The sequence below is a fragment of the Amycolatopsis sp. 505 genome, from assembly GCF_031625235.1.
Taxonomy (GTDB): domain Bacteria; phylum Actinomycetota; class Actinomycetes; order Mycobacteriales; family Pseudonocardiaceae; genus Amycolatopsis.
Window position 1 is genome coordinate 340519 of sequence record NZ_JACKQP010000007.1, and the last position, 56157, is coordinate 396675.

The window sequence follows — 56157 nt, forward strand, 5'->3', positions numbered from 1 at the left end:
GCCCGACCAGCGGCGCGTACAGCACGACGACGATCAGCGAGCCGACCCACCAGGAGGGCGCGAGCAGCACCGGCACCCCGGCGACCCGGAACAGCACGAGGCCACCGTCCGAGAGGACGGCCTGCCGGGTGCCCCCGGTGCCCTGTTCACTGGTCGCGGCCATGCGGAGAGCCTAGAGCCCCGGGTGTGGGTACCGGGTGATCCGGCCCCACCGGTGTGCCCCGGCGTACCCCGCGGGACGACACGCGTACTCAGCGGGACGACACGCGTACCCGGGCGGACGACACGACCGCCGCCGCCGTGTCGTCCGTTCCGGTACGCGTGTCGTCCGCCGGGGTACGCGTGTCGTCCGGCCGGATACGGGGGTGCCGGGCGTTGCGGTCGCCGGAACTGTCGGACCCCGGCGTTACGCTCTGCCCATGCCCGACGCCGACACTGTCACCACCGACACCCCAGCCTCCGCCGTCGCCACCGAGGTGCGGCGGCGGCCCGCGCTGTCGCCGTCGAGGGCCAGCGACTTCAAGCAGTGCCCGCTGCTCTACCGGTTCCGCGCGGTCGACCGGCTGCCGGAGGTCCCGACCAAGGCCCAGCTGCGCGGCACGCTCGTCCACTCCGTCCTGGAGCGGCTGTTCGCCCTCCCGGCCGCCGAGCGCGTCCCCGCCCAGGCCCGCGAGCTCCTCGGCCCGGCGTGGACGGACCTGTCCGCGGACCGTCCGGAGTGGACCGAGCTGTTCGACGGCGAAAAACCCGAAGAACACGCGGAATGGCTGCAGTCGGCCGAAAAGCTCCTTGACGCCTACTTCGAGCTCGAAGACCCGCGACGGCTCGAACCGGAGGCCTGCGAGCTGCACGTCGAGATCGAACTCGGGTCCGGCGTCCTGCTGCGCGGCTACATCGACCGGCTCGACGTCGCGCCCACCGGCGAGATCCGGGTCGTCGACTACAAGACCGGGGCCGCGCCACGCGAGATCGGCGAGGCCAAGGCGATGTTCCAGATGAAGTTCTACGCCGTGGTGCTGTGGCGGCTGCGCGGGATCGTCCCGCGCCAGCTGAAGCTCATGTACCTCACCGACGGCCAATCGCTCGCCTACACGCCCGACGAAGCCGAGCTCCTGCGCTTCGAGCGCACCCTCGAAGCCATCTGGCAGGCCATCCTCAAGGCGGGCAAGACCGGCGACTTCCGGGCGAACAAGAGCAAGCTGTGCAATTGGTGCGACCACCAGGCGCACTGCCCCGAATACGGCGGCACCCCACCCGAATACCCCGGCTGGCCGGAACCCGACGCGGGCGACGAGACGCCCCTGGACCGGGCCGACTGATGGCCGACGCCTTCTACGCCCCGCTCGGCGACGGCCGGTTCTCCGCGACCGGGCACACGGCCGGCCCGTGGACGCCGGACGCCCAGCACTTCGGCCCGCCGTCGGCGTTGCTCGTCCGCGCCCTCGAAAACGTCGAATCCGCGCACCCGGCGGAACTCGCGCGGGTGACCGTCGAGATCCTCGGCCCGGCGCCGGTCGCCGAACTCACCGTGCGGGCCCGGATCGAGCGGCCCGGCCGATCGGTCGAACTGCTGCAAGCCGAACTGGCGAGCGCCCAACGGGTCGTGGCGAGGGCCTCGGCGTGGCGCATCGCGACGTCCGACACCGCGGAGGTCGCCACCGACGCGGGCCCGCGGCTGCCCGTGCCCGGCAGCGTCGCGGAGTCGCCGTGGCCGGAGGGCTGGCAGGGCGGCTACCTCGACGCCGTCGAATGGCGCGCGGTGCGGGGCGGCATGGACGTCCCGGGCCCGGCGGCCGTGTGGGCGCGCCAGCGCGTCCCGCTGGTCGACGGCGAGGAGCCGAGCGGCCTGCAGCGGCTGTTCGCCATCGCCGACTCCGGCAGCGGCGTGTCCAACTACCTCGACCCGCGGAAGTGGTGGTTCATCAACTCGGAATTCACCGTGCACCTGCGGCGGCCGCCGTCCGGCGAGTGGATCGGCCTCGACGCGGTGACGCTGGTCGGCCACCACGGCATCGGCACGGCGACGAGCATCCTGCACGACGAAGGCGGCCCGGTGGCCACCGGCGCACAGGCGCTGATGGTCCGTCCGCGACAGGCCGGGGGCGGATAGCCACCCACAACGGGCCCGCATCCAATAACCTTCGCGGAACGACCGACTTGAGGAGCGCTCCGGCATGCAGATCACCTCGGTGGTCAACCAGAAAGGCGGGGTCGGGAAGACCTCTCTGAGCGTCGGCACCGCGGCCGCACTGGCCGAGCGGGGCCGCCGGGTGCTCCTGGTCGACCTCGACCCGCAGGGCCACGCGACGACCGAGATGCTCGGGCTGTCCGAGGTGGCCGCGGACCAGCCGAGCCTGGCGAAGGCGCTGGCCAAGACGTGGAAGGGCCCGATCGAGGAACTCGTCGTGCCGCACCCGCGCAGCAACCTCGGCCGCGGCGGCGCGCTCGACGTCGTGCCGACGTCGCCGGGGATGTTCGACCTGATCCGGCGGCTCGACTCGTTCCGCGTCCCCGGCTGGCAGCTCGCGCGGGTCATCCAGTTCGCCAACTACGACCACTGCGTCATCGACTGCCCGCCGGCGCTGGACGTGCTGACGAACAACGCGCTGGCGGCCTCGCACGGCATCCTGGTGCCGGTCCAGCCGGACAAGACGAGCATCCGCGCGCTGCGGCTGCTGGCCGACCAGGTCCGCTACGTCGAGCAGACCGTCGGGCGGCAGCCGCTGTCCTGGTTCGGCCTGGTGCCGAGCCTGTACCGGCGGCCGATCTCGCACTACGCGGCCGCGGCGCTGCAGGAGATGTACGACTTCGGCATCCCGATGCTGTCGCACCTGCCGCTGGGTGTGGTGATGAACGAGGCGGCCGCGCACGGCGTCCCGGTGACGACGTACGCACCGGAGACGTTGCAGGCGCTGTCCTTCCGCGAGATCGCGGAGACCCTGGACGGCTACCTGGAGCAGAACCAGGCTCCCGCGGTGGTCCCGGCCGACGAGGAGTTCGTCTTCGAGGACTTCATCTCCGAGGTCGCGGTGGCCCGCAACGTCAACGACAACGGCGCCCGCAAGGGCCTCTACGACCTGCTGCCCAAGAAACCCAACCGCCCCCGCTGAGAGTTCCCCGGCCGAGAAGGTCGCGAATGACTCATTCGGGACGTCGGAGGTCCCGAATGGGTCATTCGCGGCAGCGGGCGACCGGGGTCAGAGGCGGCAGGAGCGGATGTCGGAGGCCAGGATCGCCTTCGCGCCGACCTCGGCCAGCTCGTCCATGATCAGGTTGACCTTCTTGCGCGACACCATCGCGCGCACGGCCACCCAGTCGTCGTCGGCCAGCGGCGCCACCGTCGGCGACTCCAGGCCCGGCGTGATCGCGATCGCGCGCTCGACCAGCGTCCGCGGGCAGTCGTAGTCGAGCATCATGTACTGCTGCGCGAACACGACCCCGCGCAGGCGCGCGGCCAGCTGCGACTTCGCCTTGCTCTCCCCGGTGCCCCGGCGCTGCAGCAGCACCGCTTCCGAGACGCAGATCGGGTCGCCGAAGGCCACCAGGTTGTTCTGCCGCAGCGAGCGCCCCGACTCGACGACGTCCGCGATCGCGTCCGCCACGCCGAGCTGGATCGAGATCTCGACGGCGCCGTCGAGGCGGATCACCTCGGCCTCGACACCGTGGCGGGCGAGGTCGTCGCGGACCAGCCGCGGGTAGGACGTCGCCAGCCGCTTGCCGTGCAGGTCCGCCGGCTTCCACTCGCGGCCGGCCGGGGCCGCGTAGCGGAACGTCGAACCGCCGAAGCCCAGCGCCTGGATCTCCTCGACCGGGGCGCCGGAGTCGAGCGCGAGGTCGCGGCCGGTGATGCCGAGGTCGAGCTCGCCGGAGCCGACGTAGATGGCGATGTCCTTGGGGCGCAGGAAGAAGAACTCGACCTCGTTGACCGGGTCGAGCACGGTCAGGTCGCGCTGCTCATGCCGCTTGCGGTAGCCCGCCTCGCCGAGCATCTCCGTCGCCGCGGCGGCGAGGGCTCCCTTGTTCGGCACGGCAACACGCAGCATTTCGCTCTTCTCCTCGTTCTTCGGGTTCTTCGGGGACCACCCGTCACAGGTAGCGGTAGACGTCCTCGGTCGACAGCCCGCGGCCGAGCATCAGCACCTGCACCCGGTACAGCAGCTGCGAGATCTCCTCGGCGAGCCGCTCGTCGGACTCGTGCTCGGCGGCGATCCACACCTCGCCGGCTTCCTCGAGCACCTTCTTGCCCTGGGCGTGCACCCCGGCATCGAGGGCGACGACGGTGCCGGACCCGTCGGGACGGGTACGCGCGCGCTCGGCAAGCTCCGCGAACAGCTCATCGAAGGTCTTCACGATGCGGAATCCTTCCATCCCGCACCCCGCGGCGCCGCCCCGCCCCGCCGCGGATGCAGCCCATCTCACACGCCCGTGGACGCCGGCTCCCAAGGGTTGGGATCGCTCCACGAAAGGGTGGCCACACTCGGCCCGGCAGCGGGCTGGGCCGGGCTCGATCGCCCAGGCATCGATTCCGCGCACCGCACCGCACCGGATCGCCGAGCGTCGACGCGGCCGCAGGACTTCCGCACCCGCCGACGGATCGCCGAGCGCCCCCGCCGCCGCACGACTTCCGCACCCGCCGACGAATCGCCGAGCGCCCCCGCCGCTGGACCTGGAGGCGGACCTCGGCGCCGGAGGCGATCGCGGCGGTGTGCGCGAACTTTCCGCACCCGCCCGCCGAACCTCCCGGCCGCAGGATCTCCCACGCGCCCTCCGCCGAACCTCCGCACCCCGCCGCCGGGCTTCGGGGCACGGCCCGCGACGCCGCCGGCCGCCCGGCGCCGTTCGCCTCAAAGCCCCACCGGTTCGCGGCCGAGCCTCAGAAGAGCGCGCCCTGTTCGAAGTCCAGCAGGTACCGCTTGCGCTCGAGGCCGCCGCCGTAGCCGGTGAGCGAGCCGGTGGAGCCGACCACCCGGTGGCACGGGACGATGATGCCGATCGGGTTCTTGCCGTTGGCCAGCCCGACCGCCCGCGAGGCCGCCGGCTTGCCGAGCCGGTCGGCCAACTGGCCGTAGGAGATCGTCGTGCCGTACGGGATCTTGCGCAGCTGGGCCCAGACCGACTGCTGGAACGGCGTGCCCACGAACGTCAGCGGGACTTCGAACTCGTGGCGCTGCCCGGCGAAGTACTCCTTCAGCTCGGTTTCGGCGCGGTCGAAGATCCCGGCGCCGGGGTCGTGGGCGCCGAAGGTCAGCTCGTCCGGGCGGTGACGCTGGTCGACCATGTAGAGGCCGCAGAGCGCGGCGCCCTCGGCGACCAGCGTCAACGGGCCGCAGGGGCTGTCGACGACGGCGTGGGTGCGCATCGGTTCTCCTGTCGGTTTCATGCCGCGGGCATCCGGTTGATCGCGTGGTCACCGGTGGCCCACAGGTGCTGGGTGGCGTAGGCGCGCCAGGGCCGCCACGCCGCGGACCGGACGACGACGGCCGCCTGGCCGCCGAGGCCGAGGGTCTCCGCCGCGTACTTGATGCCGAGGTCGGTGGGGAGGAACGCGTCCGGGTCGCCGAGCGCGCGCATCGCGATGGTCTCGACCGTCCACGGCCCGAAGCCGGGCAACACGCTCAACGCGGCCCGTGCCGCCTCCCAGTCGCTGCCCGCGCTGAGGTCCAGCCCGTCCGTCAACGCCTCGACCAGCCCGAGCAGCGTGCGACGGCGACTGCGAGGCATGGCCAGGGTCTCGGGGTCCAGCGAAGCCAGCGCCGCCGGGGACGGGAACAGGTGCGTCAGGCCGCCTTCGGGGTCGTCGACCGGTTCGCCGTGCGCGACGACGAGCCGGGCCGCGTGGGTGCGGGCCGCCGCCGTCGAGACCTGCTGGCCGAGCACCGCCCGCACGGCGAACTCGGCGCCGTCGACGGCCCGCGGGACCCGGCGGCCGGGCGCGGCCGCGACCAGCGGGGCGAGCAGCGGGTCGGTGGCGAGCTGCTCGTCGACGGCGACCGGGTCGGCGTCGAGGTCCAGCAGCCGCCGGCACCGGCTGGTCGCGGCGGGCAGGTCCCGGAGGTCGGCCAGGCTGAGCCGGCACGCGATGTGCCCGTCCTCGGGCCGCAGCGCGACGACGCCGTGGCCGTGCGGCAGCCGCAGCGTCCGGCGGTAGGCGCCGTCCCGCCACTCCTCCACGCCCGGCACGCCGGTGGCGACCAGGTGCCCGAAGAGGTTGTCCGGGCACAGCGGCTTCCGGTACGGCAGCCGCAGGACGAGCGCGCCGGGGGCCGCGGTGGGCCGGCCCTTCGCGCGCTGCCGCAGTTCGGTCGGCGAGAGCGCGAACACCTCGCGGACGGTGTCGTTGAACGTCCGGATGCTGCCGAACCCGGCGGCCAGGGCCAGCTCGGTCATCGGCAGCGTGGTCGTCTCGATCAGCGTCCGCGCGGTCTGCGCGCGCTGGGCCCGGGCCAGCGCCAGGGGTCCGGCGCCGAGTTCGGCGAACACCTGGCGTTCGACCTGCCGGACGCTGTAGCCGAGGCGGGCGGCGAGGCCGCGGACGCCTTCGGTGTCGACGATGCCGTCGGCGATCAGCCGCATCGCCCGCGCGACGAGGTCGGCGCGTTCGTTCCACAGCGGCGAACCCGGGCTGGCGTCGGGGCGGCAGCGTTTGCACGCCCGGAACCCGGCCTGCTGCGCGGCCGCGGCGCTCGGGTAGAAGCTCATGTTCTGCCGCTTGGGCGGTACGACCGGGCAGCTGGGCCGGCAGTAGATCCGGGTGGTCAGGACCGCGCAGTAGAACCACCCGTCGAACCGGGCGTCCTTCGCCTGCACGGCCCGCACGCACCGTTCGAAGTCCTCATGCACCACGCCAGCATCGCGGACTCCGGCGGCCCGGGCTAGCGGAAAAGCGACATGGTCGTGGTCAGCCGAGCAGGGCCGCCAGCGCCGCCACGTCGATGCCGGTCAGGGAGTCGCGGAACACCCGCCGCTCCCCCGTCTCGACCTCGACGTCGTTGGGGACGACCAGTACCGTGCAGCCCGCCGCGACCGCCGAAGCCGTGCCCGGCGGCGAGTCCTCCACCGCGACGCAGCGCTCCGGCGAAACGCCGAGCAGCTCGGCCGCCTTGAGGTACGGGCGCGGGTGCGGCTTGTTCAGGCCTTCGACTTCGTCGCCGCACACGGTGACGTCGAAGAAGTCCCGGCCGATCGTGTTCAGCGCGAGTTCGGTCAGTTCGCGCTCGGTCGAGGTGACCAGCGCCGAGCGCAGGCCCGCCTCGCGCACCGCCGTCAGGGCTTCGCGGGCGCCGGGGCGCCACGGCAGCTCGTCGTCGAAGAGCCCGGCCGTGCGGCGGCGGATCTCCGCCCCCGTCGACGCGATCGCTTCCGGCGTGACCGGAAGGCCGACCACCTCGAGGAGGTAGGCCGAGGTGTCGTCCATGTTGGACCCGACGAGCGTCATCCGCTGCTCTTCGGAAAGCTTGCCGCCGAGGAACTCCGCTGTCTCGTAGAGGGCGACGTCCCACAGCTTCTCGGAATCGACGAGCGTGCCGTCCATGTCCCACAACACGGCGTCGAGACCGTCCACAGTGGATTCCCTCCGGATCAGGTGTTGAAGTACTTCGCTTCGGGGTGGTGGCAGACGATCGCGTCGGTCGACTGCTCGGGGTGCAGCTGGTACTCCTCGGACAGCTTCACGCCGATCCGGCCCGGTTCGAGGAGGGCGACGATCTTCGCCCGGTCTTCGAGGTCGGGACAGGCGCCATAGCCCAGGGAGAACCTCGCCCCACGGTAGCCGAGCTTGAAGAAGTCCTCGACGTCGTCGGGGTCCTCTGAGGCGACCGCCACACCGCCGGGAAAGGTCAGCTCACCGCGGATGCGGCAGTGCCAGTACTCGGCCAGCGCTTCGGTGAGCTGGACGCCGAGGCCGTGGACCTCGAGGTAGTCGCGGTAGGCGTCGGCCGCGAACAGCTCGTTCGCGTAGTCCGCGATCGGCTGGCCCATGGTGACGATCGTGAGCGGCACGACGTCGACTTCGCCCGAGTCCCGCGGCCGGTAGAAGTCGGCCAGGCAGAGCCGCCGGTCGCGCCGCTGCCGCGGGAAGGTGAACCGGACCCGCTCCGGCGCGTCGAGCGACGGCTCGGTGAGCACGACGAGGTCGTCGCCCTCGGCGACGCACGGGAAGTAGCCGTAGACGACGGCCGCGTGGGCGAGGACGCCGTCGGCGGTCAGCCGGTCGAGCCAGTACCGCAGCCGCGGCCGGCCCTCGGACTCGACGAGTTCGTCGTAGGTCGGCCCGGCACCGCCGCGGGCGCCCTTGAGCCCCCATTGGCCCATGAAGGTCGCGCGCTCGTCGAGCATCGCGGCGTAGTCGGCGAGCGCGACGCCCTTGACCACCCGCGAACCCCAGAACGGCGGGCTCGGCAGCGGGACATCGGTGGCGACGGCCGAGCGCGCGGGCGGCGGCCCTTCGAGGGCTTCTTCCTCGGCCTTGCGGGCTTTGCGCGCCTCGGCGATCCGCAGCGAGCGTTCGCGGCGTTCCTTGCGCTCCTGACGCTTTTTCTCCGCGTCGGCGTCCACCAGCGGCGACTCCCCGCGCTTGGCGGCCATGATCGCGTCCATCAGCCGCAGGCCTTCGAACGCGTCCCGCGCGTACCGGACGTCGCCGAGGTAGAGCTCCGTCAGGTCGTTCTCCACATAGGACCGGGTGAGCGCGGCGCCGCCGAGCAGCACCGGCCAGCGCGCGGAGACGCCCCGGGAGTTCATCTCCTGGAGGTTCTCCTTCATGATCACCGTGGACTTCACCAGCAGCCCGGACATCCCGATCGCGTCCGCGCCGTGCTCGGCGGCCGCGTCGAGGATGGTCGTGATGGGCTGCTTGATGCCGAGGTTGACGACCTCGTAGCCGTTGTTGGACAGGATGATGTCGACGAGGTTCTTGCCGATGTCGTGGACGTCGCCGCGCACGGTGGCCAGCACGATCCGGCCCTTGCCGGAGTCGTCGCCGGACTCCATGTGCGGCTCGAGGTGGGCGACGGCGGCCTTCATCACCTCGGCGGACTGGAGCACGAACGGCAGCTGCATCTGCCCGGAGCCGAACAGCTCGCCGACGGTCTTCATCCCGGACAGCAGCGTGTCGTTGATGATCTGCAGGGCCGGCCGCTGCTCCAGGGCCGCGTCGAGGTCGTCGGTGAGGCCGTTGCGTTCACCGTCGACGATCCGGCGTTCGAGGCGTTCGAACAGCGGCAACGCGGCCAGCTCCTCGGCGCGTGACGCCTTCGACGACGCCGCGCTGACGCCCTCGAACAGGGCCATCAGCTCCTGCAGCGGGTCGTACCCCGGACGGCGGCGGTCGTAGACGAGGTCGAGGGCGACCGCGCGCTGGTCGTCCGGGATGCGGGCCATCGGCAGGATCTTCGAGGCGTGCACGATCGCGGTGTCGAGGCCGGCCTGGACGCATTCGTGCAGGAACACCGAGTTGAGCACCTGCCGCGCGGCCGGGTTGAGGCCGAAGGAGATGTTCGACAGCCCGAGCGTGGTCTGGACCTCGGGGTGGCGGCGTTTGATCTCGCGGATGGCTTCGATCGTTTCGATGCCGTCGCGGCGGGACTCCTCCTGGCCGGTGGCGATGGTGAAGGTGAGGGCGTCGATGATGACGTCGGAGGTGCGCAGGCCCCACTTGCCGGTGATGTCCCCGATCAGCCGGGTGGCGATGTCGGCCTTCTTCCGCGCGGTCCGGGCCTGGCCTTCTTCGTCGATGGTGAGCGCGACGACCGCGGCGCCGTACTCGCTGACCAGGTCCATGACCTGGGTGAACCGGGACTCGGGGCCGTCGCCGTCCTCGTAGTTGACGGAGTTGACCGCACACCGGCCGCCGAGGCGTTCGAGGCCCGCGCGCAGCACGGCGACCTCGGTGGAGTCGAGCATGATCGGCAGCGTGGACGCGGTGGCCAGGCGCCCGGCGAGCTCGGCCATGTCCGCGGTGCCGTCGCGGCCGACGTAGTCGACGCACAGGTCGAGGAGGTGGGCGCCGTCGCGAGTCTGTTCGCGGGCGATCTCGACGCAGTCCTCCCAGCGGCCGTCGAGCATCGCGGTGCGGAAGGCTTTCGAGCCGTTGGCGTTGGTCCGCTCGCCGATCATCAGGACACTGGCGTCCTGCTTGAACGGCACGGCCTGGTAGAGCGACGACACGCCGGGTTCGGGCCGTGGCCGCCGGGGCACCGGTGCCGTGTCCGCGACGGCCGCGGCGAGCTGCCGGATGTGTTCGTCGGTGGTGCCGCAGCAGCCGCCGACCAGGCCGGCGCCGAATTCGCGGACGAACCCGGTCAGCGCCTCGACCAGGGCTTCCGGGCCGAGCGGGTAGACCGCGCCGTCCGGGCCCAGCTCGGGCAGGCCGGCGTTCGGCATGACCGACAGCGGCACCCGGGCGTGCTTGGCGAGCTGCCGCAGGTGCTCGCTCATCTCGGCCGGCCCGGTGGCGCAGTTGAGCCCGATGACGTCGATGCCGAGCGGTTCGAGCGCGGCGAGCGCCGCGCCGACCTCGGTGCCGAGCAGCATGGTGCCGGTCGTTTCGACGGTGATCGAAACGAGGATCGGCACGGACCGGCCCTCCGCGGCCATCGCCCGCTTGGCGCCGATGACCGACGCCTTCGTCTGGAGGATGTCCTGGGTGGTCTCGACGATCACCGCGTCGACACCGCCGGCGAGCAGGCCGCGGACCTCCTCGCGGTAGGCGTCACGCAGCGTGGCGAAGGGCGCGTGGCCGAGCGTCGGGAGCTTGGTGCCGGGCCCGACCGAGCCGAGCACGAACCGGGGGCGGCCGGGCGTCGCGAACTCGTCGGCGGTCTCGCGGGCCAGCCGGGCGCCGGCCTCGGCCAGTTCGAAGATCCGGCCGGTGATGTCGTACTCGGCGAAGTTGGCGAAATTGGCCCCGAAAGTGTTGGTCTCGACGGCGTCGGCGCCCGCTTCGAGGTACCCGCGGTGCACCGAGCGGACCACGTCCGGCCGGGTGACGTTGAGGATCTCGTTGCACCCTTCGAGACCGCCGAAGTCGTCCAGGCCGAGGTCGTGGGCCTGCAGGGCGGTGCCCATCGCCCCGTCGGCCACCAGGACACGCGAGCGGAGGGCGTCGAGGAACGGTGACGACAGGCGGTCGGACATGCTGAACAGCGTAAGGCCGGTGGTCGTAGGCTGGTCCGGTGAGTGAGCCCGTCGACGAGACCCCGCGGCCGCCCGGCGGCCGCCCCGAACCCACCCGGCCGCTGATGGTGGTCGCCTTCGAAGGATGGAACGACGCGGGTGACGCGGCCAGCCGGGCGGTCGAGCACCTGCAGCTGAACTGGGACGCCACCCCGCTGGCGGAACTGGAGCCCGACGACTACTACGACTTCCAGGTCAGCCGCCCGACCGTCCGGATGGTGGACGGCGTCACTCGACGGGTGGACTGGCCGACGACGCGGCTGTCGGTGTGCCGCCCCGACGGCTTCGACCGCGACGTGGTCCTCGTCCAGGGCCCCGAGCCCAACATGCGCTGGCGCGCGTTCTGCGCGGAGCTGCTGGAGCACATCCAGCAGCTCGACGTCGCGACCGTGGTGACGCTGGGGGCGTTGCTCGCCGACACCGCGCACACCCGGCCCGTCCCGGTCACCGGAACGGCCTACGACAAGGACACGGCCTCGCTCTACGGCCTCGACCTGAACAACTACCAGGGCCCGACCGGCATCGTCGGCATCCTGCAGGACTACTGCGTGCAGGCGGGCATCCCGGCGGTGTCGATCTGGGCCGCGGTGCCGCACTACGTGTCGCACCCGCCGTCGCCGAAGGCGACCCTGGCGCTGCTGCACAAGCTGGAGGACATCCTCGACGTCGAGATCCCGCTGGGCGCGCTGCCCGAGCAGTCCGAGGAGTGGCAGCGCACGGTCAGCGAGATGGCCGACGAGGACGAGGAGATCAGCGAGTACGTCCGCAGCCTCGAGGAGCGCGGCGACGCCCAGAGCGAGGTCGCGGAGCAGGACGTGAGCGGCGACAAGATCGCCGCGGAGTTCGAGCGCTACCTGCGCCGCCGCGGCCGTGGCGGCGGGCAGGAAGGCTTCGGCCTGCGCTGAGTCACCGGCGCCAGCTGGTGGCGAACGCCCGCGCGGGGTTCGCCACCAGCATGGCCGTGACGACGTCGCCGCCGAGCCGCCGGGCCAGCCGCGGCGCGAGCGTGGTGAGCAGGTAGGCCGCGCCCGGCTGGAACCGGGCCGCGGCCGTCGTGGTGTCGCCGCCCAGCAGGATCCGCCCGCCGTGCCCGGCCTCGACGAGCGCTTCGAGGCCGTCGAAGAGCCGCTGGTCGGTGGCATGGTTGGCCCGCGACGGGCCGTCGAAGCCGAGGAACACGCCGGTCTCGGCGATTTCCCGCTGCAGCGGCGCGTCCGGGTTCCGGTTCAGGTGCCCGAGGATCACCTTTCCGGGTGAAACACCGAGCTTGCCGCAGAGCAGGTCGACCGTCTCCAGGCCGGCCGTGCCCAGTTCGAGGTGCACGGCGATCGGCGCGCCGGTCTCCTCGTGGGCGACCGCGGCGGCGGTCATCGTCAGCCGGGCGTGCGCATCGATCGTGTGGAAGGCGCCGGCGACCTTGATCAGCCCGGCGCGCGGTGCGGCGGTCCCGGTCAGGTCTTCGACGAAGACGCCGGCGAGGTCGTCGACGAGCCGGCTCAGCGCGGCGGGCGCATAGTGCTCGGCGCGGTGCAGACCGGTGGCGCCCACCAGATGGACGCCCGTCTCCCGCGAGATCCGGGCGAGCTCCGGCATCCGGCGGCCGAGCCCGTGCGGCGTCCACTGGACGAGGGCCGCGCCGCCCGCCGCCTTGAAGTGGAGGACCTGCTCCATCGCCGGCTCCCGGCCGTCGAGCTCCTGGCCCGGCAGCAGCTTCGAGGCGAAGAAGAGGTGGTCGTGCGAGTTCGTCACGCCCAGTTCGGCCGGGTCGATGTCGCCCAGCACCGTCCGGACCTCGGGTTCCCCAGTCACGAGGCCGAGTGTAACGCCTCAGCCGTTACACTGGCGAGGTGTCCGAAGACTTCCGCCTCGACATGGGCGCACCCTGGCTCAACCTGCTGGCGACCCGTGGCCGTCACTTCGGCGCGCAGCCGGTCGAGCGGCTGCCGACGCCCGCGCGGCTGCGCGAGTGGCTCGCTCTTTCCGAGCTGACCCCGCTCGCCCCGGTCACGGACACCGACCTGGACCGGGCCCGCGAACTCCGCGAGACACTCCGGCCGCTGGCACTGGGCGCGGTCGACGGCCTCGCGCCGACCGCGGAGCAGGTCCGGGCCCTGGCGCGGGCGCTTGCCCGGGAGCCGGTGCACCTGGCGGCGCTGGAGAGGCTGCACCGGAGCGCCCCGCCGACCGCCGCGGCCGCCTTGGCCCGGCTGGCCCACCAGGCCATGGACTGGCTCACCGGCCCCCTGCGGCACGACCTGCGGGCCTGCCCCGAGCAGGACTGCCGCGGGGTGTTCGCCGACCCGGGCGGCCGGCGGCGGTGGTGCCCGTCTCCGGCGTGCGCCAGCCGCGGGCGGGTGCGCGCCCTCAGGGAGCGGCGGCGCGAGGGATCATGACGGCCACAGGATGCGGCGCATCGGCACCGCGCCCCGGGCCCGCTTGCGCCACTCGCGCGGATAACCCAGCGAGACCTCTTCGAACCGGACGCCGTCGGCCTCGGTGCTGCGCGGGATGTGCAGGTGCCCGTACACCGCGATCTCCGCGCGGTAGCGGACGTGCCAGTCCTCGGTCTTCGTCGTGCCGCACCACAGCGCGAACTCCGGCCAGTACAGCGGCGCGGTCGGGTGGCGGTGCAGCGGCCAGTGGGACATCAGGATCGTGCCGTGGTCCTCGGGGATCGCGTCGAGGCGCTCGGTGCTGATCTTCAGCCGGTCCGCGCACCACGCCTGGCGGCTGGGGTACGGGTCCGGGTACAGGAAGTACTCGTCGGTGCAGACCACGCCGGCCTCGCGGGCCTGGCGCAGGGCCTCCTCCAGGGACTTGCCCTCGGCCTCCGGGGTCCGCCAGCTGTAGTCGTAGAGCAGGAACAGCGGGGCGATCGTCAGCGGCCGCGGGCCGTGGGTCCAGACCGGGAACTCGTCTTCCGGCGTCAGGACGCCGATCTCGCGGCACTGCTCCACCAGGTACTCGTACCGGGCCTGGCCCCGCAGCTGGCAGTCGTCGTTCTTCGTCGTCCACAGCTCGTGGTTGCCCGGCACCCAGACGACCTTGGCGAACCGGCTGCGCAGCGTCTTCAGCGTCCCGATGGTGGCCTCGGCCAGCTCGGCGACGTCGCCGGCGACGAGCAGCCAGTCTTCGGGGGTTTCCGGGACGACGGAGTCGAGGATGGGGCCGTTGCCCTCGTGGGTCACGTGGAGGTCGCTGGTGGCGAACAGGTGCGGCACCCCTCCACCGTAACCACCGCCGCCCGGGTGGTTGCGCGAAACCTGCGGATCGTTTCGCGCCGGGCGCCGGCGGCATCACGTCCGCGCTCTACGACCTCGCCGACGCCGCCGCCCGGCAGGCCGGCTGCCGGGTCCATCCCCGGCGCGGGAGCAGCATCAGCAGCCCGGCGACGACGTAGACGCCGGCCTGGGCGTTCAGCAGGACGGCGGGCCCGGTCGTCGCGACGAGCGCGCCCGCCAGCAGCGCACCGGCGGTCGTGCAGGCGGCCACGGCGGCGAACGTCGTGCTCAGCACCCGGCCGGCGCGCTCGGGTGCCACCGCGCTCTGGATCTCCGACAGCACCCCGGCACCGACGGCCACGCCCGGCGCCCCGACCACGACGAACAACCCGACGTACAGCCCCAGCGCCGTCGTGACCAGCGAGAGGTTCCAGATCAGCGCGGACACCAGCCCGAGCCCGAGAGAACCCCAGCCCAGCAGCGCCGCCGGTGCGACGCGCCGCGCCACGGTGGCCAGGGCGAACCCGGCGGCCAGCCCGCCGATCGCCTGCACGCCCCGCAGCAGGCCCGCGTCGGCTTCGCTGCCGCCGAGCACATCGAGGACGTAGACCACGAACAGCACCAGGAACATGCCCTGCGCCAGCGACGTGAACACCAGCGCGAGCCCGGTGCGCCGCAGCCGCGGGTTGTGCGTCAGCTCGCGCAGGCCGGCGAGCCAGGCGCGCACCACCGGTTCCCGCGCCGCCACCGGGGCCGGCACGGCGACCCGGCGGAACGGCTTGGCCAGCAGGGCCGCGGCCACCACGAGGACGGCCAGGTAGCCGGTGATGACGTCGGTCAGCCCGCCGAAGCCCAGCAGGGCACCCCCGGCCCAGCCGCCGGCCAGCCGGGCGACACTGCCGTTCACGCTCATCAGCCCGTTGGCCGCGGTCACCTCCGCGACGCCGACCAGTTCCGGCACCAACGCGTTGCGCGTGGGTTCGAACACCGACGCCAGCGCCGCCTGGGCGGCCATCACCGCGTAGACCACGGTGACGCCGGGCTCGGCCAGCAGCGGCAGCGCCACCACGGCGAGCCCGGCGCAGACGCCGAAGAGCACCGCGCGGCGGTTCCACCGGTCGGCGACGACCCCGGCGACCGGGCTCAGCAGCACCGCGGGCAGCAGGCCGAGCACGATGCTCAACGCCGTCGTCGCGGCGGAGCCGGTGCGCTGGAAGACGTAGACGGGCAGCGCCACCTGCAGCATCCACTCGGCCGTCTCGCCGAAGAAGGCGGCCACCCACAGCCGCGCGAACGCCGGAACCCCCAGCAGCTGCTTCATTCCTCCGCCTTCCCCGAGTGTTCGATGCGCGGGAACGCCCGCAGGCCGACGTGCACCGGGCGCGCGTCGGCGGGGGCGTCCGTGCGGATGGCGCCGACGTACGGCCGGACCAGCGCGTCGATCGCCTCGGTCAGCCGGGTCAGCTCCGCCGGCGTGACGCGCAGCGCGTAGGTGGCCAGCCCGGTCGCGGCGCGCCAGGCCGGGTCGAGGTCGTCGAAGGAGTCCAGGTACCGCTGGGTCAGCTCCTGCTCGTGGCTCAGCTGCGCGCCGACCACGCCCAGCTGCGCGGCCCGGTGCGCCGGGTCGTCGGCGGGCTCCCCCAGCTCCAGGCCGACCTGCCGGGCGCGCCACGGCCGCTCCCGGCCGTCCTCGGCGTCGGCCCGCTCGACCAGGCCGTACTGCGCCAGCTGCCGCAGGTGCCAGCTGCAGTTGGACGCCGTCGAGCCGACCGCCTCGGCGCACTCGCTCGCGGTGCGCGGGCCGACCGCGGTCAGGTGGTTCAGCAGCGCCGATCGCAGCGGGTGCGCCAGCGCGCGCAGGAGCTCGACGTCCTCGATCCGCTTGCGCGGTGGCAGCCCAGCCATCGGTCGTCCAATCTGAAAGAACTATTTCGAAAGTACTCTTTCATAGTTGGTCCCGCCTGCTGGTTTGTCAAGCGGCCCGGCTATCGTTCGCGGGGCAGTGACTGCACCGAGCAGTGACTACGTCGTCACCGAGCCTTGGATGGACGTTGCCCGACCAGCGCGAACTCGCCACCGCCGCCGCCCTCGCCCTCCCCCGGTTCGTCGGGTCGACCGCGCTCTTCCACGCGGCGGTCGCCGAGCGGATGGCCGTCACCCCGACCGAGCTGCACTGCCTGCACCTGCTCCACGGCGGCGTCAGCGATTCACCGTCCGAGCTCGCCCGGCTGCTGGGGATGAGCACGGGCGCGTTCACCCGGCTGCTCGACCGGATGGAGCGGCACCGGCTCGCCGAGCGCGCACCCGATCCCGCGGACCGCCGCCGGCTCGTCGTCCGGCCGCTGCCCGACCGGATGGCCGAGCTCGCCGAGCTGTACGCACCGATGGCCCGGTTCGTCGGCGAACGCCTGGCCCGCTTCGACCGCCGCCAGCTGACCGCTCTGCTCGAATTCCTCACCGACGGCACCGCGGCGGCCGAACGGTCGACGGCGGACCTGCCGGATGTGACCCAGGCCATAACCCGTTGACTAACTCTACGGTTGTTGCGTTAACCTGGTGCCACTATGAGGAACTGAACCGCGCCCATCCCGCTTGAGGCGGCACCGGTCGAGCCGACGCTCCCGCGTGCCACGACGCCCGGCGTGGATCCCGCTTTTCTTCCCCCAGGGCCCGGTGATCGCACATGTCTCCCGTTTTCCCGTTGCAGGCCAAGGACGTCGTCTTCGGCTACGGCACCCGCGTCGTCCTCGACGGCGTTTCCCTCACCGCGTCGGCCGGGCAGCGGCTCGGCCTGGTCGGCGAGAACGGCACCGGCAAGTCCACCCTGCTTCGCCTGCTCGCCGGGCTCGAAGAACCACGCTCCGGCGAGGTGCTCCGCGGCCCGGACGTCGGGTTCCTGCTGCAGGAACTCCCCTTCGCCCTGGACGCGACCTTTGCCGACGTGCTCGACGACGCGCTCGCCGAGATCCGCGCCGCCGCGGCCCGGCTCGACGAGCTGACCGCGGCCATGACCGACCGGCCCGACGACCCGGGCGTGCTCGAGGAGTACGGCCGGGTCCTGGAGTGGGCCCAGGCCCACGACCTCTGGGACGCCGACCGCCGCGCCAAGCTCGTCTGCGACGGGCTCGGCCTCGGCGGCGTCGCCCCGGACCGGCGGCTCGGGACGCTGTCCGGCGGGCAGCGGTCCCGGCTCGGCCTGGCCGCGCTGCTGATCCGGCAGCCGGAGACGCTGCTGCTCGACGAGCCGACCAACCACCTCGACGACAGCGCGATGGCGTTCCTGGAGCGTCACCTCACCGAGCTGACCGGGATCGTGGTGCTGTCCTCGCACGACCGGGTGTTCCTCGACGCCGTCTGCACCGACATCGTCGACCTGGACCCGGCCGCGGCCGACCGGCAGGCCGGCGGCGCGGTGCGCTACGGCGGCAGCTACACCGACTACCTCGGCCACAAGAAGGCCGAACGCGCGCGGTGGGAGCAGCGGTACGCCGAAGAGCAGGAGGAGCTGAAGGAGCTGCGGGAAACCGTCGCGGTCACCGCGCGGAACGTCGCCTACGGCCGCGGTCCGCGCGACAACGACAAGTTCATCCACCACTTCAAGGGCGCCCGCGTCCAGAAGACGATCTCGCGGCGGGTGCGCGACGCCGAGCAGCGGCTGGAGAACCTGGAACGCGACCAGGTCCGCAAACCGCCGGCACCGCTGCGGTTCCGGGCCGAGCTCACCGGCCGCGCGACCGGCGACGGCCCGGCGATTTCGGTGCGGTCGCTGGAAGTCCCGGGACGGTTGTCGTTGCCGCGGCTGGACGTCGACGGCTCGGCCCGGCTGCTCGTCACCGGCGGGAACGGCGCCGGGAAGTCGACCCTGCTGTCGGTGCTGGCCGGCCGGCTCGCCCCGGCGGCCGGGACGGTCCACTTCGGACACGGTGTCCGGGTCGGGCTGCTGGAGCAGGACGTCGTGTTCGCCGCACCGGAGCGGACCGCGGCCCGGGTGTACCGGGACGCGCTCGGCGAGGACGCTCCCCCGTTGAGCCGGCTCGGTTTGCTGGCGTCACGGGATCTGCGGCAGCCCGTCGGGGCGCTGTCGGTCGGCCAGCGGCGGCGGCTGGCGCTGGCGATCCTGCTGGCCGAACCGCCGGACGTCCTCCTGCTGGACGAGCCGACGAACCACATTTCGCTGACCTTGGCGGAAGAGCTGTTCGCGGCCCTGGAGACGGCGCCGGGCGCGGTCGTCATCGCGTCCCACGACCGGTGGCTGCGGCGCGACTGGTCCGGCGACCACCTGGAACTGGCCGGAGGCCGGCCGGTGTAGGGCGTTATACACGCAACCCGGGCCCGGCACTCGCGGGAGTGCCGGGCCCGGGTTGCGTCAGAGGGTGACGCCGAGGAGGGCGTCGACGGCGTCGCGGATCAGGCCGGGTGCCGTCGGGTCGGTGCCGTCGCGGCGCAGGGCCTCGTTCGCCCACGCGTCGATCGCTGCCAGGGCCTTCGGCGTGTCGAGGTCGTCGGACAGGTGGTCGCGCAGCCGCGTGACGGTGTCCTCCGCCGCCGGTCCGGTCGCCAGGGAGACGGCTTCGCGCCAGCGCGCGAGCCGGGTTTCGGCTTCGGCGAGGAGCGCGTCGGTCCACGGGCGGTCTTCGCGGTAGTGGCCGGCGAACAGCGCGAGCCGGATCGCGCCCGGGTCGACCTGGTCGGCGCGCAGCCGCGAGACGAACACGAGGTTCCCGCGCGACTTCGACATCTTCTCGCCGTCGAGGCCGATCATCCCGGCGTGCACGTAGTGGCGGGCGAACGGGCCGTCCTTGGCGACGGCCTCGGCGTGCGCCGCGCTGTACTCGTGGTGCGGGAAGATCAGGTCCGATCCACCGCCCTGGAGGTCGAAGCCCAGGCCCAGCCGGTTGACCGCGATCGCGCTGCACTCGATGTGCCAGCCGGGCCGTCCGGCGCCGAGCTCGGAGTCCCAGGACGGCTCGCCTTCGCGGGCCACGCGCCACAGCAGCGCGTCCAGCGGGTGCCGCTTGCCGGCGCGGTCGGGGTCGCCGCCGCGCTCGGCGAAGAACTTCCGCATGGTCGGCTCGTCGTAGTTCGACTCGTAGCCGAACTTCCCGGTCGCGGTGTGGTCGAAGTAGACGTCGGGGAACTCCGGGTCGTCCGCGCGGTAGGCGGCGCCGTTGGCCAGCAGTTTCGCGATGACCTCGACGATCTCCGGGATGCTCTCGACGGCGCCGACGAACTGCTTCGGCGGCAGTACGCGCAGGGCGACCATGTCCTCGCGGAACAGCGCCGTCTCGCGCATGCCCAGCACGACCCAGTCGTCCTGGTCGCGTTCGGCCCGCTCCAGCAGCGGCTCGTCGATGTCCGTCACGTTCTGCACGTAGTGGACGTCGTGCCCGTTGTCCCGCCAGACGCGGTTCACCAGGTCGAAGGCGAGGTACGTCGCGGCGTGCCCCAGATGCGTCGCGTCGTAGGGCGTGATGCCGCAGACGTACATCCGGGCGGTGGCGCCGGGCGCGGTCGGGCGGATCTGCCCGGTGGCCGTGTCGTGGAGCCGCAGCGGGCGGGGGGTGCCGGGGATGCGGGGCACGTCGACCGATGACCAAGTCTGCATACCTCGACTGTAAGGGCTGGTGCGTCACGCCTTCCCGAGCGGTGGGACGAGCCTCACGCGGGCGTAGGCTTCGATCGCCCGCGCCAGCCACGCCGGGAGCGCCGGATCGGCCCGCTCGGCCAGCGTCCGCTGCCGCGGATCGGTGACGTAGAGCCCGCCCATCGCCGCGTAGGCCGCCGCGGTCGGCTGCCAGAAGTGGCTGACCGACCGGTGGTGCTCGGCGACGGCGTCGAGCGCGGCGGGGTCGTCCGGCGCCGCCCCGGACCGCATGACGGCGGCCAGCCGCCGGAACAGAGCCGCACTCCGGGCGGCGGCGTGCTCGTAGTCGGCGGCGGTGAGCCCCTCCTGGGCGGCTTGGGCCGTGTCGAACGCCACGGCGGCCCCCTCGCCGAACGTCTCCCGGTAGTGCCGCCGCAGGGCGGCACCGTCCTTCCGCAGCCCGGCGAAGAACCGTTCGGGATCCTCGATCCGCGCCCGGCCGAGGTCCCCGAGCGTCTCCTCGACGGTCCCGATGACCCGATCGAGGCGGCGCCGCTCTTCTTCGAGCTGCGCCAGGTGCCCGCGCAGGGCGGTGGCCTCGTCGACGTGTTCGCCGAGCACGGCCCCGATCTCGGCCAGCCCGAGCCCGAGCCGCCGCAGCAGCAGGATGCGCTGCAGGCGCAGCAGCTCGAACCGGCCGTACCAGCGGTAGCCGTTCGGCGCGACCGAAGCCGGGGTCAGCAGGCCGATCGCGTCGTAGTGGCGCAGCATCCGCGCCGAGACGCCGGACGCCTTCGCGACCTGGCTGATCGAGTACTGCATCAGGCCAGCTTAGGAGGCGGCCTTCACACCCTGGCAAGTTTTGCGGCCCCGCCGGCAGCGCGGGCCCGGTGCGGCGAGCGCACCTCGCCGACCACCGCGAACCCGCCGCGGCCACGAGCGACCGAGCCCGCCGCACCGCCGGCTTGCGTGGCAGCGCGGGCGCTCCCTCAGCCGATCGAGCGTCCGCCCCAACCCGCAGGGCAGCGCATCTCACCCGCGTCCGCGCATTCGCCGAAATCTCCGCCGGGCGCGAGCGGCCGCCGCAGCGACCGCGCGCCGGCCGGGGCGCTCACCCAGCCGGGTGAGCGCCCGTGCCGGTCACCGCCGGGTGCGCAGGTAGTCGCCGACCACCGCCGCGCCCAGGCCGTCGAGGTCCGGGGCGATCACGCGGCCGCCCGAGCGGCGGGCGATCAGGTCCACGAACGACGTCAGCCTCGGGTCGTCGCCCAGGCGGAACACCGAGATCGACGCGCCCAGCTTGGCCAATCGATCCACTTCGGACAGTGTCTTGTGGAGGGTCCGGGGCTGGGGCGGGTAGTCGAAGACCGCCTCGCCGTCGGGTTCCAGGTGGGCCGTCGGCTCGCCGTCGGTGACCATCAGGACCACCGGCTGGGCGTCCGGGTGCCGCCGCAGGTGCTGACCCGCCAGCAACAGCCCGTGGTGGGCGTTCGTGCCCTGCTCCCACGCGCCCTCCAGGCCGACCAGCTCCGGCAGCTCCATCGACTGGGCGTAGCGGCCGAACGTGATCAGCTGCAGCGCGTCGTTGCGGAACCGGGTGCTGATCAGCTGGTGCAGCGCGAGCGCCGTGCGCTTCATCGGCAGCCAGCGCCCCTCCTGCACCATCGACCACGACGTGTCGACCAGCAGCGCCACCGCCGCGCGCGTCCGGTGCTCGGTCTCGACCACTTCGACGTCCTCGACGTCGAGCCGGACCCGCCGCTCCCCCACCGACACCGATCGCAGCACGGCGTTGCGGATGGTGCGCGGCACGTCCCAGGGCTGCATGTCCCCGAACCGCCACGGCCGCGACGCGCCGGTGGGTTCGCCCGCCGCACCCGCCGACTCGGTCTCGCGCTCGCCGGTCTTGCCGCGCAACGCGTTCACGATGTCGGACAGCACCGTCTCGCCGAGGCGCCGCAACGCCTTCGGCGACAACCGCAGCGAGCCGTCGGCGGCGCGTTCGAACAGGCCCTGGCGACGCAGCTCGCGCTCCAGTTCGGCCAGCCGGCGAGCGTCGACGCCGGCGTCCTTGCCGAGCTGGCGCTCGAGAGCCTCCAGGTCGATGTCCTCCAGCCGCGCGCCCGGATAGGACTGGCCGAGCTGCTCGGCCAGCGCGTCCAGCTCGGCGAGGTCCTGCATGGCCTGGGCGCCTTCGCCCATGCCCAGCGGGTTGTTGCCGCGGAAGCGCGCCGAGCCCGTCCAGTCCTCGCCCGGCCGGGCCGCGCGCAGCTGACCGTCCAACCGGGACAGTTGCTGGGCCAGCCGGGGGTCACCGAAGGCCTGCTGGGTCAGCTCCGCGAGTTCCGCCCGCTGCTCCGCCGACATCGAGTTCAGCATCCGCTGGGCGGCCGCCGACCGCTCGGCCAGCGCGTCGATCAGCTCTTCGACGTTCCGCGGGTTCTCCGGGAAGAACTCGCCGTGCTTGGCCATGAAGTCGTCGAAGCGCTGCTGGATGTCCTCCGCGCCCTGGGCGTGCGCGGCGAGCAGGTCGTTGAGGTCGGAGAGCATCTCGTTGATCCGCTCGACGTCCTCGGGCCCGGCGTTCTGCAGCGCCTGCTTCATGCCCTGGAACCGCGACTCCATCAGCTCCTGGCCGAGCAGGTCCCGGATCTTCTGGTAGTTCTCCCGGCCCTGTTCCGAGCGCCAGTCGTAGTTCGCCAGCTCGTTGACGGCGGCGGCCGTCCCCGGCGGCAGCGCGTCGAGCTGGGCCTCCCGGAACCGGGCGTCGTCGTCCGGGTCCGGGAACAGCTCTCGGCGCTCGGCGTCGAGAGCCTCCTGCAACAGGCGCTGGACCTCCTGCAGGGTGCCGTCGAGGTTGTTGCGGCGCTGGATCTGCGACCGGCGCTGCCACAGCCGGCGGGTCAGCTCGTCGAGGCCCGCCGTGCGGTTCGTGCCGCGCCGCAGCATCTCCTCCAGCGCGGCCCGCGGCGACGCGCCGGCCATGACGTCCTGGCCGATCTCGTCGAGCGCGTCGCGCAGGTCGGCCGGCGGCGCGAGGGGGTCCGGCCCGTCGTGCCACGGGCCGTAGGAGTAGCCGTCGGGAAGCGGGACCGCGGTCATCGGCCGTAGACGGTCGTCGCGTCGTCGGAGTCCTTCGCGAGCCTGCGCGAGAGGAACAGCGATTCGAGGGCTAGTTCGACGGCGGCCGCGATCCGCCCGGCGGGCTCGTCGGCGGCCACCCCGGCACGCTGGGCGACCTCGTGCAGGACCGGCAGTTCCGGCAGCGCTTCGAGGACGTCCTTGCCCGGCACGCGCTCGCCGGTGGACACCAGGTGCCCTTCGCCGACCGCGTCCGCCAGGGGCCGCAGGTCGAGACCGGCGAACCGGTCGCGGGCGGTCTCGGCGATCGCCATCCGCAGCAGGTGCACGAGGTGCTCGATCTCGCGGCCCTCTTCGCCGGGCTCGAACTCGATCTTGCCGCGCAGCACCGACGGGACGGCGTCGAGGTCGACCGGGCGCGCCACCGCGGGCTCCTCCCCGGTCAGCGCCGAACGCCGCAGCGCCGCGGCCGCCACGGTTTCCGCCGCGGCGACGGCGAACCGCGCCGAGACGCCGGAGCGCTGGTCGATCACCGTGGATTCCCGGAGGTTCCGGACGAACCGGGCGAGCACTTCCAGGAGCGGCTCGCCGACTTCGGCGACGAGGTTCGCCTCCTGCCGCACGACCGCCACTTCCGAGGCCACATCCAGGGGGTAGTGCGTGCGGATCTCGGCGCCGAAGCGGTCCTTCAGCGGGGTGATGATCCGGCCGCGATTGGTGTAGTCCTCGGGGTTCGCGGTCGCGACGAGCAGGACGTCCAGGGGCAGCCGCAGCGTGTAGCCGCGGACCTGGATGTCGCGCTCCTCCATCACGTTCAGCAGCGCGACCTGGATGCGCTCGGCGAGGTCGGGCAGCTCGTTGATGGCCACGATGCCGCGGTGGGCGCGCGGGACGAGACCGAAGTGGATGGTCTCGGGGTCGCCGAGGCTGCGGCCTTCGGCGACCTTCACCGGGTCGACGTCGCCGATCAGGTCGCCGACCGAAGTGTCCGGCGTGGCCAGTTTTTCGGTGTAGCGCTCGGAGCGGTGGCGCCAGGCCACCGGCAGGTCGTCGCCGAGCTCGGCGGCTCGCCGGATCGACGCGGGCGTGATCGGCTGCAGCGGGTGTTCGCCCAGCTCGGAGCCCTCGATGACGGGTGTCCACTCGTCGAGCAGGCCGGCGAGGGTGCGCAGCAGGCGGGTCTTGCCCTGGCCGCGTTCGCCGAGCAGGACGACGTCGTGGCCGGCCAGCAGCGCGCGTTCGAGCTGCGGCAGCACGGTGCGCGAGAAGCCGACGATGCCGGGCCAGGCGTCCTCGCCGTTCTTGAGGGCGGTCAGCAGGTTGTCGTGGATCTCTCGGGCGATCGGGCGCGGCTCGTACCCGGCCGCGCGCAGGGCCCCGGCGGTGCGGGGAAGAGCGTCTGGAACAGCGTTCACCTCCTCGACGCTACTGCCGGATCGGCGGTGCGTCGATGTGGAGCGGCTCCAGCGTGGGCGCGCTCCCGGCGGACCGGGCGGCCCGGTAAAATAGGGCGTCGTGTGCCGTCCCAGTGCGACTTTCGCCGTCTGGTCGAGCGCGTGGCTCAACGGGGCCGCCGCGTCCGACGATGTCCTCGATGCCCTGCTCGCGTGGGGTGAGGCCCATGACGTCGTGGCCGCCGACGCGGCCGCGGCCGACGCGTTCGCGCTCCCGCTGGCGTTCAACCGGGCGGCCACGCCGGTGCAGCTGCTGATGGCGCTGCGTTCGCAAGGAGCGAAATCCCTCCACCTGGTCCTCCCGGTCCCGGGCGACGTCCGCGGCCTGGGCGGTGGCGGCCCGTTCACCGAAGCGGCGTTGCGCGCGGGTGACGCACTCGTGCTGCCGGACCTCGGCTTCGGCCTGGTGCCGGAGCCGATCGCCGAGGGCCTGGTGCGCTGGACTGTCTATGCGCTGCCGTCGCCGACGACCCCGGAGTACGTCCCGCTCGGCGAGGCCGAGCACGGGCTGACCGACGCGATCCGCGCCAGCGCCGGGGCGTTGCAGACCCTGGACGTGGCTTCGGACCGGCCGGGGGTGCGCGCGGAGCTGTCGGCCCACCTGCGCTCCCGCCCGAACGTGGACTGGCCGGCGGGCACGCCCGGACGCGCGTTGCGGGTGCTGCAGCGGGCGGAGGAGATCGCGGCGATCCTGGCGATCGCGTCCTCGGACGATCCGGGCGGCGCGCTGTCGGCGTCGGCGTCGACGTTGCGTGCTCAGGCGCTGCGGCCGTTGTCGGACGCGGTCCGGACGGCCCGCTGCGCGGCGATCAACGAAGCGGTCCGGGTGTTCGCGGAGCAGACGGCCCGCGAAGGCTGAGCGGTGCCGGACGACACGTGGGCCGCGGTCGCCGACGATTTCGCCGACGGCGCCTACGCGACGGCCAAGGGGCGCGTCCGCACCTCCGTGATGCACCGGCAGCTGCTGGAGCACCTGCCCGCCCCGCCGGCTTCGGTGCTGGACGTCGGCGGCGGCGCCGGTCACCAGTCGTTCCCGCTGGCCCGCGCGGGCCACGACGTCACGCTGCTCGACTCGTCGGCGGCGATGCTCGCCAAGGCCCGGCAGCGCCTGCCGGACCGGGTGACGCTCGTGCAAGCCGACGCCGCGAACGCCGCGGAGGCGGTCGGCGGCCGTCGTTTCGACGCCGTCCTGTGCCACGGCGTGCTCGGCTACCTGGACGACCCGGACCCCGTGCTCGACCAGCTGTGCCGGTGCGCCGCGCCCGGCGGGCTCGTCTCGGTCATGACCGGCAACGCCGAGGCCGCGGCCGTGCGCCCGGCCTTGGAAGGACGCTGGGAAGACGCCCTGGAGGCGTTCGGCGCCCGCACCGAAATCGGGGTGCTGGGCCTGCCGACCCGCGCCGACACGGTGGCCGAGCTCCGTGGATCACTCCGCAGCCGCGGGGTGGAACCCGTTGCGTGGTACGGGGTCTGGCTGTTCGTCGACTGGCTCGACCTCAGTGGCGCCGGCCCGGACCCGGCCGACGCCGAACGGATCGCGGCCGTCGAGTTCGAGGCCGGCCGGCGGGATCCGTACCGCCGCCTCAGCCGCGCCTTCCACCTCGTGGGGCGCCGGACCTAGCGGGCCGGGCGCTTCGCCGGTTCGCAGCAGCCGATCGCGCAGGGCGCGCCGTTGACGGTGCAGCCCGCCGACGGGAACGGCGACAGCTTGCGCGGCTCCACGCCGTGCGTGTGCTCGCGGATCAGCTCCACCACCAGCTCCGCGAAGCGGGGATCCGCGCCTGCCGTCGCCGCGCGGGCGAACTTCATCCCGTGCTCGGCCGCGCGCTCCGCCGCCTCGTTGTCCAGGTCCCAGATCACCTCGAGGTGGTCGGACACGAACCCGATCGGTGAGACGACCACCCCCGGCACCCCGGCGGCGTGCAGCGCGTCGAGGTGGTCGACGATGTCCGGCTCCAGCCACGGCACCTGCGGCGGCCCGGACCGCGACTGCCAGACGACGTCGTACTCCGCGATGCCCGCCTCGGCCGCGACCAGGCGAGCCGCCTCCGCGATCTGGCGCGAGTACCGGCGGCCGCCTTCCGACGGCGGCCCCGAGGCGCGATCCGCGCTCTCCGGCACCGAGTGCGCCGTGAACACCGTGCGGATCCCCGGCTCGTTCCCGAGCGACGCGTGGGCCGCGCGCACGCCGTCGGCGACCGCCGAGACGAACAGCGGGTGGTCGAAGAACTGGCGCAGCTTCACCAGTTCGGGGGCGCCCTCGCCGACCGCCGCACGGGCGCGTTCGATGTCCTCGTCGTACTGGCGGCACGCCGAGTAGCCGCCGTACGCGCTCGTGGGGAACACGAGGATCTTCTTCGCGCCTTCCGAGGTCAGCGCGGCCAGGGTGTCCTCGACCATCGGGTGCCAGTTGCGGTTGCCGAAGTGCACCGGCAGGTCCATGCCGGCCGCCGAGAGCTGCTTCTCGACCGCGGCCATCGCGTCGCGGTTCAGCTTGTTGATCGGCGAGACCCCGCCGAAGTGCTGGTAGTGCTCGGCGACCTCCAGGAGCCGCTCGCGCGGCACCCCCCGGCCCCTGGTCACGTTCTCGAGGAACGGCATGACGTCGTCAGGCCCTTCCGGGCCGCCGAACGAGAGCCACAGCAACGCGTCGTATCCCACCCCCGTCATCTTGCCGATGTGGCCGCCCGCACGCCGACTCGGGCCCGTTATGAATCGATCAGTCCAAAACTGTGCTACGGTCTTCCCATGGCCAGGCCACGGGAGTTCGACGAGACCGCCGCCGTCGAGAAGGCGATGCACGCCTTCTGGGAACGCGGCTACGAAGCGACCTCGACCCAGGACCTGTGCGAGGCGACCGGGCTCGGCCGGAGCAGTGTCTACAACACTTTCACCAGCAAGCGGGCCCTGTTCCGGCGCTCGCTGACGCACTACACCAGCACGCAGCTGGACCGGCGGCAGGCGCTCCTCGACGGCCCGGGCACGGCGGCCGAGCGGATCGCCGCGGTCCTCGACAGCGCCGTCGAAGACGACCTCGAAGAGCGCCGCCGGGGCTGCCTGGTGGTCAACACGCTGGCCGAGCTGGGCCTGCCCGAGGACGAGGTGGGCGCCGCTCTGCAGGCCGACACCGACCGGAATCTCGCCATGTTCACCGAGTGCGTCCGCGAGGGCGTGCTCGACGGCAGCCTGCGGGACGGCCTGGACCCCGCCGAAGTGGCGGAGTTCCTGCTCAGCACCACCTCGGGCCTGCGGGTGATGGCCCGCCGGGGCACCAGCCGCGAAAGCATGCACGCGGTCGCCGACATCGCCCTTTCCGCCATCACGCGCTGAGGACCGCCCGACCGGGGCCGTGCACGGCTCAGTTTTGTACTGATCAATACACAACGGGAGGAGAACCCATGCCCCTGGCCGTCTTCGTCCTCGGGCTCAGCGTGTTCGCGCTGGGCACGTCCGAGTTCATGATCACCGGCCTGCTCCCCGGCATGGCCGCCGACCTGCACGTGAGCATCCCCGACGCCGGGCTGCTGATTTCGGCGTTCGCCATCGGCATGGTCGTCGGCGCGCCGCTGCTGGCGATCGGGACGCTGCGGCTCCCCCGCCGCCGCACGCTGCTGGCCCTGCTCGGCGTGTTCGCCGTCGCGCACGTCGTCGGCGCCCTCGCCGAGGGGTACGCGCTCCTGTTCGCGACCCGCGTGGTCGCGGCGCTCGCCTGCGCGGGGTTCTGGGCCGTCGCGCTGGCGACGACGATCGCGCTCGTGCCCGTGGAACGGCGGGGGCGCGGGATGGCGGTGCTGGTCGGCGGGCTGACCGTGGCGAACATCGCCGGGGTGCCCGCCGGCACGTTCCTCGGCCAGCACGCGGGCTGGCGGACGGCGTTCTGGGCGGTGACGGTGGTGACGCTGGTGGCGGTCGCCGGGGTCGCGCTGCTGGTGCCGGAGACGACCGGCGGGCCGCTGGACGTGCGCGGTGAGCTGCGGCTGTACCGGCGGGGCCGGGTCTGGCTCGCGCTCGGCGTGATCGCCCTGTGCCAGGCCATGATCTTCGCCGCGTTCAGCTACCTGGCGCCGTTGCTGACCGAGACCGACGGCCTGTCCGGCGAGTGGGTGCCGGGCGTGCTCGCGCTCTTCGGCGTCGGCGCGCTGATCGGGATCAGCGCGGGCGGCCGGCTGGCCGACCGGCGGCCGTTCGCGACGCTCTACGGCTGCCTCGCGCTCGCATTGGCCGCGTTGCTCGTGCTCGCCCTCACCACCGACGCGCTCGTGGCCGTCGCGGCCGTGCTCGTCTTCGGCGTCGCCGCGTTCGGCGCCAACCCGGCGCTGAACCTGCGCGCCTTCCAGGCCGCCGGCGACGCGCCGACACTCGTCGGGGCGAGCACGACGTCGGCGTTCAACGTCGGCAACACCGCCGGGCCGTGGCTGGGCGGTGTCGCGATCGACGCGGGGCTGGGTTTCCCGAGCGTGGCGTGGACCGGGATCGCGCTCGGTGTCGCCACGCTGGCCGCGCTCACGGTCGCCGCCGTCGTCCAGCGCGGCGACGACCGTGAGCTCGTGGCCGTGTGAGGGTCAGACGCCGAGGAAGTGGACCCCGCCGTCGACCATGATCATCGAGCCGGTGGTGGCCGGGAGCCAGTCCGAGAGCACCGCGCAGACGCTCTTCGCCACCGGGTCCGGATCCGTGCTGTCCCAGCCGAGCGGCGCCCGCTCGCCCCAGCCGTCCTCCAGGTCGACGAAGCCCGGGATGGACTTGGCGGCCATCGTCTTCATCGGGCCGGCGCTGACCAGGTTGACCCGGATGCCCTGCGGGCCCAGTTCCTTGGCCAGGTACCGGTTGACCGACTCGAGCCCGGCCTTCGCGACGCCCATCCAGTTGTAGACGGGCCACGCGACGCGCGCATCGAAGTCCATGCCGACGTACGACGCACCCCGGCCGAGCAGCGGCAGGCACGCCTTCGCCAGCGACATGTACGAGTACGTCGAGATCTCGATCGCGGTCTTGACGTCCTCGGCCGGGGCGTCCATGAACGGCGCGCCGAGGCAGGTCTGCGGGGCGAAGCCGATCGAGTGCAGCACGCCGTCGAGGCCGTCGACGTGTTCGCGCACCTTGTCGGCGAGGCCGTCGAGGTGCTCCTGGTTGGTGACGTCGAGCTCGATCACGGGCGCCTCTTCGGGCAGCCGCTTGGCGATGCGCTCGACGAGCGACATGCGGCCGAAGCCGGTCAGCACCACCTTCGCGCCCTCCTGCTGCGCGATCTTGGCCGCGTGGAAGGCGAGCGAGGCGTCGGTGATGATGCCGGTGATCAGCAGGCGCTTGCCTTCGAGCAGTCCGGGCACGGGTCCTCCAAGTCTTGTTCGGGTCGGTTTTCGGTCAGTGGCCGAGGCCGAGGCCGCCGTCGACGGGCAGCACGGCCCCGTTGACGTAGCCGGCTTCTTCGGAGGCCAGGTACCGCACGGCGGCGGCGATCTCCGACGGCTCGGCGTACCGGCCGGAGGGCACCTGCGCGAGGATTTCCTTCTTGCGCGCCTCGGGCAGCTCGTCGGTCATGTCGGTGTGCACGAACCCGGGCGCCACGACGTTCGAGGTGATGTTGCGCGAGCCGAGCTCCCGGGCGAGCGACCGCGCGAAGCCGACCAGCCCGGACTTCGACGCGGCGTAGTTGGCCTGCCCGGCCGAGCCGGAGAGGCCGACGACGGAGGAGATGAAGACGAACCGGCCCCACTTGCCGCGCAGCATGCCCCGCGAAGCGCGCTTGGCGACCCGGAAGGCCCCGGTGAGGTTCGCGTTCACGACGCGCTCGAACTGCTCGTCGCTCATCCGCATCAGCAGCGTGTCATCGGTCAGCCCGGCGTTGGAGACGAGCACCTCGACCGGCCCCTGGTGTTCTTCGACGAGCTTGAAGGCGGCGTCGACCTGCTCGGAGTCGGTGACGTCCGCCTGAACCCCGAAGAGCCCCTCGGGCGCCCCCGAACCACGGTGCGTGACGGCGACCCGGTGCCCCTGCTCGGCGAGGTCCCGGGCGATCGCCAGACCGATGCCCCGGTTGCCCCCGGTGACCAGAACCGACCGTCCCACTGTGCTCTCCACTCTTCGTCTGCGCGGCTGACGCGCACGAGGTTATCGGCAGTGCTCGCGGGTCGCGCACCCGCGTTGGCGGTGTCCGCGACCGTGTCGAGCGGGTGCCGGGAACTGCCTTCCGACCTTGGTGGTTACCCGCTGGTTGGTCACCGTGAGTCGCGACACAGCAGGCGGGGCGCGGCCGATCGACGCGACCCGGCACGAACGGCGGACCGGCCCGGTGCGGCTCCACGCTCGCGGCGGCCCCTGCTGCTCCGGCCGAGGTCACCGTCCTAAGCCCACGTTAGGAACTGCCCTCCGGCCTTGCTGCGCGCCTCACCCCTTGGTCACCGTGAGTCGCAACACAGGAGGTCGACGATGACAACCCGGATCAGCCCCGCGACCACGGGGACCGTGAACGAAAAGCGCGTGATCGGCAACGTGCTGCGCGGCTCGATCGGCAACTTGGTCGAGTGGTACGACTGGTACGCCTACGCGGCGTTCACCACCTACTTCGCCAAACCCTTCTTCCCCACCACCGACACCACCGCCGCCTTCCTCGGGTCCGCCGCGGTGTTCGCCGTCGGGTTCCTCATGCGGCCGCTCGGCGGGTGGCTGCTCGGGCGGATCGCCGACCGGTTCGGGCGCCGGGGGGCGCTGGTGCTCTCGGTCACCATGATGGCCGGGGGCTCGCTGCTCATCGCCGTCACGCCCGGGTACCAGACCATCGGGATCGCCGCGCCGATCCTGCTCGTGCTCGCCCGGCTGGTCCAGGGCCTCTCGGTCGGCGGCGAGTACTCCACCTCGGCGACCTACCTGTCCGAAGTGGCCACTCCCGGCAAGCGCGGCTTCTACTCGAGCTTCCAGTACGTGACGCTCTACGGCGGCCAGCTGCTCGCCCTCGGCCTCCAGCTGATCCTCCAGGCCCTCCTCACCGAGCAGCAGCTGACGGCGTGGGGCTGGCGGATCGCGTTCGCCGTCGGCACGGTCGCCGCGCTCAGCGTCATGTGGCTGCGCCGCGGAATGGACGAATCGGAGAGCTACCAGCGCGAAGCCGGGGAGACCAAGGGCAGCCGCGGCACGCTGCGCGAGCTGGCGAAGTACCCCAAGGAGATCGCGCTCGTCGTCGGGCTGACCCTCGGCGGCACCGTCAGCTTCTACACCTTCGCCACCTACAGCCAGAAGTTCATGGAGAACACCGCGCACATCCCGCGGCGGTCGGTCACCGTGGTCCTGTTCCTGGCGATCCTGGTCGCCGCGATCCTGCAGCCGGTGTTCGGGCGGCTGTCCGACCGGATCGGCCGGCGCCCGCTGCTGCTGTTCTTCGGCATCGGCGGCACGCTGCTCACCGTGCCGATCATGACGGTGATGGGCTCGACCCGGAACCCGGTCGGCGCGTTCTTCCTGGTCCTGGCCGGACTCGTCGTGGTGGCCGGCTACACCTCGATCAACGCGATCGTGAAGGCCGAGCTGTTCCCGACGAAGATCCGCGCGATCGGCGTCGGCCTGCCCTACGCGCTGACCGTCGCGATCTTCAGCGGGACCGCGGAGTTCATCGCGCTGGCCCTCAAGAGCGCCGGGCACGAGCAGGTCTTCTTCTGGTACGTCGCGGGCACCGTCCTGGTCTCGCTGATCGTCTACGGCACAATGCGGGAAACCTCGAAGACCTCGGAGCTGGAACGACGCTGACAAGGAGATGGCCGTGCGCGTGCTCCTCGTCGAAGACGACGCGGGTGTCGCCGGCGCGCTCGCCGAGTCGCTGCACGCGCGCGGTCATCCCGTCACCAGCGTCGCCCGCGGGGCCGACGCGCTGCACCACCACCGCGGCGCCGACCTCGTCCTCCTGGACCTGGGCCTGCCGGACCTCGACGGCCTCGACGTCCTCCGCAAGATCCGGGCCGTTTCACCGGTCCCGGTGATCGTGCTGACCGCCCGCGGCGACGAACGCTCGGTCGTGCGCGGGCTGCGGCTCGGCGCCGACGACTACCTCACCAAGCCGGTGCGGCTGGCCGAGCTGCTGGCCCGGATGGACGCCGTCGTGCGGCGGGCGGTCGCCCGGGCCACCCCGGCCGGTGACGTCGTGCGCGTCGAAGACGTCGAGATCGACCTCGGCGCCCGGCGGGTGCTGGTCGCCGGGCACGACGTCGGGCTGACCACCAAGGAGTTCGAGATCCTGGCCGTGCTCGCCGCGCGCCCCGGCACCGCGGTCAGCCGCCAGCAGCTGATGGACGAGGTCTGGGGCGACGCCTACCTCGCGGTGTCCCGCTCGCTCGACGTCCACCTGACCGGCCTGCGCGCCAAGCTCGACCGGCCGGGCCTGCTGACCACCATCCGCGGCTTCGGCTACCGGCTCGGCCGGGACTGACCCCGTGCGCACCCGGCTCCTGGTGGTCCTGGTCGCCTTCGCCCTCGCGGTGGTCGCCGCGTTCGCCGTGCCGCTGCTGACGGCGACCGCCGAGCAGCGCACCCAGCAGCTGGTCATCTCGCGCACCGCCGACGTCGACCGGTTCGTCGTGCTCGCCCAGCAGGCCGTCGACACCCACGATCCCGCGGCCCTCGCGGCCGACGCCGAGCGCTACGCCCAGCTGTACGGCGAAGGCGTCGTCATCGTCGACGCCCGGCGTCTCCCCCTGGTCCAGGCGGGCGGCCTGACCGCGGGCGACCCGGCGGTGCGCGGGCTCGTGGAAGCCACCATGCGCAACGAACCGGCGCCGCGGGTGGACCGCCTCGACCCGTGGTCGGCCGAACCGGCCTACTTCGCCCGCCCGGTCGGCACCGGCACGCGCGTGTCCGGGGTGGTCGTGCTGCGCGCGTCGGTGACGGCGGCCGCCGCGGACGTCGCCACCCGGTGGGGCACCATCGGCGCCGGCGCGGTGCTGGTCGCGATGGTGTTCGTGCTGCTCGCCGTGGTGCTGGCCCGGTGGATGGTGCGGCCGCTGCACGAGCTCGAAACCGGGGTGCTCGCGGTGGCCGGCGGGCACCGCGCGCACGTCCCGGAACGCACCGGGCCGCGGGAGCTGCGGTCGCTGGCCGCCGAGGTCAACCGGATGTCCGAGGCCGTGCTCGAAGCCGCCGAGCAGCAGCACCGGCTCGTCGCCGACGCCTCGCACCAGCTGCGGAACCCGATGGCGGCCCTGCGGCTGCGCGTGGACTCGCTGGCCGGGCGCATCGACGGCGACGACCGGACCTACCGGGCGACCGTCGCCGAGGTCGAACGCCTGGAGAAGCTCCTCGACGGCCTGCTCGCCCTCGCCCTGGCCGAGAGCACGGCGACCCGCGTCGCCGCCGGCGGCGCCGACGAGGCCTGCGACCTCGCGTCCGTGCTCGCCGAACGCGTCGACGCCTGGCGCCCGGCGGCCGAGGACGCCGGCGCGACGCTCGTTCCCCCGCCGGGACACGACGAGCCGGTGACCGTGCGCTGCCCGGAAGGCGAGCTCGCGCAGATCCTGGACGTCCTGCTCGACAACGCCGTCCACTACGCCGGCCGCGGCGCGAAGATCACGGCCGATTGGGAGAGCGGCGGGGAAACCGCGACCCTCGTCGTCACCGACGACGGACCGGGACTGTCCGAAGAGGACAGAGCGCGGGCGACCGAACGGTTCTGGCGCGCGGGCGGCGAGGGGGCGCCGCGCGGCACCGGCCTCGGCCTGGCCATCGCGCACCAGCAGGTGCGCACCCGCGGCGGCGTCCTCGAACTGCGGCCGGCGCACCCGCACGGCCTCGAGGTCCGCGTCACGCTGCCGCTGCGGGAGGTGCCGGGATGACGCTCACCCGCCGCACGGCCCTGCTCGGCGGCCTCGGCCTCGCCCTGGCCGGGTGCTCGACGGCTGGTTACCGCGGCCCGGAACGCCCGCTCACCATCGCGGCCGGCGAGCGCGGCGGGTTCTACCTCGCCTTCGCCGAGCTGCTGTCGGCCGAACTGAACCGCGCGGAACCGCTGCTGCACGCCACCGCCGTGCCGACCGAGGCGAGCGTCGCCAACGTCGGCCTGGTGCAGCGGGGGCAGGCCGACTTGGGGCTGGTGCTCGCCGACGTCGCCCAGACCGCCCTGTCCGGCGGCCCGCCGTTCGCCGGGACGGTACCGCTGCTCGCCCTCGGCCGCGTCTACGAGAACTACCTGCAGCTCGTCGTGCGGGCGGACGGCCCGGTGCGCGAGCTCGCCGACCTCGCCGGGCGGCCGGTGTCCCTGGGCGCGAGCGGCTCCGGGGCGGCGCAGCTCGGCGAGCGCGTGTTCGCCAAGGCGGGGGTCGCGGTCGACGCCCGGCACCTGCTGTTCGACGACGCCGTCCGCGCGCTGGCCGGCCGCCGCGTCGACGCGATGCTGTGGTCCGGCGGTGTCCCGACGCCGAAACTGGCCGAGCTCACCCGCACCACCCCGATCGCGCTGCTCCCCCTGGATTCGGTGGTGCCCGCCCTGCGCGCGGCCTACGGCCCGGTCTACGACCAGGTCCAGGTCCCCGACGGCGCGTACCGCGGGGTCGGCGCGCTGAGCACGATCGGCGTGGCCAACCTCCTGGTGTGCGCGCCTTCGCTGCCGGACGACGTCGCCGCGGCCGTGGTCCGGCTGCTGGTCGAGCGCGCGACGGCGCTGGTGCCCGCCGAGGCCGTGGGAACGCAGTTCCTCGACGTCCGGACGCTGATCGGGACCCAGCCGGTGCCCCTGCAACCGGGCGCGGCGGCCGCTTATCGGGCCCTGCACGGCTGAACTAGATTGGGCGGGTGACCGCACCTCGCCGCCCGATCGCCGAGATGCCGCTGCGCGTGCGCTACCACGAGTGCGACGGGCAGGGCATCGTCTTCAACGCCCACTACCTGGCCTATGTGGACATGTGCTCGTTCGAGGCGGAGAAGGCGCTCTTCGGCTCGCACGACGAGTTCCTGGCCCACGGCGCCGACGTCGTGGTCGCCGAGGCGAACGTCAAGTTCCGCGCGCCGGCCCGCTACGACGACGACCTGGTCGTCTCGCAATACCTGAACCACCTCGGCACGACGTCGCTGCTCTTCGACTTCGCGATCCACCGCGGCGAAACCCTGGTGGCGGAGGCGGCCCTCCGCTATGTCTTCATCGACCCGGCCACGCTGCGCCCGCAAGCGCCGCCGGACGCGGTCCGCAAGGTCTACGCGGCCCTGCTCGGGGACTGAGCCGGTGTTCCGCGTTCTCTTCTACCAGCCGGAAATCCCGCCCAACACCGGCAACGCGATCCGCCTGGCCGCCAACACCGGCTGCGAACTGCACCTGGTCGAGCCGCTCGGCTTCACGTTGGAGGACAAGCAGTTGCGCCGCGCCGGGCTCGACTACCACGACCTCGCGCGGGTCCACGTGCACGCCTCGCTGGCGGCGGCCTGGGAAGTGTTGCTGCCGGCCGAGGTCTACGCGTTCACCGCGTCGGCGACCCGGCTGTACACCGACGTTTCCTACGCACCGGGCGACGTCCTGATGTTCGGGCCGGAGTCGGCCGGCCTGCCCGCGGCGGTCCTGGACGCGCCCGAGGTGACCGACCGCGTGCGGTTGCCGATGCGGCCGTCGAACCGGTCGCTCAACGTGGCCAACACCGCGGCCATCACGGTCTACGAAGCCTGGCGCCAGAACGGCTTCGCGGGCGCTTGATCGGCTTCCGGTAGGTTCGCCGGATGCGACAGCAGTTTCTGGGGGCGCTCATCGGCGCCGCGTTCGGTACCGTCTTCGTCCTGGTCAACGCCGGTGCCCCACTCCCCTCCACGCTCGGCTGGGTGCTGCGCGCCCTCGCCGTGCTCGCCTTGGCGGCGGTGGTGGTCCTGGGCGTGCGCGCGGGCGGGCGGCCGACGCTCGAAGGCCGGCCGATGTTCGGGCCGAGCTACCGGTTCATCGTGCTCGGCGAGGTCGTGCTGCTCTTCGCCGGGTTCTTCGTGCTGCGCCTGCTGGAAGCGCCCGTGCAGGCCAACGTCGCCTGGATCGCGACCGTCGTCGGGCTGCACTTCGTCGCGCTGGCCTCGGCGTGGAAGACCCGCTCGATCCTGGTGGTCGGCGTCGTCCTGACCGCGCTCGGCGTCGTCGGGCTCGCCCTGCTCGGCAGCGCCGCCGCGTGGGTGCCGTTCATCAGCGGCGTGCTCTCCGGGGTGACCCTGCTCGGCGGAAGCCTCTACGGCGTCCGCCGAGCCTGAGTCACGGCAGTCTCTGCCCGAAGAACAGGCTGGCCGCCGCGCCCAGCATGAGGATCAACGTCCCCACCACCACCCACGGCTTGCTCGCGTCGGCGTCCTTGAGCTCGTAGCCGATCTGCTCCCCGAGGTCCGCGTAGACCTTCTTCAGCTCCTCGGCACTGGCCGCCTTGTAGAAATCGCCACCGGACAGCCGGGCGATCTCGCGCAGGGACTCGTCGTCCACGCTGACCGGCTGCTGCTTGTCGTCGATGGTGACCGAGCCGTGGGTGGTGCCGAACGAGATCGACGAGATCGGTACCCCGGCCTGCTTCGCCGCCTGCGCCGCGGTGTACCCGCCGCGCGCCGCGTACAGGTCCTCCGGGACCGTCTGCTTCCCGTCCGACATCAGCACGATCCGCGCCGGCGGCGGCCCGTCGGCGCCACCGACGACGCTCGAGAAGCTCTCCACCGACTGCAGCGCCGCGAAGATGCCCTCACCGGTCGCCGTCGACTGGGCCAGCTTCAGGTTCTCGATCGCCTTGATCACGCCGTTGCGGTCGGTGGTCGGGTTGACCAGCACCGTCGCCGTGCCCGCGAAGGAGATCAGCCCCAGGTTGATGCCCGGTGTCATGTTCCGCGCGAAGCTCGTCGCCGCTTCCTGCGCCGCCTGCAGCCGCGTCGGGGCGACGTCGGTGGCCTCCATCGACAGCGAAACGTCGATCACCAGCATCACGGTCGCCCGGTTGCGCGGCACCTTCTGCTCGGCGGTCGGTCCGGCCAGCGCCACGGTGAGCAGCAGCAGCGACAGCACGATCAGCACCGCCGGCACGTGCCGCACCCAGCCCTGGCTCTTCGGCGCGACCTTCTCCAGCAGGTCGAGGTTCGCGAACCGCATGGTCCGCTTCCGGCGCGCCCGCTGGGCGAGCACGTACCCGACGGCCACCGCCGCGACCGCGATCAGCAGCAGGAACCACCAGGGTGCGGCGAACCCGGTCAAGCTCACGCCACACCCCCCGACCAGCGGCGCTTGCGGGCGACGACGAACCGCACCATGTCGGCGATCCAGTCGGCGTCCGTGCGCAGCGTCAGGTGCGCCGCACCCGCGCGCCGCAGGCCGGCCGCCACGCGCTGGCGGTGGGCGTGGGCCGCGGCCCCGAACTCCTTGCGCAGCAAGGCCGAAGCGTGCACTTCGCGCTGTTTCCCTGTCTCCGGGTCGGCCAGCACGACGGTGCCCACCTCGGGCAGGTCGACGTCGCGCGGGTCGAGGACTTCGATCGCGATCAGTTCGTGGCGCCCGCCCAGTGCCCGCAGCGGCCGCTCCCAGGACTCGTCGCCCAGGAAGTCGGAGATCACCACGGCCAGGCCACGCCGGCGCGGCGGACGGCGCAGCGCCTCCAGGGCCTGGGCGAAGTCGCCCCGGGTGCCCTCGGCCGCGCGCGGGGTCTCGGCGAGCTTGCGCACCAGCCCGCGGGCGTGCGCCAGGCCGCCGCGCGCCGGGATGCGGGTCGTGTCGGCGCCGGTGGAGACGAGCGCGCCGATCCGGTTGCCGCCGCCTCCGGTGAGGTGCGCGACCGCCGCGACGGCGCAGATCACCAGGTCGCGCTTCTCGCACAGCGCGGTGCCGAAGTCCAGGCTCGCCGAAAGGTCGGCGACGACCCACGTTTCGAGTTCGCGGTCGGCCACGGTCTCGCGGATGTGCGGGGTCGTGGTGCGGGCGGTGACCGCCCAGTCCATCCGGCGGACGTCGTCGCCGGGCTGGTACGGGCGGGCCTCGCCGGGTTCGGATCCCGGCCCCGGCACCAGGCCGAGGTGGTTGCCCTGCAGCAGCCCGTCGAGCCGGCGGCGGACGTCGAGCTCCAACGTCCGGAGCCCGGCTTCCAGGCGGTCGCCGCGCAGGACCGGCGGCGCCCAGGACGGGCGCGCGCCCTGCTCGTTCTTCGCCATCGCCGGGTTACCTGACCGGCGCGCCCGCCGGGACCGGGCCGCCCTGGCCCGCCCCGCCCTGCGGCCGGGCCGAGACCTGCGGCAGCGGCACGGTCTGCAGCACGCGCGTGATGATGTGGTCGATGGGCACGCCGTCGGCGAGGGCGTCGTAGGAGAGCACGAGCCGGTGGCGCAGGACGTCGGGGACGACGTCGACGACGTCCTGCGGCAGCACGTAGTCGCGGCCGCGGACCAGGGCGAGCGCGCGGGCGGCGGCGATGATGCCGAGGCTCGCGCGCGGCGAAGCGCCGTAGGAGACCCAGCCGGCGACGTCGGCGAGGCCGTGCTCGTTCGGCGTCCGGGTGGTCAGCACCAGCCGCACCACGTAATCGACGAGGGCGTGGTGCACGAACACCTGCGACGCGACGCCCTGCAGCCGGACCAGCTCGCCCGGGCTGAGCACCTCGTGCGGGGTGGGCGGGGTGACGCCCATCCGGTAGATGATCTCGCGCTCCTCCTCGGCGGAGGGGTACTCGACGACGATCTTGAACAGGAACCGGTCACGCTGGGCTTCCGGCAGCGGGTAGACACCCTCGTTCTCGATCGGGTTCTGCGTGGCGAGCACGAGGAACGGGTCGGGCATCGGGAACGTCTGGCCGCCGATCGACACGTGCCGCTCGGCCATCACCTCGAGCATCGCCGACTGCACCTTGGCGGGCGCGCGGTTGATCTCGTCGGCGAGCACGAAGTTCGCCACGACCGGGCCGAGCTCGACGTCGAACCGTTCGGCGCCCTGGCGGTAGATCCGGGTGCCGAGGATGTCCGCGGGCACCAGGTCGGGCGTGAACTGGACGCGGGAGAACGAGCCCCCGACGACCCGCGCGAACGTCTCGACGGCAAGGGTCTTCGCCACGCCGGGCACGCCTTCGAGCAGCAGGTGGCCCTTGGCCAGCAGGCCGACCAGCATCCGCTCGACCAGGCGGTCCTGGCCGACGATGATCCGCTTGACCTCGAACACGGTCCGCTCCAGCAACTGGGCGTCCCGCGTCGGCGTTGCGGGCTGCTGGCCGTTCCCGCCCTCGGCGTAGCCGGGCTCGGTCACTCTGCCTCCTCGAATTCTCGTGCGCCGCCCCCGCGACGGTGATCACGCGGTGCGACCGTACTGCGCCCCCGGTCGTCCGGCTCATCCGGCACGCGGACGACCACGGCCGGCCCCACGATCAGCCAACACGGTCAGCGGTGTGGCACCTGTGAAGCACTCCTCCGACCTGACAGCGCCGCCGCGCTGAGCGAGGATGCGGAGGTGACCCGTGTCCGGCTCGCCGAGCTCGTCGCCACCCTGTCGCTGGTGGCCGACCTCGGCATGGGCCGCCCCATGGAGCGCGTCCTGCGCCAGACGGTGATCACGCTGCGGCTGGCCGACGCGGCCGGCGTCGAGCACGGGATCCGGGCCGCGGCCTACTACACGTCGCTGCTGACCTGGATCGGCTGTGCGGCCGACACGAGCGAGCTGGCCGAGCTGTTCGGGGACGAGACGCAGCTTTACGCCGACAGCCACGACGGCGACCTGGCCGGGGTCACGATGGCGATGTTCGTCGCGCGCCACCTCGGCGCAGGCAGCTCGCGGCTGCGGCGGGCCGGGCTGGTGGGCCGGTTCCTGGCCACGGCCGGGAAGTCGGTGCAGCGCGTGATGCAGGAGCACTGCCAGGGCGCCAGCGAGCTCGCGGACCGGCTGCGGCTCGGCGACGACGTCTGCCGCCCGCTGCTGCAGGCCTTCGAGCGCTGGGACGGCCGCGGCGTGCCGGGGCAGGCCGGCGGCGACGAGCTCGCCCTGGCGATGCGGCTGGTCCAGCTCGCCGACAACGTCGAGGCCTTCCACCACACCGCCGGCGTCGAGGGCGCGCTCGCGGTCGCCCGCGAACGCCGCGGCACGCAGTTCGACCCGCGGCTCGTGGACTGCTTCCTCGAGCACCACGCCGCGGTGCTGGCCGGCCTCGAGGACATCCGGGCCTGGGACGAGGTGATCGCGCTCGACCCGCGGCTCGGCGAGCAGCTCCCCGACGACGAGCTCGACCAGGCCCTGCAGGCGTTCGCCGACTTCGCCGACCTCAAGTCGCCGCACCGGCTCGGGCACTCCCGCGGCGTCGCGGAGCTCGCGGCGGCCGCGGCCACCCGGCTGGGCCTGGCCCCGGACGACGTCCTGGTGGTGCGCCGGGCCGGCTGGGTGCACGACATCGGGATGATCGGCGTGCCGAGCGCGGTGTGGAACGCGCCGAAGCCGTGGTCACTGTCCCAGCGGGAGCGGGCCCGGACCCACCCGTACCTCACCGAACGGATGCTGGCCCGGGTGCCGGCGCTGGCCTCGGTGGCCCGGTGCGCGGCCCAGCACCACGAACGCCTCGACGGCTCGGGCTACCCCCACGCCCTCTCCGGCGACGGCCTGGCCATGCCTTCGCGGGTCCTCGCGGCGGCGGACGTCTACCACGCGCTGGGCGAGCCGCGCCCGCACCGCGCGGCCCTGCCGCCCGCCGAGGCCGCGGAGGTCCTGGCCGGGGAAGCCCGCGCGGGACGTCTCGACGGCCAGGCGGTCGACGCCGTGCTGGCCGCGGCGGGGCGGCGGGTGCGCCGGACGCTGCCCGGCCGGTCCGGGCTGACGTCCCGGGAGACGGAGGTCCTGGTCCAGCTGGCGCGGGGGCTGTCCAACGCCCAGATCGCGACGGCGCTGACCGTCTCGCGCAAGACCGTGTCGACGCACCTGGAGCACATCTACGCGAAGCTCGGCGTCTCGACGCGGACGCAGGCGGCGCTGTTCGCGATGCGGAACGGGCTCATCGGGTAGATGCCCGATCCGCCGGGCCGCCGTCGCCCGTAGAACGGGGGCATGACCACCACACAGACGGCGCCCGGGACTTTCCTCGACGGCCTGGCCGCCCAGGACTTCGCCCGGCTGGCATCCGCCTTCGCCGGCGGCGCCCAGCTGAGCGCACTGGTCCCGCGAGGGCTGCGGGAGGCGCGGGGAGCGGCCGAGATCCAGGCGGTGTTCACGCGCTGGTTCGGCGACACGCTCGCCTTCGAGCTGGTCGCCGCGGACGTGTCACGGATCGGCTTCCGACTGCACCTGCGCTGGCGGGCGCGGCTGCGGGCGGAGCGCCTGGGCGACGGCTGGTTCGTGGTCGAGCAGCAGGCGTTCGCCGACACCGAGGCCGGCGGCCGCATCACCCGGATGAGCCTGCTCTGTTCCGGCTACTGCCCGGACGAGCGCTGAGAGAGGAGAACGAAATGCCCCGCTACCTGATCGAGCGCGAGATCCCCGGCGCCGGCCGCATGACGGCGGACGAGCTGCAGGCGATTTCGGCCAAGTCCAACCAGGTCCTGGCCGGGATGGCCGGACGGGCCCAGTGGGTGCACAGCTACGTGACGGCCGACGCGATCACGTGCGTGTACCTGGCGGAGAACGAGGACGCGGTCCGGGAGCACGCGGACTGCGGAGGCTTCCCGGTGACCGGGATCCGCGAGGTCGCGGCGGTGATCGACCCGGCCACCGGCGAGCCCGCCTGACGCACTCAGCGAGGGCGGGCCGGAGTGCGGTGCTCTCTGACGAGAGCACCGCTCTCAGACCGAACCAGCGGACTGCTCACAAACGAGAGCACTGCTCACACATCAGAGCAGCGGACCGCCGCCAACCGAGAGCGCCGCCCACAACCGAGAGCACCGCTCCCGGATCGGACCAGCGGACTGCTCACCACCGAGAGCACCGCTCACGGGCCGGAGCGGCGCACCGCCCGCAAGCGAGAGCACCGCTCTCGGGCCGAAGCAGCGGATTCCTCACAACCGAGAGCACCGCTCACCAGCGAGAGCACCGCTCTCAGATCGGACCAGCTGACTGCTCACAAACGAGAGCACCGCTCACACATCAGAGCAGCGAACGGCCACCAACCGAGATCGCCGCTCACAAGCGAGAGCACCGCTCTCAGATCGGACCAGCGGACTGCTCACAAACGAGAGCACTGCTCCCACATCAGAGCAGCGAACCGCCAACAGTCGAGAGCGCCGCTCACAACCGAGAGCACTGCTCACCCCGCGCCGTGCCGCTCGAGGTCCTCCGGGGTGTCGATGTCGTCCGCTTCGCCCCGTTCCGCCGGGACCTCCGCCACCACCAACCCGCCCAGGACCCGGCGCAGGGCCGCGTTCTCCGCCTGCTCCGGCACCGCCGCCCGAAGGGCCGCGAGCCGCCACGCGCCCAGGAGCCACTGGCGCTTGCCCGCCGCGTCCACCAGGACCGCTCCTTCGGCGTCGCCGATCGACGACACCAGCCTGTCCACTGTGGACCGGCGGACGCCCGGCAGGTCGGCGGCCAGCAGCACGACCGCCTCGACGTCGTCCGGCACGAACACCAGGCCCGCCGCCAGCGCGGCCACCGGTCCGGTGCCCGGCACCGGCTCGCGGGTCCACACCACGTCGAAGCCCGGCCGCCGGGGGCCTACCGCGATCACCCTCTCGGCGCCGTCGAGGGCGTGGATCGCGCGGGCCAGCAACGGTTTGCCGCCCACCGTCAGCGCCGGCTTGTCCACACCGGACAGCCGGCGGGCCGCCCCACCGGCCACCACGATCCCCGCGTAGCGCACCGGGGCACCCTAGCGGCCCAGCACGAGGTAGGTGAAGCCCAGCACGCCCCGGTACTCCCGGACGTACTCCCGCAACCGCCGGTCGAGCCACGCCCGCACCTCCGGAGCACGCGGATCGTCCGGGTGCGCCGTCAGCCACTCGGCCCAGCCGGCCCGGGACGTCGACTCGAAGTCGTCCCATTCCAGCTGGTCGGCGGTGCTGAAGTGCAGCACGCGCCAGCCGGCGCCGTCCGCCGCGGCGAGCAGCTCCGGCAGGGTCAGCAGGTCGGGGCCGAAGATCTCGCGCGCCGCCGGGCCGGGCGGAGCCGCCCAGAAGCCGTCGCCGTAGAGCAACCGTCCCGAGGGCCGCACCACCCGGGCGAGCGCTTCCAGGGCGGCCTTCGTCGAGCCGAAGATGTGGGCCGCGCCGATGCAGAACGCCCGGTCGGCCGGAGCGTCCCAGGTCGCGGCGTCCGCCGCGGTGAACTCCATCGCCAGACCCCGCTCCGCGGCCGCCGCCCGGCCACGCGCCAGCCCCGCCTCGTCGGTGTCGATGCCGGTCCCGCGCAGGTTCGGTGCCCGCTCGAGCGCCCGCAGCAGCAGCTCACCCCAGCCGCAACCGAGGTCGACGAGGTGTCCGCCGTCCAGGGCCATCCGGTCGAGCAGCAGCTCCGCGTGCGGTTCGGACAGGGGCGTGTTCCAGCGCATCCGGGTGCGCCGCAGCGCGTTCAGTTCGTCGTCCACCCGGCGATCCTGGAGCCCGGACGGCGACCACGTCGACCGGGTTTTCGCGCATACTCGCCCCATGACCTACGTCGTCGAGCCCCGCGTGGACGCCTACATCGACGCCCTGCCCGGCTGGCAACAGGCGATCTGCCGGGAGGTCCGGGAGCTGGTGCACGCGGCCGACCCCGAGGTCGTCGAGACGATCAAGCGCACCCGGCAGCCCTACTTCGTGCTCGAGGGCAACATCTGCGCCCTGCTGGCGGCGAAGGACCACGTCAACGTGTTCGTCTACGACGGCGGCATCGTCCCCGACCCGGACGGCATCATCACCGCCGGGCACGGCAACAAGACCGCGCGGACGGTCGCCTTCCGCGAGGGCGAGCGGATCAACGCCCCCGCTCTGACGGCGATGTTCCGCCAGATCATCGCGAACAACCGCGCGGGCGGCTGGCGCAAGCTCAAGGCCGCCGGCGGCTAGCCGATCAGCCGGGTCGCGTACGGCATGATCCCGCCGTACCGCACCGGGGCGACCCGCACCCGCAGACCGGACTGCGGTGCCTCGACCATCTGCCCGCCACCCAGGTAGAGCGCCACGTGGTGGATGCCGCCCGGGCCGCCCCAGAACAGCAGGTCGCCGCGGCGCATCTGGGACAGCGGTACCTGGCGGCCCGACGAGTACTGGTAACCGCTGTAGTGCGGCAGCGCGCGGACCCCGGCGAACGCGTAGATCATCAGGCCGGAGCAGTCGAAGCCGATCTTGTTGTAGTCGCCGTAGCGGTCGGCCACCCCGCCGTCGCGGATGCCGCGGGTCGGGCCGCTCGCGTTGCCACCGCCCCACGCGTACGGCATGCCGAGCTTCGACATCGCCCGGGCGATCACCGCCTCGATCGACGAGCCGGCCGGGCCCGACGGCGCCGGGCGGCCCGACGGGCGGCCGCCGCCCCCGGACGCGGCGAGCGCGGCCTGCCGAGCGCGTTCTTCGTCCTCGCGCTGCTTCTGGGCGAGCCAGTCCTGGTACCGCTGCCGCTGCCCCTGCAGGCCGCTGACCTTGGCCTGGGCGGCGTAGAGCTGCTGCTCGACGTCGGTCTTGTTCTTCTCCAGCCGGGCGGTTTGCGCGGCCTGACCGTCCTGGGCCTGCTCGGCGGTGGTCTGCGCCGCGTCGGCGCTGCTCTTCGCCCGGCGCGCCGCGTCCTGCTTCTGCTGGGCGATCTCGGCGGCCTTGCGGGCGGCGGCATCCTTGTTGGACTTCTCGGTCTGCGCCTGCTGGAGCCGGTCGAGGGCGTTGAGCCGGTTGCCGCCCACGGCGTCGAGCAACTGCGCGCGGGCCAGCATGTCCTTGGGGCTGTCCGCGCTCAGGTACGCCGAGAGCGAGCCGACCGTGCTGCCCTGCTGGAAGCTCGCCGCGGCGAACGTCCTGAGGTCGGCGCGGGCCTGCTCGATCGCCGCCGAAGCGGCGTCCGCCTCGGTGCGCGCGGCCTTCGCGTCGTTCTCCGCCCGCGCCGCGTCGTCCTGCGCGGCCTGCAGGTCGACCAGGGCCTTGTTGGCCTGCTCCTGCTTGAGCTCGACGTCGTCCTGCAGCTGCGTCAGCTTCTGCTCGGCCTGGGCCAGCTGGTTGGTCAGCCGGCCGACCTCACCGGCCTTGGCGTTCGCTTCGGCCTTGCCGGCCTGGATCTCGGAGTCGCTGGGGTTGGGCGGCGGCGGGGGCGCCGCGAAGCCCGTGCCGCCGGCCCCGAACAAGATCACCAGCGTGAGCGTGCTCACGCTGAGTCCCCGGCGGACGTGCGGCACCCTCGGACCACGGCACCGTCCAAACAAGACCGCCACCTCCGCTCACCAGCGCACACCGCGTGTCACTGCAGTCACACCACTATCACAAGCATCACCCGGAACTTACACAACGTAGGCACCAATTCCCCTCATTGAGGGACCCACGAATCAGATGGCGCAGCCCACACCGCGTGTCGTCTTGTCCGTTAAACAGGACGCGCGTACTGTTTGAAGCACCGCGAGGTGTGGCATCCCGAATCCGGTCCTACGGTGGGGGTGCGCAAGACTCGCCACCACCGAACCGACCGAACTGACCCGGGACCGGCGCCGCACCGGCGCGGTGTCCCCGCCACTGGAGTTAGACGTGACCTCACCCGCCAGCAAGGACAGCTTCGGCGCCAAAGACACGCTGAAGGTCGGCGACGCCTCGTACGAGGTGTTCCGCCTGAACAAGGTCGAGGGCGCCGAGCGCCTGCCCTACAGCCTGAAGATCCTGCTCGAGAACCTGCTGCGCACCGAGGACGGCGCGAACATCACCGCCGACCACATCCGCGCGCTCGGCTCGTGGGACCCGAACGCCGACCCGTCGATCGAGATCCAGTTCACGCCGGCCCGCGTGATCATGCAGGACTTCACCGGCGTCCCCTGCGTGGTCGACCTGGCCACCATGCGCGAGGCGGTCACCGACCTCGGCGGCGACCCCGACAAGGTCAACCCGCTCGCCCCGGCCGAGCTGGTCATCGACCACTCGGTCATCATCGACGTCTTCGGCCGCGCCGACGCCTTCGAGCGCAACGTCGAGATCGAGTACGAGCGCAACCGCGAGCGCTACCAGTTCCTGCGCTGGGGCCAGGGCGCCTTCGACGAGTTCAAGGTCGTCCCGCCGGGCACCGGCATCGTGCACCAGGTCAACATCGAGCACCTCGCCCGCACGGTGATGTCGCGCAACGGGCAGGCCTACCCCGACTCCTGCGTCGGCACCGACTCGCACACCACCATGGTCAACGGCCTGGGCGTGCTGGGCTGGGGCGTCGGCGGCATCGAGGCCGAGGCGGCCATGCTGGGCCAGCCGGTGTCGATGCTCATCCCGCGCGTCGTCGGCTTCAAGCTGACCGGCGAGATCCCGGCCGGCGTCACCGCCACCGACGTCGTGCTCACCATCACCGAGATGCTGCGCCGCCACGGCGTGGTCGGCAAGTTCGTCGAGTTCTACGGCGAGAGCGTCGCCGAGGTGCCGCTGGCCAACCGCGCCACCATCGGCAACATGAGCCCGGAGTTCGGCTCCACCGCGGCGATCTTCCCGATCGACGAGGAGACCGTCCGCTACCTCAAGCTGACCGGCCGCTCGGCCGAGCAGGTCGCGCTGGTCGAGGCCTACGCCAAGGAGCAGGGCCTCTGGCACGACCCGTCGCGCGAGGCCGCCTACTCCGAGTACCTGGAGCTGGACCTGTCGACGGTCGTCCCGTCGATCGCCGGCCCGAAGCGCCCGCAGGACCGCATCGAGCTGTCCGACGCGAAGTCGTCGTTCCGCAAGTCGATCCACGACTACGTGGACGGCGAGGACCCCACGCCGCACACCAAGATGGACGAGGCTTCGGAGGAGTCCTTCCCGGCCAGTGACGCCCCGTCGCTGTCGTTCGCCGAGGACGACGCCGCGCCGGTGACCAGCTCCGCCGCGAACGGCGCGTCCGGCCGCCCGAGCAAGCCGGTCAAGGTCAGCTCCGCCGACCGCGGCGAGTTCGTCCTCGACCACGGCGCCGTGGTGATCGCCTCGATCACCTCGTGCACCAACACCTCGAACCCGTCGGTCATGCTCGGCGCCGCGCTGCTCGCCCGCAACGCCGTCGAAAAGGGCCTCGCGGTCAAGCCGTGGGTGAAGACGTCGATGGCGCCGGGCTCGCAGGTCGTCACCGACTACTACACCAAGGCCAACCTGTGGCCGTACCTGGAGAAGCTGGGCTACCACCTGGTCGGCTACGGCTGCACCACCTGCATCGGCAACTCCGGCCCGCTCTCGGACGAGATCTCCGCGGCCATCCAGGAGAACGACCTCACCGCGGTCTCGGTGCTCTCGGGCAACCGGAACTTCGAGGGCCGGATCAACCCCGACGTGAAGATGAACTACCTCGCGTCGCCGCCGCTGGTCATCGCCTACGCGCTGGCCGGCACGATGGACTTCGACTTCGCGAACCAGCCGCTCGGCCAGGACACGGACGGCAACGACGTCTTCCTCAAGGACATCTGGCCGACGGCCAAGGAGATCCAGGAGACCATCGACCACGCGATCACGCAGGAGATGTTCACCAAGGACTACGCGGACGTCTTCGACGGCGGCGAGCGCTGGAAGTCGCTGCCCACCCCGGAGGGCAAGACCTTCGAGTGGGACGCCGAGTCCACCTACGTCCGGAAGCCCCCGTACTTCGAGGGCATGACGCCGGAGCCGGCCCCGATCACCGACATCACCGGCGCGCGCGTACTGGCGAAGCTGGGCGACTCGGTCACCACCGACCACATCTCCCCCGCCGGCGCGATCAAGCCGGGCACCCCGGCCGCGCAGTACCTGACCGAGCACTGCGTGGAGAAGAAGGACTTCAACTCCTACGGCTCGCGGCGCGGCAACCACGAGGTGATGATCCGCGGCACGTTCGCGAACATCCGCCTGCGCAACCAGCTCCTCGACGACGTGCAGGGCGGCTACACCCGCGACTTCACGCAGGAAGGCGCCCCGCAGGCGTTCATCTACGACGCGGCCCAGAACTACGCGGCGGCGGGCACCCCGCTGGTCGTGCTGGGCGGCAAGGAGTACGGCTCGGGCTCGTCGCGCGACTGGGCGGCCAAGGGCACGTCGCTGCTGGGCGTCCGCGCGGTGATCACCGAGTCGTTCGAGCGCATCCACCGGTCCAACCTGATCGGCATGGGCGTCATCCCGCTGCAGTTCCCGGCGGGCGAGTCGGCCTCGTCGCTCGGCCTGGACGGCACGGAGACGTTCGACATCGCCGGCATCACGGCGCTGAACGAGGGCTCGACCCCGCGCACGGTGCACGTCACGGCCACCAAGGCGGACGGCACCAAGGTCGAGTTCGACGCGGTCGTCCGCATCGACACCCCGGGTGAGGCGGACTACTACCGCAACGGCGGCATCCTGCAGTACGTGCTGCGGAAGATGACGCAGGCGTAAGGGTTTTGCGGTTCAGGGCCTCCCCGCTCGGCTGAGCGGGGAGGCCCTTTCTCATGCGGGCACGGCTTCCCAGCGCACGCTCGACACCGACGGCTCCAGCGACAACCGCGAGACCGCCGCCTCCATCTGGGCGTCGTCGCGCTGGTCGCCGACCAGCTCGGCGCGGACTTCCACCGTGCGGTCGTCCCGATCCGTGCTCAGCACCGACAGCAACCGGAAGTCGGTGCGTGTCAAGGACTGCACGAGCAACGCCCGTACGTGGGCTTCCGTCGCATCGCGCGTGACGGCCTGGAACGCGTACCTCGTCGGCGTCTCGTCGCCGGCGTCGGGACGGCGGTCGACGACGCGGCCCAGCGGGCGCAGCACCACGTTCACCCCGACCACGACGGCGGTTCCGGCCACCGCGACGACGTACAGCCCGGCTCCGGCCAGCGCGCCCACCGCCGCGGAGCACCAGAGCGTGGCGGCCGTGTTGAGGCCGCGGACGTTGAGGCCGTCGCGCAGGATGACACCGGCGCCGAGGAACCCGATGCCCGAAACGATCTGGGCCGCGACCCGGGTCGGGTCGGCGTCGCCGCTCGAGGCCAGCCCGCCGAAGCCGTGGGCGGACAGCAGCACGAACAGCGTGGCACCCACCGCGACCAGGGCGTTGGTGCGCAGCCCGGCCATCCGGGCGCGGAACTGGCGCTCGACCCCGATGACGGCACCCAGGCCGACACCGGCGCCCACGCGCAGCAGCATTTCGAAAATGGTCATGATCCGGCTCTTTTCCGGCGTGCGTGCACTGCCGGACAGGGGGCGGCCGGAGACTAGCCCCGCCGGAAACCTCCGGTGAGCGCGCGCCCGGCCGTCCGAGGACTGTCCGCTGGCATGTGCCGCTCACCTCGCTTCCCGTGTTCGTCGATGATCAACCCGGCCAGGGTAGCCGGTCCCGCGGCCCCGGGAAGGGCCGCGGGACCGGGCTCACACTCCGAAGGGCTGGACGTTGGGCTGGAACACCTGCCCGTTCGCCGGCACCTCGAGGTCGGTCAGGTAGTCGGCCACGGCCTGATCGACACCGAGGGCGTCACCGAGGATGCAGTGGCCGAACGCGTCGACCGACAGCAGCCGGGAGTTGCCGAGCTCGGCGGCCATCCGCTGCGCGAACTTGTACCGCGTCGCCGGGTCGTAGAAGTTGCCGACCACGACCACCGGGACGTCGGTCTTGGCGCGCCACGGACCCCGGTAGGCGTCCGGCTTCTTCGCCGGCCACACCGGGCAGGCCGCGGTGTCCGAGAACGCCTGCGACCGGCCGAAGGTCCGCGACTCGCGCTCCCACTTCGCGGCGATGTCCGGCACCTGTTCCTGCCTGATCCGGAACGGCTTGTCGGCGCAGTTGACGGCGAAGTACGAGTCGTCGCCGGTGTACGGGCTGTCCGGCCTCAGGTCGGCCAGGCCCCGGTGCCCAAGGGCGGGTGCCGTCAGCGGCCGCGGCCGCAGCGACTGCGTCTGCGCCTGCGCCTGCGCGGACGGGTGGATCGCGGTGTAGTACGTCTGCAACCAGTCGGCCAGGGCGGCGAACGCACCCGGGCTGTAGAGGACGCCGCCCACGGTGCCGGTGAACTCGCTGATGTCGAGCGGGTCGGAGCCGGGAAGCGTGATCGGCTGCTTGCGGAGGTACTCCCGCAGCTCGTCGAACTTCGCCCGCGGGTTGCCGTCGCTGAAGGCGCACTTCGGGCCGGCCTGGTCACAGCGCTTGAGGAAGGCGTCCAGCGCGATTTCGAAGCCCTGCGCGCGTTCCCGGTCGTACTGCACGCCGTCGCTGGTGCGCAGGGCCGGGTCGACGTTGCCGTCGATCACGATCGCCCGCGACTGCTTCGGGAACATCGCCGCGTACGTCGAGCCGATCAGCGTGCCGTAGGAGAAGCCCACGTAGTTCAGCTTCCGGTCGCCGACGGCGGCGCGCAGCGTGTCGAGGTCGCGGACGACGTCCTTGGTGGACATGTGGTCGAGCAGCGAACCGGCGTTGTTCTTGCAAAACCGGCCGTAGTCGCGGTAACTGGCCAGGGTGCCCGAGATTTCGGCGCGCGAGATCGGCACGCCGACCTGGGCGGCGAAGACCTCGTCGGCGTCTTCCTGGGTGGTGAAGCAGCGCAGCGGGTTGCTCGCGCCGACCCCGCGCGGGTCGAAGCCGATGAGGTCGAACCGGTCGAGGACCTGCGGCCGGAAGATCGCCTGGCCGGCGATCGGCATGGTCAGGCCCGGGCCGCCGGGACCGCCGGGGTTGAGGAACAGCGACCCGACGCGCTTGTCGGGGGTGCGCGCGGCGCGCTTGAGCAGCGCGATGTCGATGGTGCCCAGCGAAGCGTCGTCGTGGTCGACGGGGACGCGGTAGCGGGCGCAGCTGTAGAACTTGACCTGGTCGGCGGGAACGCCGGCGAGGACGTCGCTTTCGCAGGTGCCCCAGGCGACGGCCGGGGTCGCGCCGACGACGGCGGGCTTGACGACCGAGTCTTCCGCCGCGGCGGCGGTCCCGGCCGGCCCGGCCAGCCCCACGCCGGCCACGAGCGCCCCCACCAGCGCGAACGACCGCACCCGGCCCTGTGTGGATCTCGGCAAGATGGTTCCTCCCTGGGTCGCACACTTCGCCGCGAGGTCACGACGTCACGGCGCGTTACCCGGGAGAGACTGGCACAAACCGGTGAATCCCGGCACCGGCCGAACGGATGGTCAGAACCTATCGAGCCACCCGCGCAAGCACGAAAACCGGCAACCGCCGGGCCGCCTCGCGCTGCTCCATCGCATACCCCGGCCAGAACGCCAGCAGCTCCGCCCACATCAGCTCGTACTCCTCGCCGTGCAGTTCCCGCGCGACGACGTCGACCGGCTTGCCCGCCAGGGCCACCGCGCACTTCGGGTTCGCCCGCAGGTTGTGCGCCCAGGCCGGGTCGTGGGGGCGGCCCCAGTTCGAGGCCGTCAGCACGAAGCCGTCTCCGCGGGGGTAGTAGAGCAGGTTGGTGCTGCGGGGCAGCCCGCTCTTGCGGCCCGTCGTCGTGAGGCGCAGGGACGGCAGCCCGGCGAGCGCCACGAGGCTCACCCGGCCGCCGAACGCCTTGTGCAGTTTCTGGTCCGCCCACACGACGAACCGGGCTGTGCGCATCAGCCACGGTTTCGTGCCGGCGGCCCGCGCCAGCGCGCGGAGAGGATTAGCCACGCACGGATTTTGCCAGGCTCACCCCGAACCGCTGCTGGGAGTCGGTCCACCAGTGCTCGAGGGCGAACCCGGCCGCGGCCAGCTCCGCCTCGACGCCGCTCGGGCGGAACTTCGCCGAGATCTCCGTCCGGACGTGCTCGCCCTCGGCGAAGCTCACCGTCAGGTCCGCTCCCGGGATCTCGACGGTCAGCGCCCGCCGGGCCCGCAGGCGCATCTCGATCCACTCGTTCTCCGCGTCCCAGTGGGAGACGTGCTCGAATTCGTCGACGTCGAAGTTCGCGCCGAGCCGGGCGTTGATCACCCGCAGCACGTTCTTGTCGAACTCCGCCGTGACGCCGGCCGCGTCGTCGTAGGCGCGTTCGAGGATCCGGGGGTCCTTGACGAGGTCGGTGCCGAGCAGCAGCCACTCCCCCTCGTCGAGCACCTCCCGGACCGACTGCAGGAAGGTCGCGCGTTCGGCGGGCAGGAAGTTGCCGATCGTGCCGCCGAGGAAGGCGACCACCCGCGGCTGGCCGTCCGGCAGCAGGTCGAGGTGCTGGGTGAAGTCGCCGACGACCCCGCGCACCGCCAGCCCCGGGTAGTCCTTCGAGATCGCCTCGGCGGCCTCGGCCAGCGCGGATTCGGACACGTCCAGGGGGACGAACGCCTCCAGGGTGCCGTGGCCGGTGAGCGCGTCGAGCAGCAGGCGGGTCTTCTCGCTCGATCCCGAGCCGAGTTCGACGAGCGTGTGCGCGCCGGTCAGCTCGGCGACGTCGCCGGCGTGCGCGGCCAGCACCTCGCGCTCGCTGCGGGTCGGGTAGTACTCCGGCAGCTGGGTGATCTTCTCGAACAGCTCGCTGCCGTCGGCGTCGTAGAACCACTTGGGCGGCAGCCACTTCTGCGGCGCGGTGAGCCCGGCGACGACGTCCGCGCGCAGTTCCGCGGTGACGGCGTCGCCGGAGCGGTGGTGGTCGAGATCGACTTCGGTCATGACAGCTCCTGGGTCAGGGGAAGCAGGTCGACGCCGGCCGCGGTGGCGCGCACGGCGTGGTGGTCGGGGACGGGCCGCCAGCGCGGGTCGCCGTCGAAGGGTTCGGACGCCAGCCACACTCCGGCCGGGGTTTCCAGCACGGACAGTGCGTGCGTCCAGGTCGTGCCGATCAGCGTGGTGCCGTCGGTGAGCAGGAAGTTCAGCCGGGAGCCGGGCGCGGCCGCTTCGACGGCGAGGGTCAGCTCCGCCACCGCCGTCAGCGGGTCCGCGCCCGTGGCGAGCCGGGCGCGCAGCAGCGCCCAGAGCACCACCGAGTCCGTCGGCGCCTCCAGGGTCAGCAGTTCGGTGACCGGCAGCGTCTTCGCCAGTTCCGCGAGCGAATCCGGGTAGCCGCGGACGACGCCGTTGTGGCTGAAGAGCCACGGCCCGGCGGTGAACGGCGCCGCGGCCGCCTCGGTCACCGGCAGGCCGGTGGTGCCGTTGCGGACCGCGGCGACGAACGCGCCCGAAGTGACCGCCGCGGCCAGCGGCGGCAGCGTCTCGTCCGTCCACAGTGGAGTCGAACGCCGGTGGCGCAGCGGCGGCGAGCCCGGGCCGGGGTACCACCCCAGCCCGAACCCGTCCGCGTTGACCGAGCCGCCGCCACGCATGTCCGCCGGCGCGTACGACTGCACCAGCAGGGAATGCGGGGCGTGGAAGAGCGCCTCGGCGGGCGAGAGCGGCTCGCCGAGGTAGCCGATGTGGCGGCACATGCGCCTACCCCACCTCGCCGGGGGCCGCGTCGCGGGCGGTGCGGAAGCCGGCGAAGATCTGCCGCCGGATCGGGTAGTCCCAGTTGCGGAAGGTGCCCCGGATGGCCGCCGAGTCGGTGCCGAACGACCCGCCGCGCAGCACCTTGTACTCGGGTCCGAAGAAGACCTCCGAGTACTCCCGGTACGGGAAGGCGGAGAACCCCGGGTAGCCGTGGAAATCGGTCGACGTCCACTCCCAGACGTCGCCGATCAGCTGGTGCACTCCGGTCGGCGACGCGCCGGCCGGGTACGCCCCCGCCGGCGCCGGGCGCAGGTGCCGCTGGCCGAGGTTGGCGTGCTCGGCCGCCGGTTCCTCGTCGCCCCAGGGGAACCGGCGCGACCGGCCGGTGGCCGGGTCGAACCGCGCCGCCTTCTCCCACTCCGCCTCGGTCGGCAGCCGCCGCCCGGCCCAGGCCGCGTACGCCTCGGCCTCGTAGTAGGAGACGTGCACGACCGGCTCGTCGGCCGGCAGCCGCTCGTAGACGCCGAAGCGGGTCCGCCACCAGCCGTCCTGTTCCCGCTTCCAGAACCGCGGCGCGGTGATGGAGTTTCCGGTCCGGTAGGCCCAGCCGGCCTCGCTCCACCACCGCCGGTCGTCGTAGCCGCCGCCGTCGAGGAATTCGGCGTAGGCACCACAGGTCACCGGCACCGTGTCCATCCAGAACGCCTCGACGGCGACCTGGTGCGCCGGACGCTCGTTGTCCAGGGCCCACGGCTCGGCCGACGTGCCCATCGTGAAGGCCCCGCCCGGGACCAGGACCTCGGCCGGCAGCGTGCCGGACCGCGCCGGCGGCGGCTCCGGCGCGTGCAGCACCGGGTCGCCCTTGCGGAGCTGGTGGGTGGCCAGCATCGTCTCGTCGTGCTGCTGCTCGTGCTGGGTGATCATGCCGAACGCGAACGCCTGCTCGGTCAGCCGCCGGCCTTCCATCGGCGCGTGCTCCAGCACGTCGAAGGCCTTCTCACGGACCTGCTTGACGTACGCGCGCGCCTCGGCCGGGCCGAGCAGCGGCAGCTCCGGCCGGTCGGCGCGGGCGTGCTGGAAGGCGTCGTAGATGTCGTCGATGTCCGGGCGCAGCGGTTCCCGGCCGCCGACATCGCGGACCAGCCACAGCTCTTCCTGCACGCCGATGTGCGCCAGGTCCCAGACCAGCGGCGACATCAGCTTCGAATGCTGGCGGACGAGGTCTTCGTCGTCGACCGCGTCGGTCAGCGCGACGCTGCGCGCCCGCGCCCGGGTCAGCGCCTCCGCCGCCCGCGCGCGCAGGTCCTGCGCGTTCAGTTCGCCCAGTGCTTCCGTGCTCATGCTTCGCTCCTCGATCGGTCCGCGCGCCCCAGCACGCTCTCGCTGATCCCGGTGATCGACTCCTCCGCCAGCCCCGTCACGCCCAGCTCGGCGCAGCCGAGGCCGGCCAATGCCGCCGCGGCGGCCGCCAGGTCCGGGTCGGCCAGGCCGCGCCGCGCCGCCGCCGTCCACCGGCCGTCGACCGGCGCGCAGATCTCGCGCACCTTCTCGACGGTGGCCGGCCGGGCGAGCAGCGCCGACACCAGGGCGACCGGGGCCAGCCACTCGTCCGGCGGTTGCGCGTCGAGGTACCGGATCTCCAGGTACCCCTGCGGGCGGACCGGCGTGAACATGGTCGTGAGGTGGTAGTCGAGGTCGGCCACCGTCGGCCGCGGCAGCAGCGCCGCCGCGCCCCGGCCGTCGATCCAGTCGGCGAACGTCAGCCCCTCGGGCGCGTCCCACGGCCGGTCGCCGCGGGGCAGCACCATCAGGGGGACGTCCATCAGGCGCTCCGCCCACGCGCCGGCCGGGTCGTCGCCCGCCACGGCGGCCGTGCGCGTGCGCACCGCTTCCGTGTCGTGCACCGCCAGCCAGCGGGCGGAGGCGTGTCCCGTGTCCCGTCCGGCGTGGACGCGGGAGTTGGCGAAGAGGGCGAGCAACGGCGGGCCCATCGCGTGCGCGGCCGCCCACCGCGCCGCGTAGTGCTCGGGCTCCCCCGCGTCGACGCAGACCTGCAGGCCGGCGGTGCTGCACATCATGGTGAGGCCGCCGGGACCGATCGGCGCGAACCGGCGCTCCATGGCCGCGTACCGCGGGGTGTGGAGGAGCCGGCGGGGCGCGCGGTGGGCGTCGATGCCCGTTTCGCCCAGGACGAGGTCGTGCCGGGCGAGGCTGTCACGCAGGTGGTGGAGGTCGGCCGTGACGACTGCGTCGAGCTCACGCAGCGAGGCCTGGGGAAGGGCGGAAATCTCGACCTGGCACCCGGGTTCGAGGCTCACGGGCGAGCCGGCCGGGAGAGGTGCGGCGGGGCTGCCGGGGCG

At 72.7% G+C, this 56157-nt stretch carries 54 protein-coding genes (2 of these 54 cut by a window edge); 23 read left to right on the top strand and 31 right to left on the bottom strand.

The window, feature by feature from the left end:
* Positions 1-163: the 5' portion of a site-2 protease family protein gene (locus tag H5965_RS26515; protein ID WP_310972955.1), read on the bottom strand. It extends 989 nt beyond the left edge of the window; 163 of the gene's 1152 nt are visible here — the first part of the coding sequence; the start codon lies at positions 161-163; its stop codon lies beyond the left edge, outside the window.
* Between the two features lie 256 nt (positions 164-419).
* Here H5965_RS26515 and H5965_RS26520 point away from each other — a divergent pair, with 256 nt between their 5' ends.
* The 3 genes from H5965_RS26520 (at position 420) to H5965_RS26530 (ending at position 3110) form a co-directional block, all read left to right on the top strand.
* The gene (locus H5965_RS26520; RefSeq protein ID WP_310972956.1) at positions 420-1319 is read left to right on the top strand and encodes a RecB family exonuclease; all 900 of its coding nucleotides are present in this window, start codon (positions 420-422) and stop codon (positions 1317-1319) included.
* Positions 1319-2110, top strand: a complete 792-nt coding sequence (locus tag H5965_RS26525) for a thioesterase family protein (protein WP_310972957.1) — start codon at positions 1319-1321, stop codon at positions 2108-2110. The genes H5965_RS26520 and H5965_RS26525 overlap by 1 nt, the downstream gene beginning before the upstream one ends.
* 64 nt (positions 2111-2174) lie before the next feature.
* Entirely contained in the window at positions 2175-3110 is a 936-nt protein-coding gene (locus tag H5965_RS26530; protein ID WP_310972958.1) for a ParA family protein, read from the top strand.
* Between the two features lie 87 nt (positions 3111-3197).
* Here H5965_RS26530 and hisG read toward each other — a convergent pair whose 3' ends face one another.
* The 6 genes from hisG to metH form a co-directional block, all read right to left on the bottom strand.
* The gene (hisG, locus tag H5965_RS26535; RefSeq protein WP_310972959.1) at positions 3198-4043 is read right to left on the bottom strand and encodes an ATP phosphoribosyltransferase; all 846 of its coding nucleotides are present in this window, start codon (positions 4041-4043) and stop codon (positions 3198-3200) included.
* A 43-nt stretch (positions 4044-4086) separates the two neighbouring features.
* Entirely contained in the window at positions 4087-4350 is a 264-nt protein-coding gene (locus tag H5965_RS26540; RefSeq protein WP_013226745.1) for a phosphoribosyl-ATP diphosphatase, read from the bottom strand.
* Positions 4351-4873: 523 nt separating this feature from the next.
* On the bottom strand, positions 4874-5359 hold the full coding sequence (locus tag H5965_RS26545; RefSeq protein WP_310972960.1) for a methylated-DNA--[protein]-cysteine S-methyltransferase: 486 nt from the start codon (positions 5357-5359) through the stop codon (positions 4874-4876).
* A gap of 17 nt (positions 5360-5376) precedes the next feature.
* On the bottom strand, positions 5377-6840 hold the full coding sequence (locus tag H5965_RS26550; RefSeq protein ID WP_310972961.1) for an AlkA N-terminal domain-containing protein: 1464 nt from the start codon (positions 6838-6840) through the stop codon (positions 5377-5379).
* A gap of 58 nt (positions 6841-6898) precedes the next feature.
* On the bottom strand, positions 6899-7531 hold the full coding sequence (locus H5965_RS26555) for an HAD family hydrolase (protein WP_396136953.1): 633 nt from the start codon (positions 7529-7531) through the stop codon (positions 6899-6901).
* Positions 7532-7578: 47 nt separating this feature from the next.
* Positions 7579-11133: a methionine synthase gene (gene metH, locus H5965_RS26560; RefSeq protein WP_310972963.1), complete on the bottom strand. Its 3555-nt coding sequence runs from the start codon at positions 11131-11133 to the stop codon at positions 7579-7581.
* A gap of 38 nt (positions 11134-11171) precedes the next feature.
* Here metH and H5965_RS26565 point away from each other — a divergent pair, with 38 nt between their 5' ends.
* Complete coding sequence (locus H5965_RS26565) at positions 11172-12077, top strand: PAC2 family protein (RefSeq protein ID WP_086839241.1); 906 nt, start codon at positions 11172-11174, stop codon at positions 12075-12077.
* A 1-nt stretch (position 12078) separates the two neighbouring features.
* Here the strand turns inward: H5965_RS26565 and H5965_RS26570 are convergent, their stop codons facing one another.
* On the bottom strand, positions 12079-12981 hold the full coding sequence (locus H5965_RS26570) for a phosphotriesterase (RefSeq protein WP_310972964.1): 903 nt from the start codon (positions 12979-12981) through the stop codon (positions 12079-12081).
* A 38-nt stretch (positions 12982-13019) separates the two neighbouring features.
* Between H5965_RS26570 and H5965_RS26575 the strand changes: the two genes are divergently transcribed.
* Positions 13020-13565, top strand: a complete 546-nt coding sequence (locus H5965_RS26575; protein ID WP_310972965.1) for a CGNR zinc finger domain-containing protein — start codon at positions 13020-13022, stop codon at positions 13563-13565.
* Here H5965_RS26575 and H5965_RS26580 read toward each other — a convergent pair.
* The 3 genes from H5965_RS26580 to H5965_RS26590 all read right to left on the bottom strand — a co-directional run bounded on the left by H5965_RS26580 (position 13560) and on the right by H5965_RS26590 (position 16298).
* Positions 13560-14393 (bottom strand): metallophosphoesterase, encoded by an 834-nt coding sequence (locus tag H5965_RS26580; protein WP_310972966.1) that lies wholly within the window; start codon positions 14391-14393, stop codon positions 13560-13562. The genes H5965_RS26575 and H5965_RS26580 overlap by 6 nt on opposite strands.
* Before the next feature lie 88 nt (positions 14394-14481).
* Positions 14482-15714, bottom strand: a complete 1233-nt coding sequence (locus H5965_RS26585; RefSeq protein WP_310972967.1) for an MFS transporter — start codon at positions 15712-15714, stop codon at positions 14482-14484.
* On the bottom strand, positions 15711-16298 hold the full coding sequence (locus H5965_RS26590) for a helix-turn-helix domain-containing protein (RefSeq protein WP_310972968.1): 588 nt from the start codon (positions 16296-16298) through the stop codon (positions 15711-15713). Before H5965_RS26590 ends, H5965_RS26585 begins: the two co-directional genes overlap by 4 nt.
* A gap of 146 nt (positions 16299-16444) precedes the next feature.
* Here H5965_RS26590 and H5965_RS26595 point away from each other — a divergent pair, with 146 nt between their 5' ends.
* Together H5965_RS26595 and H5965_RS26600 are read left to right on the top strand one after the other, a co-directional pair.
* On the top strand, positions 16445-16921 hold the full coding sequence (locus H5965_RS26595; protein WP_310972969.1) for a MarR family transcriptional regulator: 477 nt from the start codon (positions 16445-16447) through the stop codon (positions 16919-16921).
* 155 nt (positions 16922-17076) lie between these two features.
* Positions 17077-18702 carry an ABC-F family ATP-binding cassette domain-containing protein gene (locus tag H5965_RS26600; protein WP_310972970.1) on the top strand — a complete coding sequence of 542 codons (1626 nt, stop codon included), beginning with the start codon at positions 17077-17079 and terminating at the stop codon, positions 18700-18702.
* 57 nt (positions 18703-18759) lie between these two features.
* Here the strand turns inward: H5965_RS26600 and mshC are convergent, their stop codons facing one another.
* From mshC to H5965_RS26620, 4 genes are all read right to left on the bottom strand, one after another.
* Positions 18760-19998 (bottom strand): cysteine--1-D-myo-inosityl 2-amino-2-deoxy-alpha-D-glucopyranoside ligase, encoded by a 1239-nt coding sequence (gene mshC, locus H5965_RS26605; protein WP_310972971.1) that lies wholly within the window; start codon positions 19996-19998, stop codon positions 18760-18762.
* Between the two features lie 24 nt (positions 19999-20022).
* Entirely contained in the window at positions 20023-20799 is a 777-nt protein-coding gene (locus H5965_RS26610; protein ID WP_310972972.1) for a MerR family transcriptional regulator, read from the bottom strand.
* 318 nt (positions 20800-21117) lie between these two features.
* A complete protein-coding gene (locus H5965_RS26615; RefSeq protein WP_310972973.1) occupies positions 21118-23079 on the bottom strand; it encodes a VWA domain-containing protein in 1962 nt (653 codons plus the stop codon).
* Positions 23076-24473 carry an ATP-binding protein gene (locus tag H5965_RS26620; protein WP_310972974.1) on the bottom strand — a complete coding sequence of 466 codons (1398 nt, stop codon included), beginning with the start codon at positions 24471-24473 and terminating at the stop codon, positions 23076-23078. Before H5965_RS26620 ends, H5965_RS26615 begins: the two co-directional genes overlap by 4 nt.
* Positions 24474-24573: 100 nt before the next feature.
* Here H5965_RS26620 and H5965_RS26625 point away from each other — a divergent pair, with 100 nt between their 5' ends.
* Both H5965_RS26625 and H5965_RS26630 read left to right on the top strand, forming a co-directional pair.
* On the top strand, positions 24574-25371 hold the full coding sequence (locus H5965_RS26625; protein ID WP_310972975.1) for a hypothetical protein: 798 nt from the start codon (positions 24574-24576) through the stop codon (positions 25369-25371).
* Between the two features lie 3 nt (positions 25372-25374).
* Positions 25375-26133, top strand: a complete 759-nt coding sequence (locus tag H5965_RS26630; RefSeq protein WP_310972976.1) for a methyltransferase domain-containing protein — start codon at positions 25375-25377, stop codon at positions 26131-26133.
* Here the strand turns inward: H5965_RS26630 and H5965_RS26635 are convergent.
* Positions 26130-27173: a ferrochelatase gene (locus H5965_RS26635; protein ID WP_310973227.1), complete on the bottom strand. Its 1044-nt coding sequence runs from the start codon at positions 27171-27173 to the stop codon at positions 26130-26132. The two genes, H5965_RS26630 and H5965_RS26635, sit on opposite strands and share 4 nt — an antisense overlap.
* Positions 27174-27260: 87 nt before the next feature.
* Between H5965_RS26635 and H5965_RS26640 the strand changes: the two genes are divergently transcribed.
* Complete coding sequence (locus H5965_RS26640; protein ID WP_310972977.1) at positions 27261-27842, top strand: TetR/AcrR family transcriptional regulator; 582 nt, start codon at positions 27261-27263, stop codon at positions 27840-27842.
* Between the two features lie 68 nt (positions 27843-27910).
* Positions 27911-29071, top strand: coding sequence for a Cmx/CmrA family chloramphenicol efflux MFS transporter (locus H5965_RS26645; RefSeq protein WP_310972978.1), 1161 nt, complete (start codon positions 27911-27913; stop codon positions 29069-29071).
* A 3-nt stretch (positions 29072-29074) separates the two neighbouring features.
* On the opposite strand, the gene fabI is transcribed toward H5965_RS26645, so the two are convergent.
* Both fabI and H5965_RS26655 read right to left on the bottom strand, forming a co-directional pair.
* Complete coding sequence (gene fabI, locus H5965_RS26650) at positions 29075-29842, bottom strand: enoyl-ACP reductase FabI (RefSeq protein ID WP_004562814.1); 768 nt, start codon at positions 29840-29842, stop codon at positions 29075-29077.
* 34 nt (positions 29843-29876) lie between these two features.
* Complete coding sequence (locus H5965_RS26655; RefSeq protein WP_310972979.1) at positions 29877-30581, bottom strand: beta-ketoacyl-ACP reductase; 705 nt, start codon at positions 30579-30581, stop codon at positions 29877-29879.
* Between the two features lie 360 nt (positions 30582-30941).
* On the opposite strand from H5965_RS26655, the gene H5965_RS26660 reads away from it, so the two are divergent.
* From H5965_RS26660 to H5965_RS26690, 7 genes are read left to right on the top strand one after another with little or no spacing between them, the layout of a single operon-like run.
* Entirely contained in the window at positions 30942-32252 is a 1311-nt protein-coding gene (locus tag H5965_RS26660) for an MFS transporter (RefSeq protein ID WP_310972980.1), read from the top strand.
* A gap of 7 nt (positions 32253-32259) precedes the next feature.
* Positions 32260-32928, top strand: coding sequence for a response regulator transcription factor (locus H5965_RS26665; RefSeq protein WP_310972981.1), 669 nt, complete (start codon positions 32260-32262; stop codon positions 32926-32928).
* Positions 32929-32932: 4 nt separating this feature from the next.
* Positions 32933-34327: a HAMP domain-containing sensor histidine kinase gene (locus tag H5965_RS26670; RefSeq protein WP_310972982.1), complete on the top strand. Its 1395-nt coding sequence runs from the start codon at positions 32933-32935 to the stop codon at positions 34325-34327.
* Entirely contained in the window at positions 34324-35268 is a 945-nt protein-coding gene (locus H5965_RS26675) for a TAXI family TRAP transporter solute-binding subunit (RefSeq protein WP_310972983.1), read from the top strand. Before H5965_RS26670 ends, H5965_RS26675 begins: the two co-directional genes overlap by 4 nt.
* 14 nt (positions 35269-35282) lie before the next feature.
* Entirely contained in the window at positions 35283-35705 is a 423-nt protein-coding gene (locus tag H5965_RS26680) for a thioesterase family protein (protein ID WP_310972984.1), read from the top strand.
* Between the two features lie 4 nt (positions 35706-35709).
* A complete protein-coding gene (locus tag H5965_RS26685; protein ID WP_310972985.1) occupies positions 35710-36171 on the top strand; it encodes a tRNA (cytidine(34)-2'-O)-methyltransferase in 462 nt (153 codons plus the stop codon).
* Positions 36172-36194: 23 nt separating this feature from the next.
* Positions 36195-36704 (top strand): hypothetical protein, encoded by a 510-nt coding sequence (locus H5965_RS26690; RefSeq protein WP_310972986.1) that lies wholly within the window; start codon positions 36195-36197, stop codon positions 36702-36704.
* A gap of 1 nt (position 36705) precedes the next feature.
* Here the strand turns inward: H5965_RS26690 and H5965_RS26695 are convergent, their stop codons facing one another.
* Genes H5965_RS26695 through H5965_RS26705 form a run of 3 tightly spaced genes read right to left on the bottom strand, consistent with a single transcriptional unit; the run spans position 36706 to position 39708 of the window.
* A complete protein-coding gene (locus H5965_RS26695; protein WP_310972987.1) occupies positions 36706-37686 on the bottom strand; it encodes a VWA domain-containing protein in 981 nt (326 codons plus the stop codon).
* Complete coding sequence (locus tag H5965_RS26700; RefSeq protein WP_310972988.1) at positions 37683-38627, bottom strand: DUF58 domain-containing protein; 945 nt, start codon at positions 38625-38627, stop codon at positions 37683-37685. Before H5965_RS26700 ends, H5965_RS26695 begins: the two co-directional genes overlap by 4 nt.
* Before the next feature lie 7 nt (positions 38628-38634).
* Positions 38635-39708 (bottom strand): MoxR family ATPase, encoded by a 1074-nt coding sequence (locus tag H5965_RS26705; protein ID WP_310972989.1) that lies wholly within the window; start codon positions 39706-39708, stop codon positions 38635-38637.
* A gap of 201 nt (positions 39709-39909) precedes the next feature.
* Here H5965_RS26705 and H5965_RS26710 point away from each other — a divergent pair, with 201 nt between their 5' ends.
* From H5965_RS26710 to H5965_RS26720, 3 genes are read left to right on the top strand one after another with little or no spacing between them, the layout of a single operon-like run.
* Positions 39910-41445, top strand: coding sequence for an HD domain-containing phosphohydrolase (locus H5965_RS26710; RefSeq protein ID WP_310972990.1), 1536 nt, complete (start codon positions 39910-39912; stop codon positions 41443-41445).
* Between the two features lie 42 nt (positions 41446-41487).
* The gene (locus tag H5965_RS26715; RefSeq protein ID WP_310972991.1) at positions 41488-41871 is read left to right on the top strand and encodes a hypothetical protein; all 384 of its coding nucleotides are present in this window, start codon (positions 41488-41490) and stop codon (positions 41869-41871) included.
* A gap of 14 nt (positions 41872-41885) precedes the next feature.
* A complete protein-coding gene (locus H5965_RS26720) occupies positions 41886-42164 on the top strand; it encodes a DUF4242 domain-containing protein (protein WP_310972992.1) in 279 nt (92 codons plus the stop codon).
* Positions 42165-42679: 515 nt separating this feature from the next.
* On the opposite strand, the gene H5965_RS26725 is transcribed toward H5965_RS26720, so the two are convergent.
* Entirely contained in the window at positions 42680-43231 is a 552-nt protein-coding gene (locus H5965_RS26725; protein ID WP_310972993.1) for an NTP transferase domain-containing protein, read from the bottom strand.
* A 9-nt stretch (positions 43232-43240) separates the two neighbouring features.
* Positions 43241-43954: a methyltransferase domain-containing protein gene (locus H5965_RS26730; protein WP_310972994.1), complete on the bottom strand. Its 714-nt coding sequence runs from the start codon at positions 43952-43954 to the stop codon at positions 43241-43243.
* A gap of 61 nt (positions 43955-44015) precedes the next feature.
* Here H5965_RS26730 and H5965_RS26735 point away from each other — a divergent pair, with 61 nt between their 5' ends.
* The gene (locus H5965_RS26735; RefSeq protein ID WP_310972995.1) at positions 44016-44414 is read left to right on the top strand and encodes a DUF1801 domain-containing protein; all 399 of its coding nucleotides are present in this window, start codon (positions 44016-44018) and stop codon (positions 44412-44414) included.
* Here H5965_RS26735 and H5965_RS26740 read toward each other — a convergent pair.
* Positions 44411-45724 carry an NlpC/P60 family protein gene (locus H5965_RS26740; protein WP_310972996.1) on the bottom strand — a complete coding sequence of 438 codons (1314 nt, stop codon included), beginning with the start codon at positions 45722-45724 and terminating at the stop codon, positions 44411-44413. The two genes, H5965_RS26735 and H5965_RS26740, sit on opposite strands and share 4 nt — an antisense overlap.
* A 343-nt stretch (positions 45725-46067) precedes the next feature.
* Here H5965_RS26740 and H5965_RS26745 point away from each other — a divergent pair, with 343 nt between their 5' ends.
* The gene (locus H5965_RS26745; RefSeq protein WP_310972997.1) at positions 46068-48881 is read left to right on the top strand and encodes an aconitate hydratase; all 2814 of its coding nucleotides are present in this window, start codon (positions 46068-46070) and stop codon (positions 48879-48881) included.
* 51 nt (positions 48882-48932) lie between these two features.
* Here the strand turns inward: H5965_RS26745 and H5965_RS26750 are convergent, their stop codons facing one another.
* The 7 genes from H5965_RS26750 to H5965_RS26780 form a co-directional block, all read right to left on the bottom strand.
* On the bottom strand, positions 48933-49637 hold the full coding sequence (locus tag H5965_RS26750) for an MgtC/SapB family protein (protein WP_310972998.1): 705 nt from the start codon (positions 49635-49637) through the stop codon (positions 48933-48935).
* Between the two features lie 207 nt (positions 49638-49844).
* Positions 49845-51455, bottom strand: coding sequence for an alpha/beta hydrolase (locus H5965_RS26755; RefSeq protein WP_310973228.1), 1611 nt, complete (start codon positions 51453-51455; stop codon positions 49845-49847).
* Between the two features lie 142 nt (positions 51456-51597).
* Complete coding sequence (locus H5965_RS26760) at positions 51598-52020, bottom strand: nitroreductase family deazaflavin-dependent oxidoreductase (RefSeq protein WP_310973230.1); 423 nt, start codon at positions 52018-52020, stop codon at positions 51598-51600.
* Positions 52021-52066: 46 nt separating this feature from the next.
* A complete protein-coding gene (gene egtD, locus H5965_RS26765; RefSeq protein WP_310972999.1) occupies positions 52067-53044 on the bottom strand; it encodes an L-histidine N(alpha)-methyltransferase in 978 nt (325 codons plus the stop codon).
* Entirely contained in the window at positions 53041-53796 is a 756-nt protein-coding gene (gene egtC, locus H5965_RS26770) for an ergothioneine biosynthesis protein EgtC (RefSeq protein WP_310973000.1), read from the bottom strand. Before egtC ends, egtD begins: the two co-directional genes overlap by 4 nt.
* Positions 53797-53800: 4 nt before the next feature.
* Positions 53801-55138: an ergothioneine biosynthesis protein EgtB gene (egtB, locus tag H5965_RS26775; protein WP_310973001.1), complete on the bottom strand. Its 1338-nt coding sequence runs from the start codon at positions 55136-55138 to the stop codon at positions 53801-53803.
* Positions 55135-56157: the 3' portion of a glutamate-cysteine ligase family protein gene (locus H5965_RS26780; RefSeq protein WP_310973002.1), read on the bottom strand. Its footprint extends 240 nt past the window's final position; the window shows 1023 of its 1263 coding nt (coding positions 241-1263); its start codon lies beyond the right edge, outside the window — the gene reads right to left on this strand; its stop codon occupies positions 55135-55137. The genes egtB and H5965_RS26780 overlap by 4 nt, the downstream gene beginning before the upstream one ends.

What these genes read in the sequence shown, in the direction of transcription:
- H5965_RS26660 (WP_310972980.1), top strand. Translation starts at nt 30,942, where the DNA reads ATGACAACCCGGATCAGCCCCGCGACCACGGGGACCGTGAACGAAAAG.
- H5965_RS26520 (WP_310972956.1), top strand. Translation starts at nt 420, where the DNA reads ATGCCCGACGCCGACACTGTCACCACCGACACCCCAGCCTCCGCCGTC.
- H5965_RS26760 (WP_310973230.1), bottom strand. Translation starts at nt 52,020, where the DNA reads ATGCGCACAGCCCGGTTCGTCGTGTGGGCGGACCAGAAACTGCACAAG.
- H5965_RS26675 (WP_310972983.1), top strand. Translation starts at nt 34,324, where the DNA reads ATGACGCTCACCCGCCGCACGGCCCTGCTCGGCGGCCTCGGCCTCGCC.
- H5965_RS26610 (WP_310972972.1), bottom strand. Translation starts at nt 20,799, where the DNA reads ATGCAGTACTCGATCAGCCAGGTCGCGAAGGCGTCCGGCGTCTCGGCG.
- H5965_RS26585 (WP_310972967.1), bottom strand. Translation starts at nt 15,714, where the DNA reads ATGAAGCAGCTGCTGGGGGTTCCGGCGTTCGCGCGGCTGTGGGTGGCC.
- H5965_RS26615 (WP_310972973.1), bottom strand. Translation starts at nt 23,079, where the DNA reads ATGACCGCGGTCCCGCTTCCCGACGGCTACTCCTACGGCCCGTGGCAC.
- H5965_RS26665 (WP_310972981.1), top strand. Translation starts at nt 32,260, where the DNA reads ATGGCCGTGCGCGTGCTCCTCGTCGAAGACGACGCGGGTGTCGCCGGC.
- H5965_RS26720 (WP_310972992.1), top strand. Translation starts at nt 41,886, where the DNA reads ATGCCCCGCTACCTGATCGAGCGCGAGATCCCCGGCGCCGGCCGCATG.
- egtC (WP_310973000.1), bottom strand. Translation starts at nt 53,796, where the DNA reads ATGTGCCGCCACATCGGCTACCTCGGCGAGCCGCTCTCGCCCGCCGAG.
- mshC (WP_310972971.1), bottom strand. Translation starts at nt 19,998, where the DNA reads ATGCAGACTTGGTCATCGGTCGACGTGCCCCGCATCCCCGGCACCCCC.
- H5965_RS26690 (WP_310972986.1), top strand. Translation starts at nt 36,195, where the DNA reads ATGCGACAGCAGTTTCTGGGGGCGCTCATCGGCGCCGCGTTCGGTACC.
- H5965_RS26525 (WP_310972957.1), top strand. Translation starts at nt 1,319, where the DNA reads ATGGCCGACGCCTTCTACGCCCCGCTCGGCGACGGCCGGTTCTCCGCG.
- egtD (WP_310972999.1), bottom strand. Translation starts at nt 53,044, where the DNA reads ATGACCGAAGTCGATCTCGACCACCACCGCTCCGGCGACGCCGTCACC.
- metH (WP_310972963.1), bottom strand. Translation starts at nt 11,133, where the DNA reads ATGTCCGACCGCCTGTCGTCACCGTTCCTCGACGCCCTCCGCTCGCGT.
- hisG (WP_310972959.1), bottom strand. Translation starts at nt 4,043, where the DNA reads ATGCTGCGTGTTGCCGTGCCGAACAAGGGAGCCCTCGCCGCCGCGGCG.
- H5965_RS26555 (WP_396136953.1), bottom strand. Translation starts at nt 7,531, where the DNA reads ATGGACGGCACGCTCGTCGATTCCGAGAAGCTGTGGGACGTCGCCCTC.
- egtB (WP_310973001.1), bottom strand. Translation starts at nt 55,138, where the DNA reads ATGAGCACGGAAGCACTGGGCGAACTGAACGCGCAGGACCTGCGCGCG.
- H5965_RS26640 (WP_310972977.1), top strand. Translation starts at nt 27,261, where the DNA reads ATGGCCAGGCCACGGGAGTTCGACGAGACCGCCGCCGTCGAGAAGGCG.
- H5965_RS26530 (WP_310972958.1), top strand. Translation starts at nt 2,175, where the DNA reads ATGCAGATCACCTCGGTGGTCAACCAGAAAGGCGGGGTCGGGAAGACC.
- H5965_RS26750 (WP_310972998.1), bottom strand. Translation starts at nt 49,637, where the DNA reads ATGACCATTTTCGAAATGCTGCTGCGCGTGGGCGCCGGTGTCGGCCTG.
- H5965_RS26735 (WP_310972995.1), top strand. Translation starts at nt 44,016, where the DNA reads ATGACCTACGTCGTCGAGCCCCGCGTGGACGCCTACATCGACGCCCTG.
- H5965_RS26715 (WP_310972991.1), top strand. Translation starts at nt 41,488, where the DNA reads ATGACCACCACACAGACGGCGCCCGGGACTTTCCTCGACGGCCTGGCC.
- H5965_RS26700 (WP_310972988.1), bottom strand. Translation starts at nt 38,627, where the DNA reads ATGGCGAAGAACGAGCAGGGCGCGCGCCCGTCCTGGGCGCCGCCGGTC.
- H5965_RS26645 (WP_310972978.1), top strand. Translation starts at nt 27,911, where the DNA reads ATGCCCCTGGCCGTCTTCGTCCTCGGGCTCAGCGTGTTCGCGCTGGGC.
- H5965_RS26600 (WP_310972970.1), top strand. Translation starts at nt 17,077, where the DNA reads ATGTCTCCCGTTTTCCCGTTGCAGGCCAAGGACGTCGTCTTCGGCTAC.
- H5965_RS26590 (WP_310972968.1), bottom strand. Translation starts at nt 16,298, where the DNA reads ATGGCTGGGCTGCCACCGCGCAAGCGGATCGAGGACGTCGAGCTCCTG.
- H5965_RS26545 (WP_310972960.1), bottom strand. Translation starts at nt 5,359, where the DNA reads ATGCGCACCCACGCCGTCGTCGACAGCCCCTGCGGCCCGTTGACGCTG.